General features: G+C 44.8%; 52 protein-coding genes and 1 tRNA gene (2 of these 53 only partly in view). 30 read left to right on the top strand and 23 right to left on the bottom strand.

Translation table 11 applies throughout. The features are described 5' to 3' along the window. Window positions 1-737, bottom strand: partial view of a 2-isopropylmalate synthase gene (gene leuA, locus HF888_RS08985; protein ID WP_007016984.1) — the 5' end (the start) only. The gene continues 943 nt to the left of window position 1, outside the view; only the first 737 of its 1680 coding nucleotides appear in the window; it begins with the start codon at window positions 735-737; the stop codon falls past the left edge of the window. Window positions 738-970: 233 nt separating this feature from the next. Here leuA and HF888_RS08980 point away from each other — a divergent pair, with 233 nt between their 5' ends. The 3 genes from HF888_RS08980 to HF888_RS08970 all read left to right on the top strand — a co-directional run bounded on the left by HF888_RS08980 (window position 971) and on the right by HF888_RS08970 (window position 4926). Next, window positions 971-1441 carry an Lrp/AsnC family transcriptional regulator gene (locus HF888_RS08980; RefSeq protein WP_007016983.1) on the top strand — a complete coding sequence of 157 codons (471 nt, stop codon included), beginning with the start codon at window positions 971-973 and terminating at the stop codon, window positions 1439-1441. Between the two features lie 104 nt (window positions 1442-1545). Continuing rightward, on the top strand, window positions 1546-3813 hold the full coding sequence (locus HF888_RS08975) for a M48 family metallopeptidase (RefSeq protein WP_007016982.1): 2268 nt from the start codon (window positions 1546-1548) through the stop codon (window positions 3811-3813). Between the two features lie 24 nt (window positions 3814-3837). Beyond that, window positions 3838-4926: a hypothetical protein gene (locus HF888_RS08970; protein ID WP_007016981.1), complete on the top strand. Its 1089-nt coding sequence runs from the start codon at window positions 3838-3840 to the stop codon at window positions 4924-4926. 153 nt (window positions 4927-5079) lie between these two features. Here HF888_RS08970 and HF888_RS08965 read toward each other — a convergent pair whose 3' ends face one another. Together HF888_RS08965 and HF888_RS08960 are read right to left on the bottom strand one after the other, a co-directional pair. Continuing rightward, window positions 5080-6003 (bottom strand): universal stress protein, encoded by a 924-nt coding sequence (locus tag HF888_RS08965; protein WP_007016980.1) that lies wholly within the window; start codon window positions 6001-6003, stop codon window positions 5080-5082. Between the two features lie 88 nt (window positions 6004-6091). Continuing rightward, window positions 6092-6994 carry a LysR family transcriptional regulator gene (locus HF888_RS08960; protein WP_007016979.1) on the bottom strand — a complete coding sequence of 301 codons (903 nt, stop codon included), beginning with the start codon at window positions 6992-6994 and terminating at the stop codon, window positions 6092-6094. A gap of 116 nt (window positions 6995-7110) precedes the next feature. Here HF888_RS08960 and leuC point away from each other — a divergent pair, with 116 nt between their 5' ends. The 5 genes from leuC (at window position 7111) to HF888_RS08935 (ending at window position 12983) form a co-directional block, all read left to right on the top strand. Continuing rightward, window positions 7111-8538: a 3-isopropylmalate dehydratase large subunit gene (gene leuC / locus HF888_RS08955; RefSeq protein WP_007016978.1), complete on the top strand. Its 1428-nt coding sequence runs from the start codon at window positions 7111-7113 to the stop codon at window positions 8536-8538. A gap of 15 nt (window positions 8539-8553) precedes the next feature. Then, window positions 8554-9201, top strand: coding sequence for a 3-isopropylmalate dehydratase small subunit (gene leuD / locus HF888_RS08950; protein ID WP_007016977.1), 648 nt, complete (start codon window positions 8554-8556; stop codon window positions 9199-9201). Between the two features lie 24 nt (window positions 9202-9225). Beyond that, entirely contained in the window at window positions 9226-10311 is a 1086-nt protein-coding gene (gene leuB, locus HF888_RS08945) for a 3-isopropylmalate dehydrogenase (protein WP_007016976.1), read from the top strand. A gap of 88 nt (window positions 10312-10399) precedes the next feature. Beyond that, window positions 10400-11509 carry an aspartate-semialdehyde dehydrogenase gene (gene asd, locus HF888_RS08940; RefSeq protein WP_007016975.1) on the top strand — a complete coding sequence of 370 codons (1110 nt, stop codon included), beginning with the start codon at window positions 10400-10402 and terminating at the stop codon, window positions 11507-11509. A gap of 163 nt (window positions 11510-11672) precedes the next feature. After that, window positions 11673-12983: a mechanosensitive ion channel family protein gene (locus HF888_RS08935; RefSeq protein WP_007016974.1), complete on the top strand. Its 1311-nt coding sequence runs from the start codon at window positions 11673-11675 to the stop codon at window positions 12981-12983. 48 nt (window positions 12984-13031) lie between these two features. On the opposite strand, the gene HF888_RS08930 is transcribed toward HF888_RS08935, so the two are convergent. Further along, complete coding sequence (locus HF888_RS08930; RefSeq protein WP_040297538.1) at window positions 13032-14621, bottom strand: ABC-F family ATPase; 1590 nt, start codon at window positions 14619-14621, stop codon at window positions 13032-13034. Window positions 14622-14945: 324 nt separating this feature from the next. On the opposite strand from HF888_RS08930, the gene HF888_RS08925 reads away from it, so the two are divergent. The 14 genes from HF888_RS08925 (at window position 14946) to HF888_RS08860 (ending at window position 31954) form a co-directional block, all read left to right on the top strand. Further along, the gene (locus HF888_RS08925; protein ID WP_007016971.1) at window positions 14946-18215 is read left to right on the top strand and encodes a FimV/HubP family polar landmark protein; all 3270 of its coding nucleotides are present in this window, start codon (window positions 14946-14948) and stop codon (window positions 18213-18215) included. A gap of 86 nt (window positions 18216-18301) precedes the next feature. Continuing rightward, window positions 18302-19153: a tRNA pseudouridine(38-40) synthase TruA gene (gene truA / locus HF888_RS08920; protein ID WP_050757996.1), complete on the top strand. Its 852-nt coding sequence runs from the start codon at window positions 18302-18304 to the stop codon at window positions 19151-19153. Window positions 19154-19158: 5 nt separating this feature from the next. After that, window positions 19159-19797, top strand: coding sequence for a phosphoribosylanthranilate isomerase (locus HF888_RS08915; RefSeq protein WP_007016969.1), 639 nt, complete (start codon window positions 19159-19161; stop codon window positions 19795-19797). Next, entirely contained in the window at window positions 19781-20995 is a 1215-nt protein-coding gene (gene trpB / locus HF888_RS08910; protein ID WP_007016968.1) for a tryptophan synthase subunit beta, read from the top strand. The genes HF888_RS08915 and trpB overlap by 17 nt, the downstream gene beginning before the upstream one ends. 18 nt (window positions 20996-21013) lie before the next feature. Then, window positions 21014-21817 (top strand): tryptophan synthase subunit alpha, encoded by an 804-nt coding sequence (gene trpA / locus HF888_RS08905; protein WP_007016967.1) that lies wholly within the window; start codon window positions 21014-21016, stop codon window positions 21815-21817. Between the two features lie 24 nt (window positions 21818-21841). Beyond that, on the top strand, window positions 21842-23110 hold the full coding sequence (folC, locus tag HF888_RS08900) for a bifunctional tetrahydrofolate synthase/dihydrofolate synthase (RefSeq protein ID WP_007016966.1): 1269 nt from the start codon (window positions 21842-21844) through the stop codon (window positions 23108-23110). Between the two features lie 3 nt (window positions 23111-23113). Continuing rightward, window positions 23114-23647: an SPOR domain-containing protein gene (locus tag HF888_RS08895; RefSeq protein WP_007016965.1), complete on the top strand. Its 534-nt coding sequence runs from the start codon at window positions 23114-23116 to the stop codon at window positions 23645-23647. 95 nt (window positions 23648-23742) lie between these two features. Next, window positions 23743-24258, top strand: coding sequence for a CvpA family protein (locus HF888_RS08890; protein WP_007016964.1), 516 nt, complete (start codon window positions 23743-23745; stop codon window positions 24256-24258). A gap of 24 nt (window positions 24259-24282) precedes the next feature. Then, a complete protein-coding gene (gene purF, locus HF888_RS08885; protein ID WP_007016963.1) occupies window positions 24283-25800 on the top strand; it encodes an amidophosphoribosyltransferase in 1518 nt (505 codons plus the stop codon). A gap of 20 nt (window positions 25801-25820) precedes the next feature. After that, the gene (locus HF888_RS08880; protein WP_007016962.1) at window positions 25821-27023 is read left to right on the top strand and encodes an O-succinylhomoserine sulfhydrylase; all 1203 of its coding nucleotides are present in this window, start codon (window positions 25821-25823) and stop codon (window positions 27021-27023) included. A gap of 51 nt (window positions 27024-27074) precedes the next feature. Next, window positions 27075-27965: an AAA family ATPase gene (locus HF888_RS08875; protein ID WP_007016961.1), complete on the top strand. Its 891-nt coding sequence runs from the start codon at window positions 27075-27077 to the stop codon at window positions 27963-27965. Beyond that, window positions 27962-28936 carry a DUF58 domain-containing protein gene (locus HF888_RS08870; protein ID WP_007016960.1) on the top strand — a complete coding sequence of 325 codons (975 nt, stop codon included), beginning with the start codon at window positions 27962-27964 and terminating at the stop codon, window positions 28934-28936. The genes HF888_RS08875 and HF888_RS08870 overlap by 4 nt, the downstream gene beginning before the upstream one ends. Then, window positions 28933-30918, top strand: a complete 1986-nt coding sequence (locus HF888_RS08865) for a transglutaminase TgpA family protein (protein ID WP_040297536.1) — start codon at window positions 28933-28935, stop codon at window positions 30916-30918. The genes HF888_RS08870 and HF888_RS08865 overlap by 4 nt, the downstream gene beginning before the upstream one ends. After that, window positions 30902-31954, top strand: a complete 1053-nt coding sequence (locus HF888_RS08860) for a methyltransferase domain-containing protein (protein WP_007016958.1) — start codon at window positions 30902-30904, stop codon at window positions 31952-31954. The genes HF888_RS08865 and HF888_RS08860 overlap by 17 nt, the downstream gene beginning before the upstream one ends. On the opposite strand, the gene HF888_RS08855 is transcribed toward HF888_RS08860, so the two are convergent. From HF888_RS08855 to HF888_RS08845, 3 genes are all read right to left on the bottom strand, one after another. Then, on the bottom strand, window positions 31896-34127 hold the full coding sequence (locus HF888_RS08855) for an HD domain-containing phosphohydrolase (RefSeq protein ID WP_007016957.1): 2232 nt from the start codon (window positions 34125-34127) through the stop codon (window positions 31896-31898). The genes HF888_RS08860 and HF888_RS08855 overlap by 59 nt on opposite strands. Before the next feature lie 67 nt (window positions 34128-34194). Then, window positions 34195-34794, bottom strand: a complete 600-nt coding sequence (locus tag HF888_RS08850; RefSeq protein ID WP_007016956.1) for a DUF6436 domain-containing protein — start codon at window positions 34792-34794, stop codon at window positions 34195-34197. A gap of 5 nt (window positions 34795-34799) precedes the next feature. Then, on the bottom strand, window positions 34800-36182 hold the full coding sequence (locus tag HF888_RS08845) for an adenylate/guanylate cyclase domain-containing protein (protein ID WP_007016955.1): 1383 nt from the start codon (window positions 36180-36182) through the stop codon (window positions 34800-34802). Between the two features lie 151 nt (window positions 36183-36333). On the opposite strand from HF888_RS08845, the gene HF888_RS08840 reads away from it, so the two are divergent. From HF888_RS08840 to HF888_RS08830, 3 genes are all read left to right on the top strand, one after another. After that, entirely contained in the window at window positions 36334-36891 is a 558-nt protein-coding gene (locus HF888_RS08840) for a nitroreductase family protein (protein ID WP_007016954.1), read from the top strand. 97 nt (window positions 36892-36988) lie between these two features. Continuing rightward, window positions 36989-37076, top strand: a tRNA-Ser gene (locus tag HF888_RS08835). Window positions 37077-37787: 711 nt separating this feature from the next. Further along, window positions 37788-38120, top strand: a complete 333-nt coding sequence (locus HF888_RS08830) for a hypothetical protein (RefSeq protein WP_007016952.1) — start codon at window positions 37788-37790, stop codon at window positions 38118-38120. 1045 nt (window positions 38121-39165) lie between these two features. Here the strand turns inward: HF888_RS08830 and HF888_RS08825 are convergent. Next, window positions 39166-39510 (bottom strand): PBPRA1643 family SWIM/SEC-C metal-binding motif protein, encoded by a 345-nt coding sequence (locus tag HF888_RS08825; protein WP_007016949.1) that lies wholly within the window; start codon window positions 39508-39510, stop codon window positions 39166-39168. Between the two features lie 108 nt (window positions 39511-39618). Between HF888_RS08825 and HF888_RS08820 the strand changes: the two genes are divergently transcribed. Then, the gene (locus HF888_RS08820) at window positions 39619-40074 is read left to right on the top strand and encodes an alpha/beta fold hydrolase (RefSeq protein ID WP_007016948.1); all 456 of its coding nucleotides are present in this window, start codon (window positions 39619-39621) and stop codon (window positions 40072-40074) included. Between the two features lie 95 nt (window positions 40075-40169). On the opposite strand, the gene HF888_RS08815 is transcribed toward HF888_RS08820, so the two are convergent. The 3 genes from HF888_RS08815 to HF888_RS08805 form a co-directional block, all read right to left on the bottom strand. Continuing rightward, a complete protein-coding gene (locus tag HF888_RS08815; protein ID WP_007016947.1) occupies window positions 40170-40481 on the bottom strand; it encodes a DUF3301 domain-containing protein in 312 nt (103 codons plus the stop codon). Between the two features lie 75 nt (window positions 40482-40556). Further along, window positions 40557-41579 carry an alpha/beta hydrolase gene (locus HF888_RS08810; protein ID WP_007016946.1) on the bottom strand — a complete coding sequence of 341 codons (1023 nt, stop codon included), beginning with the start codon at window positions 41577-41579 and terminating at the stop codon, window positions 40557-40559. Next, window positions 41572-43026: a flavin-containing monooxygenase gene (locus HF888_RS08805; RefSeq protein WP_007016945.1), complete on the bottom strand. Its 1455-nt coding sequence runs from the start codon at window positions 43024-43026 to the stop codon at window positions 41572-41574. Before HF888_RS08805 ends, HF888_RS08810 begins: the two co-directional genes overlap by 8 nt. 167 nt (window positions 43027-43193) lie before the next feature. Here HF888_RS08805 and HF888_RS08800 point away from each other — a divergent pair, with 167 nt between their 5' ends. The 3 genes from HF888_RS08800 (at window position 43194) to metH (ending at window position 48001) form a co-directional block, all read left to right on the top strand. Continuing rightward, window positions 43194-44153: an AraC family transcriptional regulator gene (locus HF888_RS08800; RefSeq protein ID WP_007016944.1), complete on the top strand. Its 960-nt coding sequence runs from the start codon at window positions 43194-43196 to the stop codon at window positions 44151-44153. Window positions 44154-44255: 102 nt separating this feature from the next. Beyond that, window positions 44256-45296, top strand: a complete 1041-nt coding sequence (locus HF888_RS16770; protein WP_007016943.1) for a homocysteine S-methyltransferase family protein — start codon at window positions 44256-44258, stop codon at window positions 45294-45296. A gap of 2 nt (window positions 45297-45298) precedes the next feature. Next, window positions 45299-48001 (top strand): methionine synthase, encoded by a 2703-nt coding sequence (gene metH / locus HF888_RS08790; RefSeq protein ID WP_007016942.1) that lies wholly within the window; start codon window positions 45299-45301, stop codon window positions 47999-48001. An 83-nt stretch (window positions 48002-48084) separates the two neighbouring features. Here metH and HF888_RS08785 read toward each other — a convergent pair whose 3' ends face one another. Beyond that, window positions 48085-48501: a type 2 periplasmic-binding domain-containing protein gene (locus HF888_RS08785; RefSeq protein WP_007016941.1), complete on the bottom strand. Its 417-nt coding sequence runs from the start codon at window positions 48499-48501 to the stop codon at window positions 48085-48087. An 11-nt stretch (window positions 48502-48512) separates the two neighbouring features. Further along, the gene (locus HF888_RS08780; RefSeq protein WP_007016940.1) at window positions 48513-49637 is read right to left on the bottom strand and encodes a porin family protein; all 1125 of its coding nucleotides are present in this window, start codon (window positions 49635-49637) and stop codon (window positions 48513-48515) included. A 202-nt stretch (window positions 49638-49839) separates the two neighbouring features. Here HF888_RS08780 and HF888_RS08775 point away from each other — a divergent pair, with 202 nt between their 5' ends. Beyond that, window positions 49840-51042: a permease gene (locus HF888_RS08775; protein ID WP_007016939.1), complete on the top strand. Its 1203-nt coding sequence runs from the start codon at window positions 49840-49842 to the stop codon at window positions 51040-51042. A 27-nt stretch (window positions 51043-51069) separates the two neighbouring features. Here the strand turns inward: HF888_RS08775 and HF888_RS08770 are convergent, their stop codons facing one another. From HF888_RS08770 to rsxC, 10 genes are all read right to left on the bottom strand, one after another. Further along, window positions 51070-51384 (bottom strand): hypothetical protein, encoded by a 315-nt coding sequence (locus HF888_RS08770; RefSeq protein ID WP_007016938.1) that lies wholly within the window; start codon window positions 51382-51384, stop codon window positions 51070-51072. 10 nt (window positions 51385-51394) lie between these two features. Next, entirely contained in the window at window positions 51395-51829 is a 435-nt protein-coding gene (hisI, locus tag HF888_RS08765; protein WP_007016937.1) for a phosphoribosyl-AMP cyclohydrolase, read from the bottom strand. Window positions 51830-51842: 13 nt separating this feature from the next. Further along, the gene (locus HF888_RS08760; protein ID WP_007016936.1) at window positions 51843-52691 is read right to left on the bottom strand and encodes a 6-carboxytetrahydropterin synthase; all 849 of its coding nucleotides are present in this window, start codon (window positions 52689-52691) and stop codon (window positions 51843-51845) included. A gap of 116 nt (window positions 52692-52807) precedes the next feature. After that, window positions 52808-53764: a GTP cyclohydrolase FolE2 gene (gene folE2 / locus HF888_RS08755; RefSeq protein ID WP_007016935.1), complete on the bottom strand. Its 957-nt coding sequence runs from the start codon at window positions 53762-53764 to the stop codon at window positions 52808-52810. A gap of 129 nt (window positions 53765-53893) precedes the next feature. After that, complete coding sequence (gloA, locus tag HF888_RS08750) at window positions 53894-54283, bottom strand: lactoylglutathione lyase (protein WP_007016934.1); 390 nt, start codon at window positions 54281-54283, stop codon at window positions 53894-53896. A gap of 102 nt (window positions 54284-54385) precedes the next feature. After that, the gene (gene nth, locus HF888_RS08745; RefSeq protein WP_007016933.1) at window positions 54386-55021 is read right to left on the bottom strand and encodes an endonuclease III; all 636 of its coding nucleotides are present in this window, start codon (window positions 55019-55021) and stop codon (window positions 54386-54388) included. Window positions 55022-55033: 12 nt separating this feature from the next. Beyond that, complete coding sequence (locus HF888_RS08740; RefSeq protein WP_007016932.1) at window positions 55034-55747, bottom strand: electron transport complex subunit E; 714 nt, start codon at window positions 55745-55747, stop codon at window positions 55034-55036. Beyond that, window positions 55744-56487, bottom strand: a complete 744-nt coding sequence (gene rsxG / locus HF888_RS08735) for an electron transport complex subunit RsxG (protein ID WP_007016931.1) — start codon at window positions 56485-56487, stop codon at window positions 55744-55746. Before rsxG ends, HF888_RS08740 begins: the two co-directional genes overlap by 4 nt. After that, window positions 56487-57539, bottom strand: a complete 1053-nt coding sequence (gene rsxD / locus HF888_RS08730; RefSeq protein ID WP_007016930.1) for an electron transport complex subunit RsxD — start codon at window positions 57537-57539, stop codon at window positions 56487-56489. The genes rsxG and rsxD overlap by 1 nt, the downstream gene beginning before the upstream one ends. Beyond that, a protein-coding gene (rsxC, locus tag HF888_RS08725; RefSeq protein WP_007016929.1) for an electron transport complex subunit RsxC crosses the window boundary here: on the bottom strand, window positions 57536-57671 show its 3' end. Its footprint extends 2048 nt past the window's final position; 136 of the gene's 2184 nt are visible here — the last part of the coding sequence; its start codon lies off the right edge, out of view — the gene reads right to left on this strand; its stop codon occupies window positions 57536-57538. Before rsxC ends, rsxD begins: the two co-directional genes overlap by 4 nt.

The following is a 57671-nucleotide window of genomic DNA, read 5'->3' as shown; positions in this document are numbered from 1 at the left end:
CTATCGTTGTGCGTGTGCACACTGACTATGATCGACTCTCGCTGATTCACATGCTCACAAAATGTCTCGATTTGATCGGCGAACACGTTAGGGGTGGCACATTCTACTGTGGCCGGTAAATTGATGATCACCGGTTTATTAGGTGTGGGCTGCCAGACATTGATCACGGCATTGCAGACATTGATCGCGAATTCAACTTCGGTGCTAGAGAAGCTCTCAGGGCTATACTGAAATTGCCAGTCTGTCTCTGGGTGTTTTAGTGCTTCATTTGCCACTTTTTTTGCGCCAGCGATGGCGATGTCTATGATACCTTGTTTGTCTAAGTTGAAAACTTTTTCACGTTGTACTGGAGATGTCGAATTGTAGACGTGCACGATCGCGCGAGGTGCGCCTTTCAGCGACTCGTAAGTGCGCTCAATCAAATGGTCTCTCGCTTGGGTCAATACTTGGATAGTGACATCGCTAGGAATTTGGTTTTCTTCAATTAACCAGCGAACAAAGTCATAGTCAGGTTGGCTGGCGCTAGGGAAGCCAACTTCAATGTGTTTGAAGCCCATATCCACTAGCAACTGCCACAAAATTTGTTTTTGGCCGAGATTCATAGGCTCCATCAGAGCTTGGTTACCATCGCGTAAATCAACAGCACACCAAAGCGGTGCTTTTTCTATTTGGTTGTTTGGCCATTGACGGTGGGGGCGATTGATTGTCGGAAAGCGGCGATATTTCTGATGGTTCATGCGGCTACTACCTATGTGTATTTTCAAGTGTCGCGACGTAATGAAAAAGAGGGCGCTTGTGGCGCCCTCTTTGATAGATCTGGGCTTGTGGCCCTCTCTATTCATTGGTGATTAGTATATGTGGTTTTCTTTGGTTAATGTTTGCGAATATTGTTTTAATTATTGTTATATGTGCAATATTTATCTAAAATTATTTGAATTATTGGTGGAATAAACTATTTAGGTGTAAATTGTTGAAATTAGACCGTATAGATCGTCGGATTTTGGACGAAATTCAGCGTCATGGTGATATCAGCAACCTAGAGTTGGCTGACAAGGTGGGCTTGTCACCCAGTCCATGCTCTCGGCGTGTTAAAGCTTTGCAAGAGGCTGGGCTGATCTTGCGCACGGTTACGCTTTTAGATGCCAAGGCTTTGGGCTTGAGTCTCACTGCGATGATATCCATAAGTATGGATAGGCATACACCCGATCGCTTTGAGGCGTTTGAATCTGCAGTCTCCAGTTATGAGGAGGTTTTAGAATGTTATCTGATTACAGGTCAGAGTGCTGATTACGTGTTGAAGGTAGTGGTGAAAGACATGGAGGCCTATCAGCAGTTCTTGTTGGGCAAGCTAACGAAACTAAAAGGTGTTTCGGGTGTGCATTCGAGCTTTGTTATGCGCAAAGTGATTGACCGTACTGAGTTGCCAGTAAATGTCTATTAATTAATCAATGCTTGCCGTATTTGAATGAGGCTTCACACTTTCTTTGGATCGATTTGTGATAATATCTCGCGGTTACCACAATAATTTTTATAAACGTGTGAGCTATGTTCGCCAATTTTGCCGCAAAACGTCATTTAACCGGTCCTCTTAGGGCCGTAAGTCCAGTTGAAACAGATGAAGAGATCGATTGGCAGTCGATTTCTAAGCCTCGTCGTAGTTCTCGAGTACGTCGCGCAATTCCGCAGCCAAGTGCGAGCAATGAAAAGTTATCTCAGTACGTGAAGCATTGCTTTAAACGCCAGCTTGATGTGAAAGACGTAGGCTGGAAGGAAGCTTTGCAGCTCGCTTGGGTCGAAAGCGTTTCGTTGCTAATCCCTCTTTTATATATGGTTACTGTTTTAGCGCTGCTTTCCCTTGCAATATGGTTTTTTGCCGAACCCGTTATGACTCATGTGATCGAAGAGCGTTTGTGGGAAGCTACTGTTTGGACTTGCGGGGCAGTTGCCATGTTAGGTTTGTTGTACGTGTTACTGGCTCCCTTGTTTGGTGGTTTTCAGAGATATCACGGTCGAGTCTTAGAGTATCATGAAGCGCCAGCGTTATTTGATTTGGTTAACGTTATGAGTGAGCGGCTTCAAGTAAAAGCACCTCGTAGGATAGAGATTAATAATGAGACGGCTATGCGGGTAGACGCATATGCAGGGATCAACAGTATCTATCGTGATGAATATAAAATCATCATCGGCGCGCCATTGCTAATGAGCATGTCACTTCCTGAATTGACAGCGATGCTGGCTCATGAGTTAAGTCACTTTCAGAATAAGCATAAGAAAATAGCGTTCTACCTTATACATCATGTGAGTGAATGGTTGTATTACCGAGCAAAGGGAAGGGATAAGCGTCATCAAAAATTACTGAAGCGCATGCAGAGTGAAAAGCTAGCCAAATATGAATACGCTGAGCTTTGGGTTTGGCAAAGGCTGCATCTATTTCAACAGACAATGTTTGCAGGTATGTTTGCGTTGCACCGCCGACTTACATCTTGGAAGTGTCGACAAATTGAGTTGGAAACTGATGCCCTGGCCGTTCAGTTTTCTGGTTCTAAAGCCTTTATCGCCATGCTAAATAAATTGCGGTTGATCCAATATTCACAAAGTGCTGTATCGAAGCAGAATGACTGGGCGTGGAAGGAAGGCTTTCTGTTAGACGATTATGCCTCCGCAGTGGCGTTGGAAGTAAAAAAAGCCACAAAGTTGCAATTCGAAGAGGTGAAGGAAAATCGCAAAAAAGAGTGTACTCGTTTTTGTCCTGACGATTTAACGCGCATGACTCAGGCCCAGGCTATGAAGGTAGACTCTGAGATAAAAGCAAATGTATCGGCTCATCATCTAGTCGAACAGGGTAAAAAACTATCAAAGGAATTGACCGTTTTAGACTACGAAAGTACGGGAATAGAATCTCCAGAGCGCTTTTGCATATCGTTTGAAAAGATTCGTCAAATTAAAACTACAAAAGAACAACTGCGCAGACAAGCGCAGACTTTTTTTGATGGGCGTATTTACAATCGCGTCATTCGGTTTGAGCCAACTGAAGAGCGGGATGTATCTAATTTCGATGTGCAAACGAGTATCGATTATATAAGGCGTTACCGAGTCGAAGATCATCGCGCGAACGCAGCTGCGAATAATTTGCTGAAACGAATTAATGAAGCCAATGTGGTAGAGCGCTTACGCGCGTCTGGTTTACCGATAAAGAAATTCTTAGGGAATAAAGCGGGTAGTAAAAAGCAGGGTGCCCAGTACTTGCAATACATGCGTGATCAGTATCGTCAGTCTTTGTACCATTTGGAAGCCATGGACCAGGTGTTTTATCAGCGAGTTCATGCAGGGAAGATGTATCTGGATTCTAAATCTCGTGCACAAATTGATTGGTCATTCCACAGTTTAGAGTTGTATTCTCAGATGCGCCGCAGTGTGGCCAATCTAGAGGAAGCCTATTTACCTCTCAACTTTATTGTAAATGGACTGCAAGATGGAGTGACAACACGCATATTGCAGGCAGGGGTGGTTGAGAAACAGTATTTATGGACGTGTATCCGTAACGTGCGGAAGGAGTTCAAAGTTCGGCCGATTAAGGTGCAGTTAAATAATCGTCGAGTTCATATCTTGGGCTATTTGGATTTTAAGTTGGGGGCTTTGCCTACGGCATCATCTGATATGACCTTGGAGGAAATGGCTGAATATGCCAGCGAATTGATTCAGTTGTTGCGGTTCCAATACCATAAATGGCAAGATCAAATTGCGGCGATTATGGCTCGCTTTGAACATCAAAACGATGTTGCGCCTATTAATCTTATGAAGTCGCGTAAATAATTTATAAAGGAAGTTTTTTAGTTCATGCGTTTTTTATTTGTGTTGGTATTCCTGGCTATTGTTAGTGGCTGTTCTTCCGTTTCCTATATGGATCAAATGACAAGTTTGGATCGTGCGCAACCGCATGATGAGTATCAGTATGAAGACCTTCCTTTAGGAATGCAGGATGATCCCGGTATCACTGAGAAAGTAATTAATATTGATGGTAGTCGAAGTTTTTATCAGGCCTATGCTTTGCCACCACGTCGTGGCACTCTGATTCTGCAGTTGAGAACCTATTTATTGAGTGGCTCCGGCCAGCATGCTGGTTATTTTTATCCGGTGATTGAGTTACAGGATCGCAACAAAGAAACCTATGAAATTATCAAGCCGCAGTTGCGATTCACCCAGCTGAGTTCGGAGGGCCGTTATGCTGCGGTTCCTCTTACTTTGAGTGAGAAGGCCGCGTATCTTGTGATTCGAACAGAGCCAAAGCTTTATGGTCAAGAGGCTTCTTACTCGACCAAGCATAGTGGTGCTTCTTGGAGTTATAGTGTGAGCCCATTCAATGAAGTTGAACCGGCAGAATACTTGCCCGCTGGCAAGTTAGAGTTGCTTACTCCTGAGAAAGGTTTTAGCCAGCCATTTGAGAGAATGAAAGGTCCTTTTTGGCAGCTCGGCTATGCTCGGAGTAAGGAAGTGCTGGTAGAGGCGGGCGACTTCACACCAAACTTGAGTCTTGGTGCTGGTCCAGAGCTTGATTATGGTTATGCACTTCCTGTTTATGGCCGTCCATCTAGCACGATTCGAGCATCATTGGGCGGTAGCTATTACCAGTTGAGCGATAGTGGTACGCATCGCCAGATATATGCAAAGGCGGAGTTGCTTTGGGTGGAATCCAACCAGGTAAGTAGTTTGGGTTTTGGTATCACGTCACGTTTTGCTCACGAATATGAAACGCCAGATGTGACCTATGAGTTTGAATCTACATTTGGGCCAAAACTGTTTGTGGAGATTCGAGGAGAGATGGGTGCGGCAATTGGTGCTCATATCAGTTGGTTGGAATACGAAGATCAGTTTGGCAATGAGACCTCGGCGACACAGACTGGTTTCTATTTTACTAAGCTTTATTAAGAAGTGCAGTTAAGCTTGTAAAATAGAAAAAGGTAATAGGCACAAGAGGTATTATCGGTGGGTTGCGGAGTATGTCGCTCAACATACTCCGTCATCCCCGACACGCCTTGATCGGGGATCCATTGCATTCTTTTTTGCAATGCTTTTTCAGTATTAATAGTCTTCAGCCACACCATCTTGTGGCTTAATACCTAAAACGTCACTGCTGGTATTATCAAGCACGTGTTCCAGTGTGCTGCCTAGAATAACACTTTGAAAGTCGGCTTCCGCTAATAAGCCAATTAATACAACGTCGGCATCGGTTTCTTGCGTTAGCTGGATGATGACTTCCTCTGCTTCTCCCTCGCGGATGTGTATTAAATCGTTTGCGATATTGTATTTTTCAGCTAATTCGCGGCTTGCCTCTTCATGTTGTTCAAGCACATATTGTTGTAAGTCTTCGGGAATGGGGGTGTCCGGAAGACTCGCCAGCGCCATGCTCATGATTGGGTAGCTATTAACGAGATGCACTTTGTACAAGTTGTCCTTGTTGAGTAATTCAGAGAATTCAAAAATATGCTCGTTAATTTGCTTGTGCGCGTCGTCCATTGATGTGGCATCCACGGCTGCAATGATATTGCGTGATTCCCATGCGTGTTTGTTTTTTACAAGTAGAACTGGAGCTGGGCAGTGTTTTAGTAGGTTCCAGTCTTGGTGCTGCATGACACGATCTACAATGCTGTGATGTCGAGCTGCTGCCTTTATGACGAGGTCAAAGCTGGTTTGTTTGCTGTTTTCTATAACAGCTTGATAAGCATGGTTACACCAGCATATTGATAGTGGAATGTCCTTTGGTGCATAGGCATCTTTAAGGACCGTCTTAGCCCACGAATGCGAGCGCTCTAAGAGCATTTCTTTTAATTTATGACGCATATCTAGGTCATTGAGTGAGCCTTCCTCACATGCGTGATTATAAACATAGGAGGTGACATGCAGCTTTGCATCCTGTTCTTTGCACAGCTGTAAGGCTCGCTGAATGGCTATTTGGTTGTCGAGCTCTTGATCCAGTAGCAGTAGCACGTTTTTAATGGCGAGCATGTTGCACCTCCTGTCTTTATTTCTTTCAGTCTAGTCCTTTATTGCTTTTTCAACTTGTTTTATATCAATCATGCCTTGTTATTTTAAGCTATTGGCCATGATTGGGCAGAATGGCTAAGAAGGCTTTTCCCGCGGAGCCTAGGGTTTTTCCTTTGCGCTGAAGAACGCCAAGATTTCTGTAGGGATGGATGCCAAGGTTTAGTCTGATTAGGTCTTTATCCTGAGCCATATGATCGGGCAGTACGGCCCAGCCCAAGCCAACGCTGGCCATCATTTTGATGGTTTCCATATAGCTTGACATCATACTAATGGTTTCACGATAACGGCTAGGGAGAGCTGCTTGCAGGCTTAGCTTTTCTTTTTTAAATGCTGCTTCGATGATTTCAAAGGTAACTGTATTGGGTTCTGGCAAAATTGCCTCGTGTTGAGTCAGATCCTTCAAATGGATGTTCTTTTGCTTTGACAGTGGGTGAGTATGAGAGCAGACAAAAGTTAGTGGGTCTCGCCATATAGCCTGCATATCAAGCTTGGGATCTTGCTCTAGGGGTAAGGTCGCAAACGCTATATCCAGCTCGCCATTCGCTAGGGCTTCACATGCAGCTTCGGATCCTAGGAATTGCATAGCGAGTTTGACCTGCGGGTAGGTGCTGTGGAACTTGCGTAAAATATGAGGCAAATGATGTAGCCCTATATGATGACTTGTTCCGATACGTAATGTACCACTAACGTCACCACTGAGGCTCGCTAGTTCAGTTTTGATTTCTAAAAGCTCGCTGACAATATGCTTGGCTTTTGGCATGAGCGCTTCACCCGCAGGTGTGAGGGTGGCTTTGCGTGGCAGGCGATCGAACAATTGGCAGTCTAGAGTGTCCTCTAACATGGCGATACGCTTGCTGACCGCAGGTTGTGTTAAATGAAGGCGGTGAGCGGCTTGGCTGAATGACTCAGTCTCTGCGACGGCAATGAAAGCTTGTAACGATTGTGTGTCCATATTGGCTCTTGTGATTCCAAAAAGGAATGCAATTTATAAAAAATATGAATTTGTGTTATTTGTAAGCTAAACGTAAACTTGCGTCAAATATTATAAATCGTGATGAGAGAAGCGATATGGGTAAAACCTTATACGACAAGTTGTGGGATCAGCATTTGGTGAAAGAGCGTGAGGACGGCACTGCGCTTATCTATATTGATCGTCAATTGCTGCACGAAGTGACATCTCCTCAGGCATTTGAAGGTCTGCGTTTGGCGAGTCGTAAGCCATGGCGTATTGATGCCAACATCGCGACGCCGGATCACAATGTTCCGACAACGGCAAAAGAGCGCTTGTCGGGTATCGAAGGTATTCAAGATCCTGTATCGAAAATCCAGGTAAAGACGTTGGATGATAACTGCGATGAGTTCAATATTCTTGAATTTAAAATGCAGGATAAGCGTCAAGGTATCGTGCATGTGGTTGGTCCAGAGCAGGGCGCCACGTTGCCGGGTATGACCGTAGTGTGTGGTGATAGCCATACATCCACTCATGGTGCGTTTGCAGCATTAGCCCATGGTATCGGCACATCTGAGGTTGAACACGTATTGGCAACTCAATGTTTGATTCAGCGCAAAATGAAAAACCTATTGATCAAGATTGATGGCAAATTGGGTGCGGGTATTACAGGTAAAGATGTTGTATTGCATGTGATTGGTGTAATCGGTACGGCTGGTGGTACTGGCTATGCGATGGAATTTGGTGGCTCAGCCATGAAAGAGCTAAGCATGGAAGCCCGCATGACCATGTGCAACATGGCAATTGAGGCTGGCGCTCGTGCAGGTATGGTGGCATTTGATCAGATCACTGCAGACTATGTTAAGGGTCGCGCGTATGCCCCTAAAGGTGATCAGTGGGAACAAGCGTTAGCAGCATGGAAAGATCTAAAGTCTGACGATGACGCGCAGTTCGATAAAGTAGTTGAAATAAAAGCTGAAGACATCAAGCCACAGGTGACTTGGGGTACTTCTCCTGAGATGGTGACCACAGTAGACGGCTTTGTGCCGACTCCTGAAGATGCTAAAGATGACGTGGAGCGCTCTGCGTTTGCCCGTGCGTATGAGTACATGGGTCTAGAAGCGGGCCAAGCCATCACTGATATCCAGTTGGATCGAGTGTTTATTGGCTCTTGTACTAATAGTCGTATTGAAGATTTACGTGCCGCTGCAGCGGTAGCGAAAGGCAATAAAGTGGCGCCGTCTTTGAAGCAGGCGCTTGTTGTTCCTGGTTCTGGTTTAGTGAAAGAACAAGCCGAGCAAGAAGGTTTGGATAAAATTTTCGTGGAAGCCGGTTTTGAATGGCGTGAGCCAGGTTGTTCAATGTGTCTTGCCATGAACGCGGATAAGTTAGGTAGCGGTGAGCACTGTGCGTCGACGTCAAACCGTAACTTCGAAGGTCGTCAAGGGTACGGTGGTCGTACGCATTTGGTGAGTCCTGCGATGGCGGCTGCAGCGGCGATCGCTGGTCATTTTGTTGATGTTCGTGAATTTAACCTAGACGCTTAATTGGGGAGTATCCATATGAAGCCTTTTACAAAGAAAGCTGGCATCGTAGCGCCAATGGATCGTGCCAATGTAGATACGGACATGATCATCCCAAAACAATTTTTAAAGTCTATTAAGCGTACGGGTTTTGGTCCGAACTTATTTGATGAGCTGCGCTACCTAGATGAAGGTCAGCCAGATGCGGATAATAGTCAGCGGCCTCTAAATAAAGATTTTGTTTTGAACCAAGAACGTTTCCAAGGTGCGTCTGTTTTATTAGCTCGTGAAAACTTCGGCTGTGGTTCCTCACGGGAACACGCTCCTTGGGCCTTAGAGGATTTTGGTTTTCAAGTGATAATCGCGCCTAGCTTCGCTGATATCTTCTTCAACAACTGTTTTAAAAATGGTTTGCTGCCAATTGTATTAGATGAATCTATTGTTGATGGTTTATTTAAAGAGGTGGAAGCCAACTCTGGCTACAAGCTAACAGTGGATCTTGAGAATCAAGTGATTGAAAAGCCCGACGGTGGCACCATTGAGTTTAACGTCGATAGTTTCCGCAAGCATTGCTTGCTTAATGGTTTAGATGATATCGGTATTACATTGCAAGATGCCGATGATATCAAGGCGTACGAAGACAAGCGTCGACAGTCTTCACCTTGGTTGTTTGATCAAGTTAAATAATTATCAAAATTTAAGAAGAAAATTATGTCTAAAAATGTATTGATTCTGCCGGGTGACGGTATTGGTCCTGAGATCGTTACTGAGGCGGTTAAGGTTCTGAATGTTATCAACGACAAGCTATCGCTTGATCTTGATTTTGTTGATGGTTTAGTGGGTGGTGCGGCATACGATGTTCATGGCACGCCATTACCTGATGAGACCATGGAAAAAGCCCACGCGGCAGACGCTATTCTCTTGGGTGCAGTGGGTGGTCCAAAATGGGATAACCTCGAGAATCGTGATCATCGTCCAGAAAAGGGCCTTTTAGGTTTGCGCTCTGGCCTAGAATTGTTTGGTAATTTGCGTCCCGCAATTTTGTACCCGCAGCTGGCGGATGCGTCTTCATTGAAACCGGAAGTTGTTTCGGGTTTAGATATTTTGATTGTTCGTGAATTAACGGGCGGTATTTATTTCGGTCAGCCGCGCGGTATTCGCATGTTGGAAAACGGTGAGCGCGAAGGTTATAACACCTATGTTTACAGCGAGTCTGAGATTCGTCGCATCGCGAAAGTTGCGTTTGAATCAGCGCAAAAACGTAACAAAAAATTGTGCTCAGTGGATAAGGCCAATGTTTTAGAGGTAACTGTTCTTTGGCGTGAAATCCTAGAAGAAATGTCGAAAGACTATCCAGATGTTGAGTTGTCTCACATGTATGTAGACAACGCTGCCATGCAACTTGTTCGTGCGCCAAAACAATTTGACGTTATGGTAACGGGCAATATGTTCGGAGATATTTTGTCCGACGCCGCAGCTATGCTGACGGGTTCAATAGGGATGTTACCAAGTGCTTCTTTGAATCAAAGCAACAAAGGTATGTATGAACCTTGTCATGGTAGTGCACCAGATATTGCAGGTAAGGGTCTTGCAAATCCATTGGCAACGATTTTGTCAGCAGCAATGATGTTGCGTTATAGCTTGGAGGAGAGCAAAGCGGCAGATGAAATAGAGGCTGCAGTGAGTCGCGTATTGGATCAAGGTCTGCGTACAGCCGACATTATGAGTGAAGGTATGCAGCAAGTCTCAACGGCTGAAATGGGTGATGCGGTCGTTGCGCAATTAACAGAAGCCTAAGCAAATTATCATCAAAAGCCAGATTGGTTTGTGGCTTTGCGGTCCGATAATTTTGCACAATTGCACTTGATAGGAGTGAAAAATGAGTATGAAAGTTGGTTTAATCGGCTGGCGTGGAATGGTGGGCTCTGTGCTCATGCAGCGTATGGAAGAAGAGAAAGACTTCGATGTAATCGATCCTGTCTTCTTCACGACTTCGCAAAAAGGTCAGCCAGCACCTAAGTTTGGTGGTAAAGACGCTGGTGAACTTCAAGATGCATTCGATATTGAAGTGTTGAAACAGCAGGATGCCATTATCACCTGTCAAGGTGGCGACTATACAAAAGAAGTATATCCAAAGTTGCGTGATGCAGGTTGGGATGGGTACTGGATTGATGCGGCGTCTTCACTGCGCATGGAAGACGACAGTATTATCGTATTGGATCCGGTAAACCTTGATGTCATCAAGCAAGGTATCGACAAAGGTATTAAGACTTACGTTGGCGGTAACTGTACGGTTAGTTTGATGTTGATGGCGCTAGGTGGTCTGTTCGAAAAAGATTTGATCGAGTGGGTTTCTCCTATGACGTATCAAGCGGCTTCAGGTTCTGGTGCAAAGCACATGCGTGAATTGATCTCGCAAATGGGCGGTATTCACGCAAACGTAAAAGAATTGTTAGACGATCCTGCTTCTGCCATTTTGGAAATCGATAAAAAAACCGCTGAATACATTCGCAGCAACGATTATCCATGTGATCAATTCGGCGTGCCACTAGCGGGTTCATTGATTCCTTACATCGATAGCCAATTAGAAAGCGGTCAAAGTCGTGAAGAGTGGAAAGCAGAAGTTGAAACCAACAAGATCTTAGGTACTTCAGAAGCGCCAACGCCAATCGATGGTATCTGTGTGCGTGTTGGTGCCATGCGTTGTCACTCACAAGCAATGACTATCAAGTTGAAGAAAGACATCAGTGTTGAAGAGATTGAAAAAACACTGGCCGGAGCAAACGACTGGGTGAAAGTGATTCCAAATGATCGCGATGCAACAATGGAAGAACTCACGCCGGCGAAAGTTACTGGCACATTAAGTGTTCCGGTTGGTCGTATTCGCAAGCTGTCTATGGGGCCTGAATATATTTCGGCGTTTACCGTAGGTGATCAGCTACTATGGGGTGCGGCAGAGCCGTTACGTCGTATGCTACGTGTATTGCTTGGCTAATATAAACCAAAGTTTGATGAAACTTGGTAAGTAATAAAAAGCGGTTAGTTGATTCTAACCGCTTTTTTTATGTCTTATATTTCCTTAAGTAAAGCTAGTCTTGAATTGGCGCAAGGCTTAGCGTATACGTTTAATAAAATTCACTGAGATCGATAGTAACGGAATGGATAACTTAATTAGCAGCTTGGATCAGCACATTCAAAATGCACTGGATGTAACGTTTAAGCCGGAAACCTATAGTCAGTTGGGTGTAATCATATTGATATACACGGTTTCCTATATGTTGTCGTCCCGTATGCGAAAGCATCTTCCTGTCTTAAAAGTGCCTCCGGTAACTCCCGCCAGTGCTCCCATTAAGGCTCTGGTGTATCGATGTGGAAAGTTACTCACGCCAATTTTTGCCATCATGCTGATGCGAATTGTTCTGGGTTTTTCTAGTTTTTTACTGGTTGACGACTGGGTTATCCAAACCGGTTTTGCCATTGCGGTTCTCATGCTTTTTTCGTCTTTTATCAATTTGGTTATTACCAATTCGGTTGTAGCTGGCGCTTTTCGCTGGATAGGTATGCCTATTTTGATTCTGCATCTAGTAGGGGTGCTGGATAATATCGTACTTGTACTCGAATCCATGTCTGTTGAGTTGGGGAATATAAAGATATCTGCCTATGGTGTCGCGAGGACGATTATTTTTGGTTCGCTATTATTTTGGTTGGGGCGCATCTCCAACAATACAGGAAAGACTTTGATAAGAAACCAACTCGCATTGGACTTTAGAACTAAGGAAATTGTTGCCAAATTGTTCGAGATTTTATTATTCCTCGTTTTTGTTCTTCTATTGTTGCATTTGATGGGGATTAATCTAACAGCGTTGGCAGTATTTGGTGGTGCCTTGGGTGTGGGTTTGGGGTTTGGCTTGCAGTCTATCGCCTCCAATTTTATATCAGGGGTTATTATCATTTTTGATCGCTCGCTCTCCGTAGGTGATTACGTTGGTCTAGAAGATGGTCGAGCAGGTAAAGTGACTGAGCTTAATATGAGGTCGACCACACTTGAGACGTACGATGGTAAGAACATAGTTGTGCCTAATGAGCAATTTATTACTAGTTCGTTCACCAACTGGACGCGACAAAATGAAAAACAACGCTACCGCGTAGACTTCTCCGTAGGCTATAAAACCGATGTCAGAAGCGTCTGCGAGTTAATTAAAGAGGCGGTTGCCTCTCACCCTCAGGTGCTGAGTGGCCCGGACGTAGTGTTTGAGGAGCGTCCAGATTGTGAGATTGATAGCTTCGGTGATTCTGGTGTAAATATGTTTGTGGAGTTCTGGATGGAGGGAATAGACGATGGTAGAAACCGAGTTGGTGGGGATTTGCTATTGATTATCCTGGAAACGTTACAGGAAAATGGTATCGAGATACCTTATCCGCAGCGCGAAGTTCGCATCGTAGGTTCCGAGTCATCTCTTTCAAAGTAGCAGCAAATCGCGACGGCAGGAGCAAACCTGCTGTCGCGAGCGGATTTTTTAGCTTTCGTATTTTGCTAAATACTCGTCATAAGTGCCATGAAAATCAATCAAGCTGCCGTCTTTGAATGCTAAAATACGGTTGGCTAATGATGATACAAATTGACGGTCGTGACTCACGAAGATTAGTGTGCCTTCGTAAATTTCAAGTGCATAGTTTAGGGATTCAATGGATTCCATATCCATATGGTTGGTCGGTTCATCCATTAGCAAAATATTCGGCTTTTGCATCATGATCTTACCAAGTAGCATGCGACCTTGTTCACCGCCCGAAATTACGCTTACTGATTTTTTGATGTCGTGCTGGGAGAATAATAGGCGACCTAGTGAGCCGCGAACCACTTGTTCGTCATCGGTTTCTTCTTTCCATTGTGCCATCCAATCATAAAGGTTCTCGCCGCCTTCGAATTCATCCGCATGGTCTTGGGCGTAATAGCCAATGTTCGCGTTTTCTGACCATTTCATTTCACCGCTTTTAAGTGGCATGCGGCTGGCAAGAGTGTTGAGTAAGGTGGTTTTACCAACGCCGTTTTCACCAATGATGGCCACTTTTTCGCCCACTTTGATCATAAGATCTAAGTCTTTGATTAGGATGTTGTCATCAAATCCTTGTGTTAGACCCTCGGTTTCAAGTGCGTTTCGGAATAACGGTTTTTCTTGCTCAAATCGAATAAAAGGATTTTGACGGCTAGAAGCTTTTACTTCCTCTAGCTGGATTTTATCAATCTGTTTTGCGCGTGATGTTGCTTGTTTGGCTTTTGATGCATTAGCAGAGAAACGTGATACAAAGGTTTTAAGCTCGGCAATTTGCGCTTTTTTCTTAGCGTTGTCAGCGAGCATGCGTTCGCGAGCCTGTTCGGCGGCAAACATGTACTCGTCATAGTTGCCGTGGTAAACGCGTAGCTCACCGTAATCGATATCGGCCATGTGTGTACAAACACTGTTTAGGAAGTGGCGGTCGTGCGAAATGATGATCATGGTGCACTGGCGTTCGTTTAGTACGTTTTCTAGCCAGTGGATGGTGTGGATATCCAAGTTGTTGGTAGGTTCATCGAGCAACATGATGTCTGGATCAGCAAACAGTACCTGAGCCAATAGAACTCGTAACTTCCAACCTGGTGCGACCTCACTCATAGGGCCGAAATGTTGTTCTGTTGGGATGCCAACGCCAAGTAGTAATTCACCCGCTTTAGCTTCCGCGGAATAGCCGTCAAGTTCTGCAAATTCAACTTCTAAGTCCGCAACTTTCATGCCGTCTTCTTCGCTCATTTCTGCTTGCGAATAGATGCGGTCGCGTTCTTCTTTTACTTCCCATAAGCGAGTGTTGCCCATGATTACGGTGTCAACAACGCTGTATTCTTCGTAAGCAAATTGATCTTGGTTCAGCTTCGCAATGCGTTCGTTGGGATCGTAAGAGACGTTGCCAGCAGAAGGGGATAGCTCGCCACTTAAAATCTTCATAAATGTGGACTTTCCGCAGCCGTTGGCACCAATAAGGCCATAGCGATTGCCATCGCCAAATTTTACAGAAATATTTTCGAATAGTGGCTTGGCGCCAAATTGCATGGTGATGTTAGAAGTCGATAGCACTAATAGTTCTCTTGGCCTGAATATGGCGGCTTGGTTAAAAAAAGGGGGCGCATTGTCGCAGAATGAAGGGCTCGACCCAAGGGAATTCTGGCTATGTTGTGTTAAATTTGAGCGAGATGCGGCGCATTTTGTCGCTAATTCGCAGAATTGGCCAAATAAAACCGGATCAACTCCTCTATAGCCCTTGTAAATATTGATAAATCATTGATTTTACTTAATACTTACCCCCTTAATGACACAATCATATAAGAACCTGTTGCTTAGGGTTTAGCAAATTAGCCCGCAGGCCCACGAAAGGTATTAGAAAAATAAGGATACATTGCTATGTTGCGAAAACTCGCGATTGCAATTGCCGCATCTGGGGCGATGATGAGTGCCGGATATGTTCAAGCATTGGGCATGGGCGACATTGAATTAGAATCGGCTCTAAACCAGCCGTTAGATGCACGTATAAAATTGATTAAAGCTAATGATCTCGAAAATTGGGAGATCAAGCCTGCGCTAGCATCTGAAGACGCGTTCAACAAAGCGGGCGTTGAGCGTATTTTCTTTTTAAATAATATTAAATTCGAAGTTGAGCGCGAGGATGGCGACGTTTACGTCAATGTAAAGAGCCAGAAAGCAGTTGTAGAGCCCTTCCTTAACTTTCTTGTCCAAGTGGATTGGCCGAATGGTCGTCTTCAGCGTGAGTACACTTTACTATTAGATCCGCCTGTTTTTGATGAAGAGCAGGGTATTGCCCCTGTCAATGTTGCTAGCGAGGCGGTAGAGCAAGAACCTCTATCCCAGCAACAGGATATGATTCCTGAGCCACAACCTGAGCCTTCATTACCGGGCACTTATGCAGAGCCCGAGCCGGTTGCTGATGACAGTGAGCAAGAATATCAAGAAGAAACAGAAGAGCAATCTGAGGTTTCTTCTCAGCCACAGGCTGTTGTCTATGAAGTTCGTGAAAACGACACACTGTGGGAAGTCGCTATTAGGACTCGCCCAAATCGTAATATTTCTCCTCAGCAAGCCATGCTGGCGATTCAGGATTTGAATCCTGATGCGTTTATTAATGGCAACATCAATCGATTGAAGAAAGACCAAACACTCGAAGTTCCGACTGAAGAACAAATGCTGTCCCGTACTTTTGATCAAGCGGTAGCAGAGGTCGCGGCGCAAAATCAGGCGATTGCACAGCGTAAAGCTCAGTTAGATGCCACGCGTAAAGAGCAAGCGAGAGAGTTGGACACCGAAGTTGCTGATTCAGAGCTGAAACTTCTTGCAGGCGGCGATGCTACTTCAGACATGGATCGCAAAGCCAGTGGCCAAGTTGCCAAAGATACTCTGGGCGATCAGTCATCATTAGAGCAAGAGTTATCTTTAGCATTAGAGAATTTGGATAAGTCGTCTCGAGAGAATCAGGAGTTGCGTAACCGTTTAGATTCTCTTGAAGAACAGATTGGTACCTTACAGCGTTTGATTAACCTTAAAGACGAGCAAATGGTTGCGCTTCAGGCCGGTATGTCTGCAGAAGAAATCGAAGGCATGACGCAGGGTGAGGTAATTAGCGATGCTCCTAAGACGGATGTTGTGAGTGAAGCTCCTGCTTCTGTTGTAGAAGATAAAGATCTAAATTTTGCACAAGACACAGAAGTAGATTCACAGGAAGATGCAGCGCCAGAGCAACCGCAGGCTACTGAAACATCAAAAGAAGTGAAGAAGTCGGCGCCAAAGCCAGCCCCAATTCCACCGGCGGATAAACCGTTTGACCCAATTGCGTTTGCAATTGACAACCCTCCAGTGCTTGGTGGTGTGTTAGGTGCGCTTTTGCTGGCTTTATTAGGTGTTAAGTACGCACGCAAGCGTAAAGAGGATAAGGCTGCTGACGATATTGCGGATAATCAATTTGAAGCAGATCAGGATCCTCTTGGTGATGTAGAAGTAGATGGTGATTTTGATGATGAGTTTAGTGACTTGGAATTAAACACTGATGAGTCGCCGCTGGATTCAGATTTCTCGCAGTCAGAAGATGATGCTTCTGGTCTGCCTGAGTCGCTTGATCAGGACGAAAGTTATGAAGATGTTCTTGGTCAAGTTGATGTATATATGGCTTATGACCGAGTTGATTCGGCAAAATCATTGCTCGAAGAAACATTGGAAAAACAGCCGCAGCGTCACGAGTTACGATTAAAGCTTTTAGAGATTCTTGCAGAATCGGATATGAGTGATGATTTTGCTAGCCAGTACGATTGGTTAAAAGCTAATGCAGGCGAGTCAGAGCAAGCACAAGCAGATCAAATAAAGGCACGCTTTGAGGGTCAAGATGCTGGTGATTTTGACTCTGACCTTAGTATGGGTGACGATTTAGATCTTGGCATGGACATGATGTCAGGTTCGGATAGTGGTGAAGAGCTATCTCTCGATGATTTGGATCTTGGTGAATCAACTTCTAGTCAGTTAGAATCTGATGAATTAGAAATGGATTTCTCCAGCAGTGACTTAGATTTAAGCTTCGAAGAGTCAGCTGCAGACACAAGTTCTAGCTCTTCGTCGAGTGCGAATAATGAGCTTGAGTTTAGTTTGGATGACGAATTAGATGTGAGTTTCGAGTCCGAATCGGTTGCAACAAGTGAATTGGATTCAGCTGAAAATTCTTTGGAGTTCGACTCTGACTTAGAGTTTGGTGAAGATTTAGGAGATAAATCTAGTGATGATCTATCTCTCGATAGCGATCTGCCAGTATTAGAGGCGGATTCAAATAATTTGTCCAATGAAAATGAACTTGAGTTCGATGGTGACTTTGATCTTCCTGAGCTTACAAATGATTCATTTGATGAATCAGTGAAAGATGACGATGGCCTGGATCTTGATTTTGAGGGCCTAGATGGTGGTTCGTCTGATGAAATTGCTCTAGACGAAGGTTCGGTTGATGGTGATCTGGATGTCGAGTTTTCACTGGATGAGATGGACGACGCTCCTAATCTCGTCAGTGAAAATGAATTGCCTGTATTAGACGCAGAAAGCGCATCGGATGATGCTGAATTCGATTTCGAAACGGAGCTCGAGAGTTTTGAAACGGATGAAACGAGCGCTGATATGCCGGAATCTCTGGATCTTGATATTAGCGAAGAGATCGATTCTGCGGATGAGGCGATTGCACTTGATGAAGGTTTGGAGATTGAAGCTGCGTCTGAAGATTCCCTTCCCGAAGCGGCTGAGGAAATCAGTTTCGATAATGACGATGATTTGTCGCTTGATCTTGATGAAAATGTTGCATCAACATCGCTTGAGGAAGAACTCGAAGAGATAGCGGTTGTTGATGAGCCAAGCACAGCTGAATCAGGTGCCGATATTGAACCAGCTGATGATTTATCGGCAGATGATCCGCTTGCCGACTTTGATATCGGTGAGGATTTAGAAAACCTTGATGGCGATCTTGATTTCTTAAGTGGCACTGACGAGAGTGAAACAAAGTTAGATCTTGCTCGTGCATACATTGATATGGACGATAAAGAGGGTGCTCGTGAAATTCTTCAGGAGGTTATGGAAGAAGGTAGCGATGACCATAAGAAAGAAGCTACCAAACTACTTGATAGCATCGCTTAAATCTTTTTCGTAACTGAGCTTAAAGCTTGTAAAATAACCCGTGCATGGCAACATGCTCGGGTTTTTTTATTGTTCAAGGTAGTGGGATGTCAGACAAAATTGACCAACAAGAAGAGCAGTCGATTACACGCCGATTTGTGGCAGGTGTAGAGTACAACGGTGCTCTGTTTAAAGGTTGGCAAAAGCAAAAGCATTACGCTGGCCCCAGTGTCCAAGAAGCGCTAGAGAAAGCTATATCGAGAGTCGCTAATCATACTGTTGATGTTGTTTGTGCAGGGCGAACGGATGCAGGTGTTCATGCAAGTGCCCAGGTCATACACTTTGATACGAGTGCGGTTCGCGATGAGCGAGCTTGGAAATTAGGTATCAATACAAACTTACCTGACGGGGTTTGTGTTAATTGGATTATGCCAGCGCCGCAAGACTTTCACGCTAGATTTAGTGCTGTTGCAAGACGTTACCGTTATTTCATCATGAATAAGCAGGTTAAGCCTGGCTTGATGCATGATGGTGTGAGTTGGTGGCGTCGTCCTTTGGATGCAGAAAAGATGCATGAAGCAGCTCAATACCTGTTGGGAGAGCATGATTTTACGTCGTTTCGAGCCAAAGACTGCCAAGCACGACATGCTGTTAGAACCATGAAATATATCAGTGTTAAGCGATTAAACGATTGGGTGATTGTTGAAGTCTGTGCCAATGCATTTTTGTATCATATGGTGAGAAACATTGTCGGAGTGCTGCTCCCAATTGGAGAGGGTAAAAAGCCGGTGGAATGGTGCGAGCAAGTATTGGCCGCGCAGGATCGTAGACAAGCGGGAGTAACCGCACCGGGTGAGGGTTTGTATTTCGTCAATGTGGAATATCCTGAATATCCGCATCTGCCCATTGATGGTACTGGTCCAGCTTTCTACCAATTCATGAGTCACGCAGAGGGCTAAACTTGATGAACCAAATTATGAGAACCCGCGTAAAGATCTGTGGTATTACTCGAATTGAGGATGCCAAAGTAGCTGTAGAGTCTGGTGCGGATGCCATTGGTTTGGTGTTTTATGAGCCGAGCCCAAGGTCCGTTACTATTGATCAGGCTGCTGCAATTGCGCAATCTGTTCCAGCGTTTGTCACTGTCACGGCTTTGTTTGTAAATCCCGACCAGAGCTACGTGCAAGACGTGTTGGAAAAGGTTAGAATCGACTTAATTCAATTTCATGGTGACGAAGACAATGCGTTTTGTTGTCAATTCAATCGCCCCTTCATTAAAGCCCTGCGTGTCCGGCAAGCGTCGGATGTGGTGGCGTCGAGCGTGCGCTTCCCTGACGCATTGGCGATTCTTCTAGATGCCTACAAACCCGGCGTCCCCGGGGGTACTGGAGAGACCTTTGATTGGTCTCTAGTACCAAACGAACTCGAAAAACCCATTATTTTGGCTGGCGGCCTAGCTCCTGAAAATGTTTCGGATGCCATCACTCAGACAGCGCCTTTTGCGCTCGATGTGAGTGGCGGCGTGGAAGCAAGTAAGGGCATAAAGGACGCTGGTAAAATCAAAGCATTTTTAAGTGAGGTGTATCATGTCAATCGATCTTAAAGCGGTGACAGAATTACCTAATGCAACAGGCCACTTTGGTCAATACGGCGGCCGTTTTGTATCTGAAACATTAATGGCAGCTCTGGATGATCTAACCGAGTTATATGAGCGGTTAAAGAAAAATCCGGAATTTCAGGCGGAGTACGATAAAGATTTGGCTCATTATGTTGGTCGCCCGAGTCCACTTTATTTTGCTGAACGCTTAACTGAAAAAGTGGGCGGAGCAAAGATTTACTTAAAGCGCGAAGATCTGAATCATACAGGTGCACACAAAGTAAATAACACGATTGGTCAGGCGCTGTTGGCAAAGTACACAGGGAAGCCTAAAGTGATCGCTGAAACGGGTGCTGGCCAACATGGTGTGGCAACGGCAACCGTAGCAGCTCGGTTAGGTTTGCAGTGTACCGTTTTTATGGGTGCCACCGATGTCGAACGACAAAAGCTAAATGTCTATCGCATGCGTTTATTGGGAGCGGAAGTGGTACCTGTTACATCGGGAACTGCCACACTAAAAGACGCCATGAACGAAGCCATGCGTCACTGGGTTACTAATGTCGATGATACTTTTTATATCATAGGCACCGTTGCGGGTCCGCATCCCTATCCAAAGCTAGTTCGTGACTTTCAGGCTGTCATTGGTCGCGAAACTAAGCGCCAAAGCATGGAACAAGAAGGGCGTCTTCCTGATGCGGTCGTGGCCTGTGTGGGTGGTGGCTCCAATGCCATTGGTATGTTCTACCCGTTTATTGAAGACGAAGCGGTTGCTATGTATGGCGTCGAAGCCGGTGGTCATGGTCTAGATGGTGATGATCACGCAGCGCCACTTTGTAAGGGTAAGCCTGGTGTGCTTCACGGTAATCGCACTTACCTAATGGAAGATGAAAACGGCCAGATCATGGGAACACATTCGGTAAGCGCCGGTTTGGATTATCCAGGCGTCGGTCCTGAGCATTCATATCTAAAAGACATTGGCCGTGTTAATTACGTTGCGGCCACCGATAAGGAAGCCTTGGATGCATTCCATACCTTGACTGAAGTTGAAGGTATTATGCCCGCGCTTGAATCAAGCCATGCTGTAGCTCATGCAATGAAGTTGGCAGCGACCATGGATAAAGATCAGATTGTCGTTGTTAATTTGTCAGGTCGCGGTGATAAAGACATTCACACCGTTGCAGAACTTGATGGCATCAATATATAAGTGAGTTAGGGACGTTACATGAATCGTATTGATCAATGTTTTGAGAAGTTAAAGCAAAACGGGAAAAAGGCCCTGATTCCTTACATCACTGGTGGTGATCCAAAGCCCGATTGGACGTTGGATCTGATGCATACCTTGGTTGAATCGGGTGCAGACATTATAGAGTTAGGGGTACCGTTTTCGGACCCCATGGCGGACGGCCCAACCATTCAGTTGGCGTGTGAACGAGCGTTAGAGCACGGAACGAGTTTGCGCCAGTTGCTATCCATCGTCTCTCAGTTTCGTGAGACCAATACAGAAACACCTGTAGTATTGATGGGCTATCTAAATCCTGTGGAAGTAATGGGTTACGATGCCTTTGCCAAAGCCGCTAAAGACTCTGGTATTGATGGTGTGCTAATGGTTGATATGCCACCGGAAGAGTCTGTGGATGTGGCAGATATCTTTAAGTCAAATGGGCTTGAGATGATTTACCTCCTTGCGCCAACCACACCACCTAAGCGTGCTGAATTAATTTGCGCTCATGGTTCTGGGTATTTGTATTATGTGTCTGTTAAGGGTGTGACGGGCTCCGCCGCACTTGATGTAGATGATGTAAAACAGAATCTTGATCGTATTCGCACGCAAACGGATCTACCTCTGGGGGTTGGTTTCGGTATTAAAGACGGCGAGACGGCTGCCAAGGTGGCGAAAGTATCTGATGCAGTTATTGTGGGCAGTGCGTTAGTTAATTGTATAGCTAAGCAACCTGATGATCTTAATTCGATCAAGTCCGATTTAGTTGCACTGATGACTGAAATTCGTTCTGCTATGGACGTGTGAACGGGTAATGGATGAGCATCAACTATGAGTCGAAACTTAGATCAGTGGCTTCAGTATTTGGAGTCTGCCCATCCCAAAGACATTGATTTGGGGTTAGATCGAGTTAGAGCCGTGGCAGAGCGGCTCGATCTTATTAAGCCTGCTAAGTATGTCGTTTTGGTCGCTGGAACTAACGGCAAAGGAACGACTGTAGCAACATGTGGTGAGTTGTTTCGCCAGTCTGGATTCAGTGTCGGTGTTTTCACCAGTCCGCACATTACTAAGTATAACGAGCGTGTTTCTATTAACGGAAAGCAGGTTTCTGATGCGCAGTTGATAGATAGTTTTGAAGCTATTGAGAGTAAACGAGGAGATATTTCTCTTACGTACTTTGAGGTTTCGGCGCTTTCGGCTTTGTATCTTTTTAAGCAAGCTAATGTTGAAGCAGCTGTGCTCGAAATCGGTTTGGGTGGAAGACTAGACGCGGTTAACTTGGTTGATCCAGATGTTTCTATTGTTACAAGTATTGGCCTAGATCATCAGGACTGGTTGGGGGATACCTTAGATAAAATTGGCTATGAAAAAGCGGGAGTTTATCGTCAAAGCAAGCCAGCAATTTGCGGGCAAGTGAATCCACCCTCAGGTTTATTGGCTCATGCCAATGAGATTGATGCAAAGTTATTGATTAAACATCAAGACTTTCATCATCAGCTAAACGAGCAGGGTGGTTTTGATTGGTTTGGTGTCAATGCTTCGGGTGAGCGGATAGTTTTCAATGATCTCCCTTTGCCGAAAGTGCCAATAGAAAATGCCTGTACAGCTCTGCAAGCTATGATGATGCTACCGATAGAATGGGCTATCGAAGATGTTCGTTTGGCTCTGCAGAATGTATTCGTTGAAGGTCGCTTGCAAGCTTTTTGCTATCAGGGTTCATCTGGCCAAAGTGTATCTGGCATGTTGGATGTAGGACATAATCCGCAAGCAGCTGAATTCTTACTGCAGTACATTCCTGAAACCAAAGGCCGAGTGTTTGCTGTGTTGGCCATGCTGCAGGACAAGAATCCGAATGATGTAGTGACTGCACTGAAAGATCGTGTTGATCAGTGGTGTTTTGCTGGACTACAAGGTTATCGTGGGCAGACTGCTCAGGAGTTAATGTCTAGGATTGATCACTTGCCTCATGGCTCTAGAGACTTCCACAGTGTAAGCCAAGCGATGGAGTGTGTGATGGAAGAGGTCACATGCGACGATTATGTGGTAGTCTTGGGTTCTTTTCTAACTGTGTCGGCAGCAAAGTCTTGGCTGGAGCAATAATAGATGGATGAAGGGATTAAACGAAAGCTTGTAGGGTCTGCTGTGCTCGTTGTCGTGGCTCTGATCGTTCTGCCATTGATCGCTCCGAAAGCCAAAAACGCAGCCTATTTATCCGAACAGGTACCGCTAGAAACTGACATTCCAAATATGGATATGGCGTTACCCAAATCCCTTTCTCTCAGACAAATCAGGCCGCCTGAGTCTCAAGCTAGCGAAACGATTGACGTTAACGAATTTGAGGTGGATGGCAAGAAAGTGGCATCAGCTACGATTGATGTGCCCGTGAAAAAAGAAGATGGTCAAGCTTTGCTCTGGCAGATACGCGTAGGTAGTTTTGCCGAGGCAAAGAATGCAATTAAATTGCGAAATGCTCTTCGTGAAAAAGGTTATAAAGCGTTTGAGCGTTTATCTGAAGATGGTCAGTATACACGAGTGTTTATCGGCCCTAGCACACAGAAAACCTGGCTAAGTGATCAGCTTTTGGTATTGGAAAAAGAATTTGGCGTAAAAGGCGAATTGCGTTTATTTACACAGTGATTCTCCCTTTGCCTAGTGCAATGCCTTTGCTAAAATGCCGCTTCCAAAATAGCAGGACAGCTGCAAAACTGTCCGATTTGATCAAGGCTTAATCAATGTTATTAATCGACTGGGTTATCCTAGCCGTTATTGTTATTTCAGCGCTGATTAGTATTAAGCGCGGTTTCGTTAAAGAGATGCTCTCTCTTGCCAGTTGGATAACAGCCTTCATCGTTGCACGCATTTTTAGTGGCCATTTGGAAGTGTTACTCGATGGCTTAATTGATACCCCCTCCGCGCGTTATGCCGTTGCCTATTTGGTATTGTTTACAGCGACTATTATAGTCGGTGCGCTTATTAATAATTTGATGGTTGAATTTGTCAAAATGACCGGCTTGGCTGGTACTGATCGTATGTTTGGTGTTGTATTCGGTGTTGCACGCGGCATGATTTTAGTGACGGCTGCCGTGTATGGTATGCAGCTTACTGCCCTGAAAGATGACCCGTGGTGGCAGGATTCAACACTTATTCCGCATTTTGAATTAATGGTTGCGTGGTCCAAGGATGTTTTACCAGGCGCTACCGAAACCCTTCTCACCTTGGGGCAGTCCAAAGAAGGCCTGACTCAATAACGCAGTAAACAAAGAGGATCTGCCATGTGTGGCATTGTTGGTCTGGTTGCTAAAAGCAATGTGAATCAAGCCTTATACGACGCATTGACTGTATTGCAGCATCGCGGACAAGACGCAGCAGGTATTGTGACATCAGATAGTGGTCGATTGTTCTTGAGAAAAGACAACGGTCTCGTAAAAGATGTATTTCGCACGCGGCACATGCAGCGTTTAGTCGGAACTATGGGTATTGGCCATGTTCGTTATCCGACCGCTGGAAGCTCAAGCTCAGCAGAGGCTCAGCCATTTTATGTGAACAGTCCTTACGGCATCGTTTTGGCTCATAATGGCAATCTAACCAATGCTCATGAATTAGTGGAAGACGTCTACAAAGAAGATTTACGTCACGTAAACACTACTAGTGATTCTGAAGTATTGCTCAATGTGTTTGCTCACGAATTGCATGAGCAGAAGAAACTGAAGCCAACGCAAGAGGATGTATTCGATGCAGTAGAACGCGTTCATAAACGTGTGAAAGGTGGTTACGCGGTAATTGCTATGATTGCAGGTATCGGTGTAGTTGGTTTCCGTGATCCTTATGGTATTCGTCCTGCGGTATTTGGTAAGCGCGAGACTGAAAAAGGTACCGAGTACATGATCGCTTCCGAGAGTGTTGCACTTGATGCACTTGGTTTTAAAGTGATTCGAGATATTGAGCCCGGTGAGGCGGTCTATATTGATGTGGATGGCAACTTGCATACTCGTCAGTGTGCAGAGAACCCAGTCTATCGACCATGTATTTTCGAGCATGTTTATTTTGCTCGCCCTGATTCAATTATTGATAAAATCAGTGTTTATAAAGCCCGTTTAAAAATGGGTGCTCGATTAGCCGAGAAAATTCTACGTGAACGACCAGATCATGACATAGATGTAGTTATTCCCATTCCTGATACAAGTCGTTCAAGTGCACTGGAATTGGCCAACCGTTTGGGTGTTAAGTACCGCGAAGGTTTCATGAAAAACCGTTACATCGGTCGTACCTTCATCATGCCTGGTCAGCAACTGCGTAAGAAATCAGTAAAGCAAAAACTCAATGCGTTGGACTTAGAGTTCCGCGGTAAAAATGTTTTGTTGGTAGACGATTCTATTGTTCGTGGTACAACGTGCGAACAAATTATTGAAATGGCCCGTGATGCAGGTGCCAATAACGTGTATTTCGCGAGTGCAGCGCCACCAGTTCGTTATCCAAATGTATATGGTATCGATATGCCAGCAAAAGAAGAATTTATTGCGCATGATCGTACAGTTGAAGAAATCGAGAAAGCCATTGGTGCAGATTGGTTGGTTTATCAAGATTTAGAAGATTTGGTTGAAGCTACCTGTGATGGTGCCGAAGTGCAATACGAGTTTGATTGTTCTGTTTTTAATGGCAACTATGTGACAGGTGATATCGATGATAATTATCTTGATGAGCTGTCCGCCAAACGCAATGATGCGAACAAAAAAAATGCTAAAGTAGAGAATGCAATCATTGATTTGCACAATGATGAGTCTGCTGAATAGTCACTTTATGAGGTTAAAACGTGGCCGATAACAAACGCTATGATTCACAATTAGATGAAGCGAACTTTGATACCTTGGCTGTACGTGCGGGATATCAACGTTCGCCAGAGCATGAGCATAGCGAAGCCTTGTTTTTAACCTCAAGCTATGTATTTGGTAACGCGCAAGAAGCAGCGGCTTTTTTTGCGGGTGACGAAGACGGCAATGTTTATTCCCGCTATACCAACCCAACAGTAAAGACGTTTGAGCAGCGTTTGGCAGCACTTGAAAATGCTGAACAATGTGTAGCCACTGCTAGCGGTATGTCTGCGATTTTTTCGACTATCTTGGCTCTGTTAAATCCAGGTGATCATATTGTTTCGAGCCGTAGTATTTTTGGTTCAACCAATGTTCAGTTTGAAAAGTTCGTCAGCAAGCTTAATGTCACAGTAAGTTTTGTCGAGCTTACGGATGTTGATGCTTGGGAAGCAGCCATTCAAGACAATACCAAAATGTTTTATCTTGAATCTCCGTCAAATCCAATGAACGAAGTAGGTGATCTGGAAGCGTTGGCGAAGCTTGCTAAAGCCAATAATATTATTTCCGTGGTGGATAATTGCTTTTGTACGCCTGCATTGCAAAAGCCATTGTCTTTCGGTATCGATGTGGTGATTCATAGCGCGACTAAGTATATCGACGGTCAAGGTCGTTGCTTAGGTGGAGCGGTGTTGGGTTCTAGCGAGCTTATGGAGCAAGTGGTTGGGGTTCTGCGCTCCGTAGGGCCAACCATGAGCCCATTCAATGCTTGGGTTATGATCAAAGGCTTGGAAACACTATCTCTACGTATGAAAGCCCACAGTGAAAATGCCATGGCGCTGGCTACTTGGTTAAAAGATCAACCGCAAGTTAAAGCAGTTCATTATGCAGGATTACCCGAACACCCATGCCATGACTTAGCGAAAAAGCAGCAAAGCAATTTTGGTGGTGTGCTTGCCTTTGAAGTAGAAGGTGGTCAAGAGGCTGCTTGGACGGTGATCGATAGCACGCGTATGCTTTCAATTACAGCGAATTTAGGTGACGCGAAAACCACTATTACTCATCCGGCAACAACAACGCATTGTCGTGTATCTGCAGACGCGCGTAATGCGGCAGGTATCACAGATGGTCTGATTCGTATTGCATGTGGAATCGAAGACATAGAAGATATTCAAAGAGATCTGGCTTTTGGCTTGAGTCGTATTTAGCCCTGTGAAAAACGGACCTGCACAGGGGTTTCGTCGTTTTAAGGGGGGTGAATGGACGCAAAATTACAAGCGTTAATCGATCAGCTCAATCGAGTTATCTTAGATAAAGAACATCAAATTAAACTTGCCGTTAGCTGTATGTTGGCTCGCGGTCATCTCTTAATTGAAGATCTACCAGGTATGGGTAAAACGACATTGAGTCATGCGTTGGCCAATGTCATGGGTCTGAAATATCAGCGAATTCAATTTACAAGTGATTTATTGCCAGCGGATATTCTGGGCGCTAGTGTATTCGAGCAGCGTCCAACTGGTGGTGCGTTCGTCTTTCATAAGGGGCCGATTTTTTCACAAGTGGTGTTGGCGGATGAAATTAACCGTGCGACACCTAAAACCCAGAGTGCCTTACTAGAAGCGATGGAAGAGCATCAAGTCAGTGTCGATGGTGAAACCTATAGCTTGCCTGATCCATTTTTTGTTATTGCAACGCAAAACCCTGTAACACAATCTGGTACTTTCAATCTTCCTGAATCTCAATTAGACCGTTTCTTAATGCGAGTGCAGTTGGGATATCCATCCCGAGAAGCCGAACGCGCTTTGTTAAAGGGTGATCAGTGGTTTTCTGATCAATTGAAAGTGATTATATCGCCTGAGGAATTTCAAAGTTATCAGGCAAAAGTAAAGTCTATTGTCGCCAGTGAACCGCTATTGGATTACATACAAAATCTCGTGAACGCGACTCGAGAACGCAGTGATGTTATTGCGGGTCTTTCGCCACGGGGCGCTTTGTCACTCTTGAACGGCTCGAAGGCTTGGGCAATGCTGCATGGTCGCAATCATGTCTTGCCTGATGATGTGCAACAGGTATTTCCTGCAGTTGTTGAGCATCGATTGGCCGCCGGAAATGTTGCGGATGAAATCTTATCCACTGTTGCCGTGGTATGATGCTTCTCGATCCTATCCGTAAGCGATTGAGCGCTGTGTTAGGTGCTTGGTTAAAGCGCAGGCTGCCACGTACCAGCAGCGTACAGTTAACCCAAAAACGCATTTTCATTTTCCCTAGCCGCGTGGGTTGGGGGTTTGTTGTGATGTTAGTCTTAGTGTTTGTTACTGGTGTTAACTATCAAAATAATCTTCTGCTTAGTTTGTGTTTTTTGTTGGTCAGTCTGATGATTACCGCCATGATCGAAACTTATCGCAACCTGGCCAAATTGCATATTCAATCAGGCAAAGTAGAGGATTGCTACGCAGGCGATATCATTCAATTACCTATTCGCTTATCCACTGCAAAAGGCAAGACAAAGCACGCATTATTCATTGGTTTTAGTGCGGAGCACAGTCAATTGATCGGTGATGTAAAAGAACAAAAGCGGCTTGGCCTACAATATGTAGTGGCCAAGCGTGGTGTTTTGGAGCCCGAGCGTTTTACTATATTTAGTCGTTACCCTTTGGGTTTGTTTCATTGCTGGACTTGGGTGTTTATGGCGTTTGATGGTGTGGCTTTTCCACAACCCATCTTAGTGCCATTTCAAAAATACACCGGCGCCGGTGATGGTGAAGGTGATAAAAATTTGCTCAACCAAGGCGATGTTGATGACGCCTTGGATTTTCGTATCTATCAAAAAGGTGATTCACTAAAACACATTGCTTGGAAGCAATTCGCAAAAACTGGCCAACTTTATAGTAAGGTTTTTCGTGAGGCTATGGGTGAGCATAGAGATATCGATTGGCGTGCCGCCCCGTCACAGGACTGGGAGAGCCGTTTGAGTATTATGTGTGCTTGGGTTTTAGAAAGTCACGAGAACCAAATGCCGTTTTCTTTACGTTTGCCCAATATTTATATTTCAAAGAACTTTGGCGAAGCTCATTTAAAAGAATGTTTGCATGCATTGGCGCACTTTAAGGTGGTGACATGATGGCGACATCTAAAGCGGTGAGTCAAGGTGGCTTAAGCGTTGTCTTTATTAGTCTTGCTTATTCAATATTGGTGCATTATTCGCAAATGCCGTGGTGGGTGATCAGTCTGGCTGCATTCGTAATAGTATGGCGTTATTTAATTTTTACGGGGAAATTTCCTCAAGCTCATTGGATATATAAAGGCTGTTTAGTAACGGCAGGGCTCTATGGTGTATTTCAAGAGTTTGGGTTATCCCCCAGTATCGAGAGTACAACCGTATTGCTCATGAGTGGCATGATATTGAAACCATTGGAGACGTTTTCAAATCGTGATGCTTATATTCTTATTTTTTTGAGTTACATGTTGCTAGGTATGGCGTTTCTTTTTGATCAAACGCCATTGATGTACGGGATTGTTCTCGTTGGTTTGGTGCTCAACATCGGAGCGCAGATCCGGTTGCATCAAGATTCTCAGGTTTCTCCATTTAGCTCGTTTAAAGTCGCTTTGTCACTGCTTGCTAAGTCCTTACCTTTGGCTATTTTTCTTTTTATTGTCATGCCTCGTTTGGCCCCGCTTTGGACGCTTAAGATTCCTACGCAGGCAGGTCAAGTGGGCTTGTCGGATACCATGTCTCCAGGACGTTTCTCTAGCCTAGGTAAAAATAATGATGTGGCGTTTCGGGCAACCTTTGAGGCAGATGCGCCCGCTATGGGTGATCGATATTGGCGCGGTTTGATTCTTGATTTCTTTGATGGAGAAGAATGGTCGCAACAGCATCGCCCCGACAATATCAGGCCGGCATCCTTGCGTGATCCGCAATATCAATATCAAATAATGTTAGAGCCTCATGAGAAGCAATGGTTGTTTGCCTTGGCAAATAGTGTATCCAGTAGTGAGAATGTAGGAGTTAAATCGGATGGTACGCTTAAAAATAGGGTTCCTTTGATCAGCAAGCGTATTTATGAGGTAAAAAGCAGTGGGGGCTCTTTCATTGATCAGCGCACATTGAGCTATCGAGAGCGCAGTAGTTATTTACAGCTACCAAAGGGTGAAAACCCGCGGACAAGAGCATTTGTTGACTCTCTTGATATATCAAAACAAGCGCCTATAGCGGATGCTGTCAGATCACTGCAGACCTTTTTCTTTCAGCAAGAATATCGCTACACCTTAAATCCGCCTTTAATTGAAGGTCAAAATACGATTGATCGCTTTTTGTTTGAGTCTAGAGCTGGTTTTTGTGGTCATTACGCTGGTGCGGTGACATTTATGTTTAGATCGCTAGGTATACCCGCAAGAGTGGTGGCTGGCTATCATGGAGGTGAGTTTAACCAAGCTGGGAACTATTACACGATTTATCAGCGCGATGCTCATGCTTGGGTGGAGGTGCATTTAAAAGACAAAGGGTGGATGCGTATTGACCCCACTGGATGGATTAATCCAGACCGGGTAGAGCGTGGTTTAGAAGATGCCGTTAAAGATGAGTATACCGGTATTCGTAAGACCAATGCGTGGATGCTGGCCATGTATCAGCAGTTGCAAGTCTTCGATTATTTTTGGAATGATTGGATGCTTAACTACAAAGGCGAACAGCAAAGGGCTTTGTTGGAAGAAATATGGGGTTCAGATTGGTCCTCGGTGTTATGGATTGTCCTTACCATGCTTGCTTTACTTGCTGTTCCGATAGCTTATTTGCTGTGGGATCAGCGTCCAGCTAAGAAAAGCTATCATCAAAAGTTATGGCAACAGTATTGTAAGATTTTATTAGGTAGTAGCGACTCATATTCTAGTGATGACTTGACGGGGAAGAGCTTTGCGCACATTAGTAAGTCTTTGATGCAATTGCATCCCACCCATCGAAAAAGCATTGAGTATTTTAATCACTGGATAGAGGACAAGCTGTATGGGTCGTCTATGGGTAATCTCGATCGTCGAGATTACCAGTTGGGTATGAGTCGATTAAAAAGAATTAAACAGGAGTTAAGGCATGAGAGAATCCGTTAAAGACTATTACGGTAACGTATTGCAGAGCAGTGATGATTTAAAAACTAATGCCTGTTGCACTGACGAAGGTATGCCTGAGTTTTTAAAGCCGATTCTTTCCAAGGTCCATGATGAAGTTATGAAGCGCTATTACGGCTGTGGTTTGGTCGTGCCCGAGCAAATGCACGGTTTAAAGGTGTTGGATTTGGGTTGTGGTGCAGGTCGGGATGTGTATGCACTATCGGCTATGGTTGGGGAAACCGGGAAAGTTGTGGGTTTAGATATGACGCCCGAACAGTTAGAAGTTGCTCGCGAATATCAAGACTACCATGCAGATGTATTTGGATACAAAACAAGTAATGTGCAGTTTGTAGAGGGGGATATTGACCATTTAGAAGACCTCCCGTTTGACGATGGATATTTTGATCTGATTGTATCCAATTGCGTGATTAACTTAGTCCAAGACAAACCTCATGTTTTAAAACAGGCTCATCGCTTATTAAAACAAGGTGGTGAGATGTATTTTTCAGACGTCTATTGTGATCGGCGAATTCCACAGAACCTAGTTGATGATCCTGTGTTGTATGGCGAGTGCTTAAGCGGTGCTTTGTATTGGCGTGACTTTTTAGAGTTCTCCAAACAAGCGGGGTTCACTGATCCTCGCTTGGTAAAAGATCGACCTTTGACCATCGAAAACAAAGATGTTGAAGCAAAAATTGGTCACATGAATTTCTATAGTGCGACATATCGCCTTTTCAAAATTGATGGGCTAGAAACCGCGTGTGAAGACTATGGTCAAGCAGTGCGTTACAAGGGAACTATAGAGCATCAGCCTTTCTTTTTTGAACTGGATGGTCATCACAAGATTGAAACCGGCCGGATGTTTCCAGTGTGCGGAAATACTTATCGGATGCTAAATGATACCCGCTTTAAGGAACACTTTGAGTTTTTTGGTGATTGGAGTAACCATTACGGGATTTATCCCGATTGCGGTACGCCTATCCCGTTTGCTGATTCAACAAGTGCTCAGGGGAGTGACGGTTCAGCTTGCTGTTGATCTCTATTAATTCTTGCTCGGACAACAGGTAATTATTGATGTCATCGACATCCAGTTGCTCGGGCATGAGTATTCGTTTCGCATATTTTTCCCATACTCGTGAGCGCACAAAAAGCTGATAAATATCAGGATCAATGTGTTCGTCTTCCACCATCTTTCGCAAAATATTTAGAGATGTGCTGATCTTCATGGGATCTTTATACGGTCGATCTTTTGCGGTCAGTGCTTCAAATACATCTGCCACGGCCATCATTCTGGCGGGTACAGACATTTGCTGTCGAGTCAGTCCTCTGGGGAAGCCGGAGCCATTCATTTTCTCATGATGACCGCCAGCGTATTCAGGCACGCGCTGTAATTGTTTGGGGAATGGTAGGCCTTCTAACATATCAATAGTCACTTTCATGTGATCATTAATAATCTGGCGTTCCTCTTGAGATAGTGTGCCGCGTTCAATGCATAGGTTGTAAACCTCATCTTGGCTTAGCATTGGGTGCCATTCCCCATAGGCATCAGGCCATTGATAGTGTGCAATGTTTTCAATGCGTTCTTTGCTTTCTTTGCTCATGAATTCGCCGCCCTTATTGCTGGTTTTTATGAATTCAAGATCATCGTCAAGCAACTTGATGTAGGCATCAAATTCTTCGGTACGTTGTTGTTTTAATTCAGGATGAGCCAGACAGTCTTCTAGAAACTGAATCTTGCTATGATGTTTTAGCGATGCAAAGCGTGCTTCAATAGTTTCTATGCCGTCACGCATGCGATGTAACTTGGTTGATTTTTCTAATACGCTGTCTGGCGTTGCTAGTTTACCGCAGTCATGCATCCAGGCGCTAACGCGTAGTTCGTACCACTCTTCTTCGCTGAGTTCAAAGTCCTTGAATACAGTGTCGTCTTTGCAAGCCGCTTTTGCGATGAGTTCCATTAACAAGGGTACGCGTTGGCAATGTCCCGAAGTATGAGGGCTTTTTGCATCAATCGCTTTGGCAATGGTTTTAACAAAGGCATCTAATAAGTCCTTTAAATCCTGTACCAATATTTGGTTATTAAGAGCGATAGCGGCATAGAGGGCAAGGCCTCGTAAGAGCGGAATAAATCTTTGATGAAAGGCGATAACGTTGTCGCTTTGTGTGTCTCTGGCATTGATTAATTGCAAAACACCAATGACTTCCGCGCGGTGATTTAGTAACGGAAAGGTCAAGACGCTTTGGGTGCGATAACCAGTCTGTTCGTCAAATGTTTTTGCGCCGGTAAAATCAAAATCTTCACTGGTATAAACATCTTCGATATTAATGATCGATAGGCTATTAGCGCAGTAAGCGGCCACGTTTTTTTGATTGGCTTGACCATCGCTTGAAACAATCGGGATGTCAGGGAAGGGAATGTCGACTCCGTGCTGACCGCCCATATAAATATCTAACTTATTGTTTTTTATGATTTCAAACCTAAGTGTCGAGTCTTGGTCTTCAAGGGCGCTGACTAAATAAAGTGTGCCGCCTTCGGCGTTTGTTAGATGAATGGACTCATCTAAGATACGCTCAATAATTTCTTCTGTATTGGTGGTGGCTGCGAGTTCAATTAATAATGCTCTTTGGCTATCGCTGATGGTGCGGTTTTCAATGGCGGTTGCTGCGTAACTGGACAGTGCTGCAATGATGGGTTCTAAATCCTTGTCAAAGGCAATGATCTCACCATCCTCATCTCGAGCATTGACCAGTTGTAATACGCCGACTAATTGATTCATCTCGTTTAGTAGGGGGACCGCCAGAATGGATTGAGTGCGATAATTGTTATCTTCATCAAATGCCTTGGCTCCCGAAAAGTCGAAATCTTCGCAATGGTAGGCATCTTCGATGTTGATCAGTGTTTTTAAATGTGCTGTATGGGTGGCCACGTGATGATGGTTTTTTTTACCGTTGGTTTCGTACAGAGGTAACGGATCGAAAACGCTTGCGCCAGTCGATGCTTGCAAGCGAATATTTAGAGTTTCGGTATGAACTATGGCGAAATTCAAGTGCTTAGGTGGCTGTTCATCAATGAGGTAAAGCGTGCCACCATCGGCTTGAGTCAGCTTTTGAGCTTCGTCTAGTATGAGATCGCATAATTTGTTGGTGTCTCGCTCGGACATGAGCGCGCGGCCGATATGGGCTAAGGTTTGGTAATTGTGCTTATCCATCGCGAAAGGCTCATGGTGTTTAGCAGGCGTACCTATAAGCCTAGCACTTTCTATGGATTACACATGGTCAATCAAAGCTACAGAAGCACCCCTGGCCTATCACATTGAAAAAGGGGCGTTGAGCGCCGTTTTCTACGGCTTTAATCTGGCTAGTCAGGGCCGAGGTGCCTGGTTGGCCACAAAATGCACCAAAGCCCAGTGGGCCAAAGTACAAAAGTTGTCCCATCGAGCCTTGTAACATAACAGAAGGGCTATTTGGCCAAGCATTGATTTGATCATTGCCGGCAACGAGGATTCGTGTACCTGGATTTAGGGTTTGTAATGCCTCTCTTGCTGATGCTTGGCTGGCAGGTATTAAGGTGATGTGCTCAATGCCTTTCTCTGCCGCAAGGCTTAGGGTGTCTAGCGCATGAGGGCGCGCAAAACGATTGCATAAGCAACCGGGTTGCCAGAGCTGGATCAGACGCAACGGAGTGTTTTTCTTCGGAAGGGTGTTGTTAAGTCGCTGAAACCATTGTTCGGTTTTACTGGCATTTAAGAATTGTTCGGCCTTGTGGCTAAACGGAACCACGTATTGATTCTGAAAATACGCAATACCTACAAACAGAATTACGAGCCAAACTGCCAATAAGCCCATGAAAATAAAAGCAAGGGTTCGGCGCGTCATGGTATTTAGCCCTTCATGCGTGCTTGGCTTTTTATGCGTGCAGCGGCTTGTTCCAACGACTTAGCAATTTTTTCGCGATCGTAATTGTTGATGCGATTGGTATCCATGTACATGGAGAAACCAGGTAGGTCGTGTTCAATGAATGAGGACTTGCCACCCAGGTTATGGCGAAAATCAACAACCTCAAATACAGGCACTGGGCGCGAGAAACCTTTAACAGCAATGCTGCCTTTTTCTCGACAAATAATTTTGTCTTGCACCAATGCATAGGATTCGTGTGATAACAAAATTTCGCCTGCTTCAGCGGCGCTTTCTAAGCGGCTTGCCATGTTTACTTCTTTACCGATGATGGTGTAATCCATGCGACTTTCGGTACCAAAGTTACCGACTGTGCAATACCCTGTATTGATACCCATGCGAATTTCAAGGGGAGTTTGAACGCCCTGCGCGCGCCATTTCTGACGCAATACTTTCATGTGCCTGCGCATTTCAATCGCCATGGCTACACAGGCAAGTGTATCTTTTTTCGCACCTTGGGTTTTGGGATCACCAAAGAATACCATGATGCTATCGCCAATATACTTATCTATGGTGCCGCCGTATTTCAGCGCAATGTTGGTCATCTCAGTTAAATAATTGTTGAGTAATTCCGTCAGGGCTTCAGATTCAATTTGCTCTGAAAGAGCTGTAAAGCCCTTAATGTCTGAGAAAAACACCACTAATTTTTTACGTTGAGTTTCCAGTTTAACTTCTTTGCTGCCCGAGAAAATGGATTCCCAAATTTGCGGTGAAATATACTTTGCAACCTTGTGTGATAGGTTTTGTTGACGTTTTTGCTCAAGGGTGAGTTTGGTGTGTAGTACCGCTAATTGAGCATTTTGTTTGGCGCTATAAAAAGCAGTCACCGCTAAGTGGCAGGCTGTGCCGACAATGGCGACGATCTCAATAGTTGGGTGAACATCCAAAACAATGCCTTGTTGGAAAAAGATGTAACCAACATAAGCACCGACAGTCATGGTAAGAATACTGCCTGCCCATAAGAAAAAACTGCCTAGTGTAATCACTGATGTGTTGACCAAAATAGCAAAGAGCGCAGAAGGGATTACAGCAAAATGCAAATACGCAATGAAACAGCCAGTAAGTAGGCTATCGGTTAGCAAAAGGGTTGGCCTGCGATAAGGTTGGAAATTCTCGGGAACAGCGCGACCAGCAAAGTACGTTAAGAAAGGGTAAACCGCGCAGATAACTAATACGTAGTGGTAAGCATCGCTGGTTAATCCATAATCTTGACCAAAAATAATGGTGGCAGCAGCAGCAATAAAAGCAACACTGCGAGAATAAAACTCGTAAAGCGGGGCAGTGTGTGGCTCGGTTCTAGTATTTAGCATGTAATTAAATGATAATTCTTTGCAACTGCAATTAACAAACAGTTAAATGATAAAAGGTCGACTATTTAACCTTTAGTTGGACTCTAGTGCAAGGCGCATTGATAGACCCAGCTCAATTAAAAGCTCAATAACAGTATAGAAAAGGTGAAGTGTGAATACAGTAATAGAGCTTCTTCAAAAGCGTGCATCCTCTCCTAAATTAGATGCACCAGCACCCACAGACGAGGAAGTCGAACAGATACTGCGTTGTGGCTTGCGCGCCCCAGATCATGGTCGTCTAAAGCCATGGCGTTTTCATATCGTGCAAGGTGCTCAATTGGCAGAACTTGGTCACTTGTTTGCTGATATAGCCAAAGAGAGGGGTGAGAGTGACGCCAAAGTCGAAAAGTCGCGCAATATGCCACTGCGCGCGCCGTTGATGATTGTGGCTACATGCCATCCTTACGAAAACAGCAAGATACCCGTCACTGAGCAGATCTTAGCGGTAGGAGCTGCCATACAGAACATGCAGGTGGCCATCAGCTCGCTGGGATATAGTTCTATTTGGCGCACGGGAGAGTGTGCCTATGAAGAAAAAGTAAAACGAGCCTTTGATGTTCCTGAGCAGGGTGAAATCGTTGGATTTTTATATATAGGTACTCCAACGATTACCAATCATGCACCAGAAGTGGAGCTGGACGGATACGTAAAACAATGGATTAAGCCTTAAAAATCAACGAATTAGTTGCACACCTGAGTTGCCTAGGTATAATACGCGGCCTCAATTGCTGAGGAAACAGCAAGTAAAACTGAAATTCCGAGATTTTGGTGAGGTGGCCGAGTGGTCGAAGGCGCACGCCTGGAAAGTGTGTATACGGCAACGTATCGAGGGTTCGAATCCCTCCCTCACCGCCATTAACAAAAAGAAAGCCTGAACGAGAAATTGTTCAGGCTTTTTTCGTTTCTGAAGGTAGCAAGAATCAAGATGAGGGAAGGGTGAGAGCCCTTGATCAGGGTTCGATTAGAGGGAGCCAAGAAACCGCTTGCACCTCACTATATGTCAACGGAGAACGAAAACGCGAAGCGCATCCCGACCGGAGTTTGCCGCTTCAAAGTCCTATGCTTTAAAAAACTCTACCTTTTCGGCGATTTATCAATCTATAAATGCTCACGCAGGCAAAGCCTGCTTATGTCCGAAACAAAAGGAACTTGTGATAGGCTGCAGGAAATCACTGTCTCAAAATTGGTTTTTCTACAGCCTCGTTATAACTAATGAAGAAGATATTTAACTGAGAAAGCATTGCAGCAGTTTTTGCGGTCTACTTTATAGCCAATATATATGAGTATGAATGGCTCTGGGGACTTGGATTTATGCTAGTGTCTTTAGATATATTGGTTGAATATTTCAGTTCATCAGAAGCAATGTATGCTGAGTACTCAGTCCCTATAAAGTCTCGATTTTACAAAAATTTAGTCTTCTTGTTTGGGATTTTGATGTTTATCTTCGGGGTCGTTTGGGTTTTCATAGAAACTTAGACTTATAACAAAACCAGCCAATTGGCCAGCAAGCTGGCTGGATCGTTTCACTCGTCGTTGCTTTAGGCGTTGTATAAATAGGATGGAAACATGAAGAGATCGCTTCAGGTACTGGCTCTTATTGCAGCCTTCATCTCAACTTCAGTATTTTCAGGCGATTTGGTTCTCGTTGAAGAAAATCATGCCAAGATAGAAAAGGATGGTGTCATTTATATTTTTGATAGTTACATCGTGATGTTTCAACAACCCTATTATATTTTGGTGCAACGTGAAGATAAAAAACCCATAAACCTTGAGCAAGTGGAGCCCTTGGCTGTTGAATACATCTTACCTAGAGGATGCACCGGACCGCTGCAGCGCCGTCCCGATTTAGATCAACACAATGAAAATAATTCCAAACTGCTTATTGGTATCGCCTGCTAATTTGGAATCAATTCGTATGGTGTATAAATTCAGCGGACTCGATAAAGCCGTGCCTATGCTGACATGTGTTTTGTTTTCTATGGAAGAATATTGAATAGGAAGTTACTAATAGCATTGCTAGCCTTTTTAGCGGGTATTAATATGTATCTGGATTTTTCGCGCCCGATATTTGAAAACGAAGTCAGTTCGAATACGATCATATCCATACTTATTGTTAGTATGGCTACAGCCTTTCCAGCTCTCATAGCTTATTTGATATCTTCAAAAACTGTTTTCAAATTTATGGGAGTGAATATTTATAAGCTCTCGTCGGATCTGATTTTGGCTTTATCTCTGATTGCATGGAGCTATTTGCTCTTTATTCGAGAAAGGCCTGATTTTTATGAGGGTGCGTCGCATCTTTATGTGGCGACATGGCCAGTTATGGTAGTTATCCTAGCATTATTTTTATATCTTGGGTGCCTGCTAGTTCAATTGCTTTATTGGTTGTATCAAAAACATAATAGGTCAATGTAGTTTGTGCTTCGCACCGGACAAATTAACGCGGGTTTGCTGCTAAAAATAATTTACCTCCAATTGGAGTCGTTTTGTTTACGCCACGTGGTAGCTCTAGAAGGGGGTTGAATGAAAGGAAAATGGAAAGAAGCGAAGGATAGGCTTTTTAGGACGGAGTACCCACGTTGGCGCAGTCTTCTATCTTGCGCGATTCTCCTGCTTCTCACCACGGGTATGGTTTTGGGGTGGTGGTATGCCTATTACACCTCCTCTGAAATCGCGTGCCATAGGGGTATTTTGTATTTTTCAGTTGTGTGGTTAGCTGTACAGTGGATGGTCATTGGCTATTTGTGCTGTTATCAAAATATTCCCGCATTTGCGCGAGGCGCGATCAAGTTGCTGATATTGCTTGGTAATGTATGGTTTGGGCTTTTCGTGTTTTCACTTCAATCGTGTGGTCAGTAGTCTAAGCAAGCAATCAGATCTTAGAACCAAAAAAGCCAGTTAATTTTTAACTGGCTTTTCTTTTGTGTGGCAGCAAAGTAAAAAATTAAGCAGCTGCACAGCACTTTTTGTATTTCTTACCTGAGCCGCAAGGGCAAGGGTCGTTTCGGCCTGCTGCTTTAGTGGTTTGAGCTTGGGAGGTGTTCTCACGCTCTTGCAGAATTTCGAGGTCGCGGATGTTTTCTTCTTGATCTGGATTGACTTCAATCTTGCTGGCCCAGCCGTGCTCGGCGAATATGGCAACTAATTCCTCTTTTCGTACTTCGCTTTGTACGCTGATCTGGGCAGGGGCTTTGTCTGTGCCTAAGTAAACAGTGGCATTAGTTTCAAAACCCGGGCTCGAATGAGTGGGTTTTTTCATGGGGCGACCTTTATAGAAGAATTTGGACATTATTTACCGTCAGTTTGAGAGTTATACAGGAGTCGGCGTGTATTATAGCGTAATTCAAGTACTATAGCCCTATAAGAGTTCAGAAACGAAGCGCTAAGGAAGGGATGAGTGGTAGAGAACGCAGATTATCCAACGAAGCGAATTCAGGTGGCGGGGTTAGGCTTTAATGTTATTGATGTGGGCGAAGGTACGCCGGTTCTGCTGAGAAACCCTGCTTTGCTTGAGGCTGGTTATAGAGTTATAGCACCCGATACGCGAGGTCGTGGCGCGTCGGACATGCCCTCGAATGTCTCTGATTATCATTGGAGTCTATTGGCAGCGGATATGGTTGCGATTCTTGATAAGTTGGATATTAAGAAGGTGCAAGTAGTTGGCCATGATTGGGGTGCTTTTATTGGGTGGCAAATGGCGATTAGCTATCCCGGTTATGTGCAAAAATACATCACTCTATCCGTGGGTCATCCTAATGCGTATGCGCGTGGCGGAATCATGCAGAAGATAAAAGGTTGGTATATCCACCTTGTGAAAAGTATTGCGATGCCGGGTTTGAATATTATAGATTGAGCGGTGTTAATCATTGGACGCAACTTCATGCTCCAGCACGTGTTACCGAGCTTATCTTGAAGAATCTCGAGTAACAATCACTGCTAGCTTAGTCACTAAATATGATATGGCTGTAACTCAAAGTCGGAGAATCGGTTACCACGCATAATCAAATGGCCTGTATAACGCCGCTCTCCGGTATGAGTAAATTCAAAACGAAAGGTGCGCATGATATGGGGACCTTTGTCTTTATCTAATTTTGGCATCCAGCGGCAAATTCGAATGTTCTGATCCAGCAGCTGCACGTCCCGCTCCTCGCACATTTTTACTGCTAGCGTGTAGGCCGCTTGTTTAATACCGCGATCGTGCCACCAGAATGCCGCTATTATGAAACAGATAAACAGAATGACTAAGTCGTTTAATTGCATGCTTTAATGCTCAAATACTTATCAATTGGCATGTCATGATAAGGTCTGTAGAGCGACTTTCAATGAAAACTTGGATTATAGGCTGTCTTTCAATTTTATTATTGCCTCTGCAAAACGTTGGCAATGTGCTAGGGCCTTTTTGCTATGGCCTGCCAAATGAATAAATCCGTGAGTGCTATCGTCTGCATGGATATGTTCGCAAAGATCTTTGCCATAGCGCGTGGCCAGTCGAAAACCATCGTCTCTTAGTGGGTCAAATTCCGCTGTCATAGTGAAGCAAGGTATATCTAGATTAAGTGACTTCGCTAAAACGGGGCTGGCAAGTTCATCTTGTGCTTTCGACATGTCTTGCAAATAGTGTCTGGCAAAATACTGCATAACGTCTGGCGTAAGTATTTGATAGGGTCGATGTTCCTTATAGGATTCAGACGCGCCAGTAAGATCGAGCATAGGATAAAGCAGTGCTAAATATTTTAACGAATATTGTATATCAACACTCAATATCTTGGTCAGTTCAGTCTGGTTGCAAAGTAGAGAAAGGTAAGCGCCGGCACTATCTCCGCTGGCACCCATGGTGTCAGGGTTTATGTTTAGTGTCTTTGCGTTTTGATGTACATAATTAGTGGCTTCAATGGCATTAATAATGGCGGTAGGGTAAGGGTGCTTGGGGCCTAAACCGTAATCCACTGCGATAACACATGACTTCGTTTGCTTACTCAAGAAACGACAAAACGCATCGTGGCTTTTGAGGCTTCCAATTGCACAGCCCCCACCATGGAAAAACATTAGTGCATCAGTTGGTGTTTTTGATTCGTTAATTTTAGTGTGTGGGTAATAACAGCGAATCTTAAAACGTTTTACTGATGTGGAGGATTCGACCCAGTGGTCGATGGTCTGTATAGTTGTATCTTTTTTGATGCCTGTTCTTTTTAGCCCGAATAGGGTGTCCAGTAGTTCGTAATTTTGTCGTGACATCCAAACGGGTAGGTAATGCAAAGAGGGTGTCCACTTTGCGAACTTACATGCAAATAGCTGTTGCTCATCCATTCGCTTTTCTAGTTCAGTGTGCTCGGCTTTTGTGTTTTGGGCGTTATTCATTGGTGGCAAAATCCTTGGCTTTGAAGTGCTTGGTTAATCGACGATAGCTAAGTGTAAAGCCTGACCAATTGTTGGTGTTCTTTCCGCTTTCATTTTTATACCAGCTGGTACAACCTTGATCCCAGACTGACGCATGGATTTTCCGTTGAAGTGTGTCATTGTATTTACTTTGAATGTCTGCTTTTACATTCAGGGTTTTCGTGTCATGGCGTTTTGCGTAGTCAATTGCCTTTAGAATAAAGTTAATCTGACTTTCAAGCATATAGATAATAGAGCTGTGCCCAAGGTTCGTGTTGGGGCCATAAAGCATAAAGCAGTTAGGAAAACCATTAACGCACATACCTAAATAGGCCTCAGCGCCGTCTTTCCAGGCATTATTTAATGAAATGCCATCTTGTCCATAAATCTTAATGGGCGATAAAAAATCAGTCGCTTTAAAGCCTGTAGCGAGAATAATGACATCGACATCATGCTGATTGCCTTGCTTGTCTGTTATGCCACTTGGAGTCACCTCTGCAATACCAGAATCCACTAAATCGACATGGTCTTGATCGATGGCTGGGTAATAATTATTCGCAATGAGAATACGTTTGCAGCCAATGATGTAATCTGGTGTAAGTTTTTTACGCTTGCCTTCGTCCTTGACTTGCTTGTTCATGAAGCGTCGCCAATATGCAATATAAGGTTTTAGTAAAAACTGCAAATCACGAAAAGCTAAAAAGCGTACTTCGAATTGCAGGTAGGTTTTTAAGCGGCTGAGTTTTAAAAGGCCCGGAATACGTTTAAAAGCCCAACGCTCGAATTTGCTGTATGGTCGATCCGGCTTAGGAATGACATAGGGCGCAGAACGCTGAAAAAGCGTTACGTGCTTGGCTTTGTTAACCACAGATGGCACAAATTGGATTGCACTGGCGCCTGTGCCGATAACGGCGACATTTTTGTCTTTTAAATCCACATCATGATTCCAGCGAGCGGAGTGAAACTGCTCACCTTTAAAACTTTCAAGTCCTGCGATGCCTGGATAAGCAGGACGGTTTAATTGTCCTGTAGCGGTAATTAAATAGCGACAACGCAATTCGTTGCCTTGAGTATCGGTCACTCTCCAGAGATTGTTCTCGCTATCGTAGCGGGCTTCCGATACTTCTTTATTGAAATGAATATGCTCAGTGATTTTGAATCGGTCTGCACAGTCTTTGATGTAATCATAGATTTCTTGCTGAGGCGCAAATTTATGACTCCATTGGCTGTTGGGTGCAAAAGAATAAGAATATAGGTGAGAGGGAACATCGCACGCCGCTCCTGGATAGTGGTTGTCACGCCAGCATCCTCCTAAGTCGGATTCCTTCTCCCAAAGGGTAATGCAATTATGGCCTTGCTGTTTAAGCTTAATGGCCATGCCGATGCCGCCAAAGCCTGCGCCAATGATGAGAAATTCTGTATCCAGCATAGGGAGCTCGTGTCGTTATTATTTTAATCGATACATTATCCGCTTGAGAGCTTTGAATCTATGGTATAAAAAGACGAAGGTTTGTGATTTTCAGACAGAGGTTGGTTTTGGCCAAGCGATCAATTAACGGATTGGACATTATTCGGCAGTACGCCGAAGAGTGCGGAATGAGTATTCAGGACTTGCTGGCTGATACTGGAGTATCGGTTCAGTCCTTAGAAAGCCTGAGTGATTCGGATCAATGGGTCACTGAGCGTCAAGAGCTACAAGCTTTACAAAACGTATTAAATACCCGTGGTGACCCGTTTATTATTGGCTGGCAACTTGGGCAGCGATATCAGCTCACTAGCTACGGTATTTGGGGTTATGCCTTACTTTCTAGTGCCAGTTTACGAAAAGCAATGGATCTGGGGTTGCGCTATCTGGGGTTGACGTATGCCCTGTGTCACATTGAGCTTATTGAGCGAAATGGCAAAGTTGAATTGATATTTACCCCAAAAGCACAAGGGGACCTGGGTACCTTAGTATTGGTGAGAGATATATCCGCTTTACTTGTTATACAGCGGGAGTTATTCGCTGGCGGTTTTCCTGTTTTTGAAATCCACCTGACTTTGTCTGAACAAGAACTCCCGTCTGTTGTGACAGATCTTACACAAGGCCTCGGTTTCGAGTTGGTTTTGAATAGTGATCAGAGTGCAGTCATTTTTGATGCGAATCTACTTGATCGGCCATTACCTAGGGCTAACGCACAAACAGCTAAGACCTGTGAGGATCAATGTCGTCAGCTATTGCAACAGCAAAATCAGTATCGAGATATTGCTCAGGATGTGAGGGATAAACTGCTGTCTTTGGGGTTGTATGCCTCGATGGAGCAAGTGGCTAGCAGCATGGCGCGCACCACGCGAACCTTGCATCGTCAGCTTAAGGAAGAGGGCATGAGTTGGCGCCTAGTAAGGGATGAAGTGCGAATGGGTATGGCTGAGGCGCTACTTGCCAATTCGATAAGCTTTGATGAGATTGCTGAGCGGTTGGGTTATAGCGATGCTGCGAATTTCAGTCACGCGTTTAAGCGTTGGAAGGGTGTGAGTCCAAAGACATATCGTGATGGTCTTTACATGGCAACATGAGTAGTATTCAAGTTGTATCTGAGGAGCTTGAGCTTTCTGATGGTTTAGCAGTGAGCTATAATTGGCGCCATTTTGCATTATCAGTAGTTAATCGGCGCAGTTATGACCCAATCGAAGTACGAGCAATTATATAAAACCCTACGAGAGCGTATTATGGTTCTCGATGGTGCTATGGGCACATCTATCCAGCAATACGACCTAGATGAAGATGACTTTCGCAAAGGTCATTTTGATGATCACCCAAGCCCACTAAAGGGAAACAACGATTTATTGTCCATTACTCGCCCAGATATTATCGAAGAAATACACGATAGTTTCTTTGAAATAGGTGCGGACTTCGCATGCACAAATGCGTTTAGCGGTACCACTATTGCCCAAGCCGATTACAATCTTGAACACGCCGTCTATCAAATTAATTATGAAGCCGCACAGTGCGCTCGCCGTAGTGCGGATAAGTGGACGGCGAAGACGCCTGAACAACCTCGCTACGTAGTAGGTTGCCTTGGACCGACCAACCGTACCGCATCCATCTCTCCCGATGTTAACGACCCGGGAATGCGCTTGGTGACCTTTGATGATTTGGTTAAGGCCTACAAAGATGCAGCAGAAGCATTGGTCGATGGCGGTATCGATATCATTATGGTGGAAACGGTATTTGATACTTTAAATGCAAAAGCTGCCGTGTTTGCTTGCCTAGAAATGAAGCGTGAACGCAATATTGAAATGCCAGTAATGGTCAGCGGTACCATTACTGATGCCAGCGGTCGAACCTTGTCTGGCCAGACCGCAGAAGCTTTTTGGGTTTCACTGATGCACGGTAATTTATTCAGCATTGGTTTGAATTGTGCTCTTGGTGCCGACGACATGTTGCCGCATATCAAACTGTTAGATAAAAATGCAACCTGTATGATCTCTGCCCACCCTAATGCCGGTTTGCCTAACGAGTTTGGCGAGTATGATCAAACTGCCGAACAAATGGCTGAACAAGTACGTCCGTTTTTAAGTGAAGGTCATGTCAATATTATTGGTGGTTGCTGTGGTACAACGCCAGCCCATATTGCTGCGTTGAAAAAGCTGGCGGATGAATATAAGCCTCGTCCATTTACTGAAGCCTTTGAGCAAAAACTTCAGGGAGGTAAATAATTATGACGCAGAAGAAAAACGTCCCTGATATGGTGCTAAGTGGTCTAGAGACTTTAATCGTTAATGAGACTACAGGTTTTGTGAATGTCGGTGAGCGAAGTAACGTAACCGGTTCGCGAAAATTTGCTCGCTTAATTCAAGAAGAAAACTACGAGGAGGCCGTCGATGTTGCTCGTGCTCAAGTAGAAGACGGCGCGCAAATTATCGACGTTAATATGGACGACGCCATGCTAGATGGTGTGGCTGCCATGAAGCGTTATTTGAATTTATTAGCAGCTGAGCCTGATGTGGCTCGCGTACCTTTTATGATTGATAGCTCAAAATGGGAAATCATCGAAGAAGGTTTAAAGTGCGTTCAGGGTAAAGCCATTGTGAACTCCATTTCCTTGAAAGAAGGGGAAGAGGAGTTCGTGAAGCATGCCGAACGGATTAAAATGTACGGTGCTGCGGTTGTGGTGATGGCCTTTGATGAAAAAGGTCAGGCTGATACTTATGAACGTCGAATTGAAATTTGTAAACGCTCTTATGATGTTCTAGTCGATAAAGTAGGCTTCCCACCACAAGACATTGTATTCGATCCGAACATCTTCCCCGTTGCTACGGGTATTCCCGAACACGACCATTATTGTGTGGATTTCTTTGCCGCAACTAAATGGATCAAAGAAAACCTACCTGGCGCCAAAGTATCTGGCGGTTTGTCTAACGTCTCTTTCTCATTCCGCGGTAACGATACTGTGCGTGAAGCCATGCACTCTGTGTTCTTGTACCACGCTATTAAAAACGGCATGGACATGGCCATCGTGAATGCGGGCATGTTGACCATTTATGATGATATTCCGAAGGATCTTCTAGAGCACGTTGAAGATGTTATTCTAAATCGTCGTGAAGATGCTGCTGAGCGCTTAGTTGAATTTGCTGAGTCTGTAAAAGCTCAGGGCGCTACGGAAAAAGAAAGCGACAAACTGAAATGGCGTGAAGGTTCTTTGCAAGAGCGCATTACCCATGCGTTGGTAAAAGGCATTACCGAATTCATCGAAGAAGACACCGAAGAAGCCCGTCAAGCGGCCAATAAACCGATTGAGGTTATTGAGGGTCCTTTGATGGAAGGTATGAACGTGGTCGGCGATTTATTTGGTGCCGGTAAAATGTTCCTTCCTCAAGTCGTAAAAAGTGCCCGTGTAATGAAAAAGGCGGTAGCGTATTTGCTGCCGTACATTGAAGAAGAAAAACGCCTGTCAGGTAACGAAGGTGAAAATAATGGCGTGATCATTATGGCCACCGTAAAAGGCGATGTGCACGATATCGGTAAGAACATTGTTGGTGTTGTACTTTCTTGTAATAACTACGAAGTGGTTGATTTGGGTGTAATGGTTCCACCAGAAGACATCTTAGATGCGGCGGAAAAACACAATGCCGATATCATTGGTTTGTCTGGCTTAATCACACCGTCATTAGATGAAATGGTCACCGTTGCCAAGATGATGCAGCAACGCGGTATGAAGCAACCATTGTTAATCGGTGGTGCAACGACGTCTAAAGTTCATACGGCAGTGAAGATCGAGCCAGAATATGATGCACCAACGGTACACGTATTGGATGCGTCGAAATCCGTTCCGGTAGCGTCTGCATTATTATCGAAAACAGAAAACGATTTTGTTCAAAAACTGCGTGATGAATACATCGATGTGCGAGCGAAAAATGCGCGTAAGCGTGGTCAAAAAGCGTTTGCAGAAGTCGCTACGGCGCGCGATAACGCTGTACAAATCGATTGGTCTAATTACCAGCCCGTTGTGCCGAATCAATTAGGTAAGCAGGTAATTCAAGATTATCCGTTAGAAAAAATTCGCGAGTATTTTGATTGGACGCCATTCTTTATTACCTGGGAATTGCATGGTAAGTATCCGGGTATTCTTGAAGACAAAGTCGTGGGCGAAGAAGCCACGAAATTGTTTAAAGATGCCAATGCCATGTTGGATGACATTATTGCCAACAAGAAACTATCTTGTCATGCCGTTTATGGCATGTTCCCAGCGTCTGGTATTGAGCAAGATCAAACAGAGCTTTATTCCAATGATGATAGACAAGAGCCGATAGCCGTTCTCAATCACTTGCGTCAGCAAACATTACGTCCAGAAGGGCGTGCGTATCGTTCATTGGCGGATTTTGTGGCGCCGAAGTCTTCTGGCGTTAATGATTACATGGGGGCTTTCGTTGTCACCTGTAAAGGTGCTGATGAGTTGGCTAAGTCTTATGAAGACAAGCTTGATGACTACAATGCCATTATGGTGAAAGCATTGGCAGACCGTTTTGCAGAAGCCTTTGCGGAACTGTTGCATGAAGAAGTACGCAAGCAGCATTGGGGTTATGCGCCTGAAGAGAACTTCTCAAATCAAGAGCTGATTTCGGAAAGCTATCAAGGTATTCGTCCGGCGCCGGGTTATCCTGCTTGTCCTGAGCATAGCGAAAAAACCACGTTGTTTAACATTCTCGACGCAGAACAAGAGATCGGAGCAAAATTAACCGACAGCTATGCCATGACGCCAGCGTCTTCGGTGAGTGGTTGGTACTTTGCCCATCCGGAAGCTCGTTATTTTGCGCTGGGTAAGATCGATAAAGATCAGGTGCAAGATTATGCTGAACGTAAATCGTGGGATTTGGATGTTGCAGAGCGCTGGTTGCGTCCTGCTCTGGGATACGACGACTGATCGGGTTTGTAATAGTAAAACACTAAAAAGCCCCTGATGGTTAAAACTATCAGGGGCTTTGTCTTTAAATGTACTGAAAAAAATTAATTTTTCAAAACAACCTTAACAGAACCGTCGGCCGATCCTGCTGGCACGAAACCAATCAAGCTTGGGTTGCTGGCAATCAGTTTTACCATTTCAGCGGCACTGGCGACTTCACGTGGAGGTGTTCCTTTACCGGTGAAAACCATTTTTGCCCAATATGATTTCAACTGTTTTGGCGACTTTGCTAGAAAGTTTTGCGTAAAATCTGCGTTCGCAGGAGAGCCTTCCGGCAAAGTAATGGGTACAGCTTCGCCACCACCGGGAAACGCCCGGGTTTTACCTAAATATATACGTTGTACGACGTCTTTATCTAACGCAGCGCCATTGCTCGGATGGACGATGACCTCGACTTCTGCGCTAACCGTCGACGCAAAAAACGAAGAGGTAAGAATAACCAGTGCAATAAAATATTTCATGATTTTACCTCCTAGAACATGGTCTCAACGGCAGCACGCAATAGCAGTGCTTTTTGCTCGGACTTGGCTGTGGCTAAGCTAGTGGGAGGATTGCTGGTATTTCCTTGATATCTATCCTCGGTGTATGAGCTTATTTCAAATTTAACAGCTGTGGTCATGCCTATGTCTTTTCGCACGCCTAATGTTATGGTTGATGCCTCGCCTTCAGAGCTTCGGTTTCCTAAATTTTTAGCAACTAACGTTGTTCCCGCATTTGCATATGTTTTACCCTCATCCTCTTCGGCTTCATAGGTGATGTGGTATACCATGTCGCCCAATGTATAGCTGCCACCTAGGTAGTAACCTGTTGAGTCTTGTAGAATAGAATCATCAACAGTCACCTGAGATGCCTCTGCGAATAAACCAATGGGACCGAAAGAACCTTTATAGCCTGCACCCAAAAAACGACCTAAATCCCCATCGAGCGCCTGATCACGAGCAGTGAATGGTGTTGTTATATATGTATCAGCTTGAGCATATGCCGCATAAAACTCATGATTACCAGCGGTGACTGAATAGTTGATGGCGATAAGATTCTGTAAATCCCCCGGAGCGTCATTCCCACCTAATTGTAAGGTACCCTGATATCGACCTAGTACTGCATTTATTGAATGTTCAATACCGCCAGTGACAAAGTTTTGCTGATAGCCAATACCATCTACGTTAGAAAATGCTAGGCTATACATGGACTTAGGCGGGGCTATCCAATGATAGGCATAGCCCACATCGAGATAGTCAGAATACTTGTAGAACGGAATGCGAAGGCGACCAAACTTCAGTTTACCTGAATCACCCACATTAAAGTCGAAATATGCCCAATCGTAATTGAGAACAAATCCGTCAGAGCTATTGCCGCGGGCCATAGTTTGACCAACAAAGCGCATGCCATCACCTAGATCGGCAGTCCATTGTAAAGCGACCTTAGATTCTTGAAGGTTATCTACGGTACGACTTCCGTAATCGTTGGTTGGATTACCGTCATCCTCTAAATCAATACCACTGACCACGGAGGCAAAGCCATTGATTGTGACCTCTGCCTGAGCCGCGGGCAGAAATATGCCTAGCAAGGCGGATAAAAGTGCGAGTTTTTTTATCATTTGGGGGTCTCCCAGTCCAGTTTTGGTCCCTTAAGTAAAGTACAGGAGTATTGATTGCACAAATCATGGGTGTTGTAAGGGAGTGCAATGAGTTTAGGTTGGCTTACTTAGACGTATATTGATGTGCGTGGTATGAAAAGAACAAGCTCTGTCGTATAATTTTAGCTGTTACATGGTGTTCGTGATTCGCTTAGGTTGATATATGACGGATAGAAAAGAAGAAGTGGCATCATCCGGTTGTTGCTCTAAATCTGACTCTTTAGAAAAGAGTGAAACCGAAACATCATCCTCATGCTGTGCTGGCAAGAAAGAAGAAGTCATTGAACCATCTTGCCATAGTGGCGGGGATTCGGCGCAGCACAATCATGAAGAAGCTGTCGCCAGTTGTTGCTCTGTGCCTGACGAAAAAACCGATTGGCTGCTATGGGGTTCAGCCATAGCGGTTATTGTTTTTTATACCTCTCATTTGCTTTTGGGTATGGATATGGACTCCACCTATGGCACCTTGTCGCATACCAGTTTCGAAATGGTGAATACCATGTGGTGGGGGGTGTTGTTGGGTGCCATCGCAGTGGGTGTGTTGGGGCGAATTCCCAATGCCATGGTGATGTCGGTACTTGGCAAGCCTGGTTCTAAGCGCGGCGTGGTTCGGGCTACGATTGCAGGTCTGATGTTGGACTTGTGCAATCACGGTATTCTTATGGTGGGCATGGGCCTATATCGTAAAGGGGCTAGTCTTGGGCAAACCATGGCATTTTTGATCGCCAGTCCATGGAATTCATTAACGCTGACACTGGTGTTGGTTGCGTTGATTGGGCTTAAGTGGACCTTGGCGTTTATTGTGTTTTCCATGGTGATCGCTTGGATCAGTGGAATTATCTTTGATCTGTTGGTGAAAAGAGAGGTCTTGCCAAGCAACCCTCACGAAGTGACACAGCCAACCGACTACAAATTATGGCCTGAAGTGAAAAAACAAATGAAAGGCCAGACCTATAGTGTAAAAGGCACCATCGATTTGATTTGGGGTGGTCTAAAAGAATCCAAAATGGTCCTGCGTTGGTTGCTGTTTGGTATCGTTCTTGTTTCAGTCGTTCGTGCATTTGTTGATCCATCGACATTTGGCACTTGGTTTGGTGCGACCATTGGCGGTTTGTTCTTAACCTTATTGGCAACCACCTTAATCGAAGTATGTAGTGAAGGCTCTTCACCGATTGCCGCAGATTTGGTTAATCGAGCTAGAGCACCAGGTAATGGTTTTGTGTTTTTGATGGCAGGAGCGGCTACCGATTACACAGAAATTATGGCGCTAAAGGATACAACTAAGAGCTGGAAAATTGCGTTGTTCTTACCGTTGGTCACGGTGCCGCAAGTCATGTTCATTGGCTGGATAATGAATTCGATGTAAAACTACATCTTCAGTGTGAAGACGATTCTATTTGTCATCCCAAACCCATCTTAGGATTTCGCCAAAGTCGTCATAGATGGGTTTTTTCTTTCTGCGTGCTTTATGGCGTGGGGGAAGTTTTTTCTTATTCTTGCGCGTATCTAACTGCTGCAAAGCAGGTCTGGCATCTGTTCTTAGGTGCGCCTTTTCTGCGAAAAGTACGGGCAGAAGAGCAGCCTCAGGGTTTTCCCTGCCGCTGGTCCCCTGAGGTACTTTATCGATCTGGCCGCCGTGATTGAGGTAGTTTTCTATCTCTTTATCTAATTGGGCGCGCCGTTGCTTCTTGCTTGGCAGTTTTTTCAAATGTTTAACATTACTTATATAGACTATTTGGATCTTGTATTGGGTCTTTAATGATGGAAAGACCATCTTTCGTAATTTCGTTGTAAAAACAATCACGTCTGCCAGTGTGGCAGGCAGCCCCTGTTTGATCTACTTTAACCAATAAGGTATCACCGTCACAGTCGACATTGAGTGAGACCAATATTTGTTGGTTACCAGAGCTTTCACCTTTGCGCCAATACTGATTTCGTGAGCGAGACCAATAGCAAACATGTCCTGTCTCTAGGGTTTCGCGAATGGCTGCTTCATTCATCCAAGCCATCATGAGTACCTCGCCCGTATCATGCTGCTGCGCGATGGCAGGGATTAAACCGTCTTGGTTGTATTTTAAGGATACTAGGGCCTTATCCAAGTCTGCTTTTAGACCTTGATCTTCGCCTTCAATGGATTTTAAAAAGTTACTCATGTGTGTCACTTAATTATTGTTCATATGCGGCGATGGCACCTTTGCCTACGCCTTCAAATGCTTTCACTGTCACTGTGTGGCCAGATTCTAATAAGGTTTTCGCAATATGACGTGCGATTTGTTCTACCGTAGTATCCGAGTCCATGTTGTAGCAAACGCTAGTGGGTAAGGTTAAATCAAATTTACCCTGTGGTGCTTCGTAACGGTAATGATAATGCTCAATGTCGTGAATGCTTGTTGTATTGTGTAGGTCTTCTAATGTGCCGACATAAATATCCTGCCATTTTTGTGCCCACTCTTTTTCGAGTTCTGGCTGACGCGCGCCATCAACGAAAATCTCAATCTTTGAGCGGTGACCATGAGCAATACGTTGGCAGTTGCCATCGTGTTTTTTAAGGCCGTGGCTGTAATGATAATAAGCGCCACCAATCATTTCGTTTTGCAAACTTATAGTCAGGTTGGCAATGTCACCAGGAATGGTGCTGCTTAGTTCTTTGCTTAGCCATTCTGCCACGTTCTGATTATTGATCTCATCGCAGTCTATAAAACAAAAGGCTTGCTGCGGTGCAGTGCAAACAAATTCTCCACCGGTAGGGTGAGGGCAACGCACGGTAATTTGAGTGTCGTGTTCTTCGATGTGAAGTCCTGGCATTTGTGATGGAATAACCAAGCGATGGTCAATGTTTTCATCTAACCATTGCTTAGCATTGCGCTTTACGATGCCAAAGTCGCAGATCATGCTTTGCTGGTCTAGCTTGCCATCTAGCATGATGCCAGTTAGCCAAGATTCGCCTACTAATCCGCGATTCGCGTCTAAATAGGAAACGTCTACGTTGGTGAGGTTGTCGACAAATAATTTCACCGGGTGCACCTGCGATTTAAAAACTGCAATGAGTATAAAGGATAATCAAAAAAGCGGCTAACAAAAGCCGATGCTTTCACATCGGCTTACTGTTAACCGCTTCGGTCATAAGGGTATTATCGAGACAGTAGTGGCTCGTAACCGCCTTGAATGCCTTTTGTTGCGATGGCAACGGCATCGTGAGCGTGAAGGCTTTCAAGGTGCTCAATTCGCAGCCAAAAGTCTTTGTATAAACCTTCTTGCTGGTTAAGCGCATTTTTAGCACGGCGAGCTGCGTCTTCGCAGAACATTAGGTTGTGACCGTTTAGGCGTGCGAATTCTTGTTCATCTTCGCGTTTTACCGCCGTTTGTACTGGCGTCTGTAGAGCTTGCTCAATGTGTTCGATCAGTTCTGTGATTGGGAAGTCTTGAGTTTGTTGGTCCAACTTCACCCATACTTTAGCGATACTGCGTTGGCTGTGTGGTGTGGCGAATGTGCCTTTATCGCTACGAATCCAAGCTTGTACTTCCTCGCTTGAAAGATCAGTGCGATCGCCGAAATCTTTGGCAAACTGCTCTTGGATCAATTGACGCGCTAACGCTGCAGAGCAAGGGCAGGTAGAAGAGTAAGGAACGTGTACCGCTAGCTCTATAGCAACATTGCCGCCTTCTTCTAGAGTCGCTTTGATTTCGGTAGGGTAGTCTTTCCAGCCAGAGAACTGACTTTTAAGAGCTTTACGTTGAATGACATAATCGAACGAAAAGTGAAGCGTCGCTCGATCGCTAATATCTTCATGGCTGTCTAGCATGTGCGTTAGAAATTCACGTAAGTTGCCAGCGCTCAATACCTGTTCGTCTGAGAACTTTGCTAGTAGAAGATAAAGGCGAGACATATGAATGCCTTTTACGTTCTCATTGCATATGTTTACGTAGGTCTGCACAAACGCATCAACCTTGGAGTCACCAAGCTGGCTATCACGTAACATTACAGGCAAGGCAATACGGTTCATGCCGACCCAATTCAATGTGCCGTTGACTTGCGGAGCTTGGCTGGCCGCCACATCTGGCATTTCGTTCTGGCGTTTGTCACTCATAAAACGTTCTTACTTTAGTACCACTAATAAGGGGCGCTATGTTAGCTCATAGGGCCATGGGAAACAATAAAGCCTGAGTGTTTTACTCAGGTTATACTGGAACATATTGTTGTGCCGAATATTGGAATATCAAGCTTTATCGGTTTGAATCAATTCTATAGCGTATCCATCTGGGTCTTTCACGAAAGCGATTTCAGTTGTTCCGCCTTTCACCGGGCCTGGTTCACGGCTGATGATACCGCCTCGCTCGCGAATTAGGTCGCAGGTTTTGTAGATATCCTCGCAGCCGATAGCGATGTGGCCATAACCTTCGCCCAAATCGTATTCGCTGGTGTCCCAGTTATAGGTCAGTTCTAATACTGCGGTTTTGTCTTCAGTATCGTAACCGACAAAAGCGAGCGTGTATTTGTATTGCTCGTTGTCGTGCTTACGCAATAGCTTCATTCCCAATACGTCCGTATAGAACTCAATGGATTTGTCTAGATTACCGACGCGAAGCATAGTGTGGAGGATGCGCATAGATTTCGTACCCTAATTATCCGAATGTGGCTGGCATTTTAGCAGAGGTCAGGGTGGTAAGGCTTGTGGGAATTATTAATGGGTTTGATTGAATAAACTAATCTAATCTAAAATCTTTTCTTTAAATTCACACAAATCTTCAATAGTGCAAGAACCACATTTGGGTTTGCGTGCGGTGCAAACATAGCGGCCATGTAATATAAGCCAATGGTGGGCGTCCATGAGGAATTCTTTTGGTACTAGGCGAATCAAACGCTTTTCCACTTCTAGTACATCTTTGCCTGGTGCAATTTTGGTTCGATTGCTGACACGGAAGATGTGTGTGTCCACTGCCATTGCAATTTGATTAAAGGCGGTATTTAGCACCACGTTAGCCGTTTTTCGTCCGACGCCGGGCAGTGCCACTAATTCGTCTCGTGTTTCTGGAACTTGAGAGTTGTGCTTTTCCATTAGGATTTTGCACATGGCTACCACGTTTTTGGCTTTGCTGTTAAATAGGCCAATGGTTTTGATGTATTCCTTTAAACCTTCTTCACCTAACGCGTAAATACTTTCTGGAGTATTGGCGACAGGGAATAATTTTCGCGTGGCTTTGTTGACGCTAACGTCGGTGGCTTGTGCTGATAGCGTGACGGCAACCAATAACTCGAAAGGGGAGCTGTATTCCAGCTCCGTTTCCGGCTGAGGGTTGTTGTCTCTTAAGCGTGTAAAGATTTCAGTGCGTTTATCTTTGTTCATAATCGGATTGGCTTAAGAGATTTTTCCGGTTACACGAACCCGCTTACTGCCTGCTTGTACTGGTTCTTTTGCACGTGCGGCGCGTTCTTCAATGTTTTTGTCGATCACGTTTTTGATGGCAATTAATAAGCCCATTCCAACAAACGCACCCGGAGGCAGAATGGCAAATAGGAAGTCTGGATAATCTTTGAAAACTTCGATCTTCCAGTCGCTGGCTGCCTCACCTAATAGTAAGTCCATGTCGGCAAACAGAGTGCCTTGGCCAATGACTTCGCGCATGGCACCTAGAATGATTAATACTACCGCAAAACCTAGTGCCATCATGAAACCATCAACCACCGATGGGATGATTGGATTCTTCGCGGCAAACGCATCGGCGCGGCCAAGAATCGCACAGTTGGTTACGATTAAAGGAATGAAAATCCCCAATACGGTATACAGCTCGTAGGTATAGGCTTGCATGAGCAGTTCGGTACAGGTTACGAATGATGCAATGATCATAACAAACGCCGGTAGACGAACCGCTGAAGGCACGTAGTTACGAACTAATGAAACACTTAGGTTGGAGCCCACTAAAACGAGCATGGTTGCTAAGCCCAAGCCGATAGCATTGACCACTGTGCCGGTTACTGCAAGCAATGGGCAAAGCCCTAATAGTTGAACTAGGGCTGGGTTGTTTACCCATAAACCTTCTTTACTGATTTGGCCGAGTGTTTTGCTGCTCATGCTTGGGCTCCATCAGTGCCATTGGATTGCTGATTGGGTGATTGTTGAATTTGTGATTGTTGCATGCGTTGTTCTTGATAAAGCGAAATCAGTTGCTCTTGGTACTTATCGAAGAACTCAAGGCTAAGTTTTACCGCCTCGACTACCGCGCGCGGAGTAATGGTGGCACCCGTAAATTGATCGAAGGCACCGCCATCTTTTTTCACAGCCCATTTTTCAATAACGGGCATTTCTAATGATTTGCCGTTGAAGCTTAATATCCATTTGGATTTTTTAAGTTCCACTTTATCACCGAGTCCAGGTGTTTCTTTGTGGTCGACCACTCGTACACCCGCAATCGTGCCATCCATATTAATACCGACTAAAAGCTGTATGGCTTGTGTGTACCCATTCGGTGCGACCACCGGCAATATCACGGTCTGAATTTTGCCATCTTGTTTCGCAAAGTGCGCTTTTGATTTTTCACTGATCGGACCAAGTAGATCAACGTGAAGGGACTTCTTGCTGCTCTCTGATTTCAACGCCAGTGTGTCATTAAGCAAATCATTGTCGACATTGCTTTCCGGTACGATTTCGTAGAGCGCCTTTGCTTCGGCCATCTCGATATTGTGCGCGACAACGTCTTTTGTATTGAGTTGTACTAAAGCAATGGTGCCCGCGGTGACCATGGCAAATAGGGCTAGCCCTATCGCATTTTTAGCAATGGATTGTCCTAGAGTTAAATCAGCTTGCTCAGTCATTATTGATCTCCTGGGTGCAAGCCGCGCTTGGCTTTTTTATGTCCATAGGTGCGAGGTTGAGTGTACTGGTCGATGAACGGAGCAGCGAAGTTCATCAGTAGAACCGCGAAGGCCACCGCGTCGGGATAGGCACCCCATGTGCGTATAACGAAAACCAATATGCCAATGCCAGCGCCAAAAATAATTTTACCCAAAGGTGTTGTGCTGGCACTAACAGGATCGGTAGCGATAAAGAACGCGCCTAGCATGGTGGCGCCAGCTAGCATGTGCAGTGTTGTTGGCACGTACAGATCATCATCCCAACCAAAAAAGACACTGCATAGGAATAAAGCAAGCAACATGCTGCCGGGTATATGCCAAGTGAAAATGCGACGCCACATCAAATAAAGGCCACCGATTAAAAAGGCAATGCTGACCCATTCCCAACCTAGAACCAGTTGATCGCCACTGGCACCGGAAAAGAGTGGTTGAGCTAAAATTTCAGCGCCAGTTTGACTGGCTACTTCGTGTTTATAAACATCCAGTGGTGTTGCCATCGCAACTGCATCAAAGGTTTCACGTTGTGCAAAGATCCATTGCAGTGCTTGCGAGAAGCTGATGCCTTCATCAATTAACGTTGTCGGGCCGCTCCAGCTTGTGGTCATGGCGACAGGGAAGCTCACGAGAACCAGTGCATAACCCACCATAGCTGGATTGAATGGATTTTGACCCAAGCCACCGTAAAGCTGTTTAGCAAAAACTATCGAGGACAGAGCGGCGACAATGGTTACCCAGTATGGCAAATAGGGTGGCAGCGCCAAGGCTAATAGAAACGCAGTAACGACAGCGGTATAGTCCTTTAAGAAAAAGATCACAGGTTTATTGCGAAGCTTTAGGATGGCCGCTTCGGCTGCGACAGCAGTAGTGGTAGCAATCGCGATCTGTATCAAATGGCCTGGACCGAAAAACCAAGTAAGGGCGATGATACCCGGAACCAAAGCCAATAATACTTGCAGCATGACACTGCCCGTAGAGCCTTTTCGAGTGGTATGAGGTGAGCTTATATTGATCATGCAGGAGTTTCCTCAAGCGCTTTGCGAGCTTCTTCTAATTTGGCTTGCTGTTTTTCTAAGCCAGTGCGCAAAGCATCTACGGTATCGAGATTTTGTTCTATTGCCATGTTGAGGCGCTCTTGTGCTTTATCG

It is taken from the genome of Bermanella marisrubri (genome assembly GCF_012295615.1).
GTDB lineage: Bacteria > Pseudomonadota > Gammaproteobacteria > Pseudomonadales > Oceanobacteraceae > Bermanella > Bermanella marisrubri.
The sequence above is the reverse complement of the archived record's forward strand: the minus strand, read 5'-3'. Positions and strand labels throughout refer to the sequence as shown.

Coding starts and splice junctions, on each gene's coding strand:
- HF888_RS08860 (WP_007016958.1), top strand. CDS start 30,902: ATGAGAGAATCCGTTAAAGACTATTACGGTAACGTATTGCAGAGCAGT.
- trpB (WP_007016968.1), top strand. CDS start 19,781: ATGTCAATCGATCTTAAAGCGGTGACAGAATTACCTAATGCAACAGGC.
- metH (WP_007016942.1), top strand. CDS start 45,299: ATGACGCAGAAGAAAAACGTCCCTGATATGGTGCTAAGTGGTCTAGAG.
- HF888_RS08815 (WP_007016947.1), bottom strand. CDS start 40,481: ATGCAATTAAACGACTTAGTCATTCTGTTTATCTGTTTCATAATAGCG.
- folC (WP_007016966.1), top strand. CDS start 21,842: ATGAGTCGAAACTTAGATCAGTGGCTTCAGTATTTGGAGTCTGCCCAT.
- HF888_RS08975 (WP_007016982.1), top strand. CDS start 1,546: ATGTTCGCCAATTTTGCCGCAAAACGTCATTTAACCGGTCCTCTTAGG.
- hisI (WP_007016937.1), bottom strand. CDS start 51,829: ATGAGTAACTTTTTAAAATCCATTGAAGGCGAAGATCAAGGTCTAAAA.
- HF888_RS08805 (WP_007016945.1), bottom strand. CDS start 43,026: ATGCTGGATACAGAATTTCTCATCATTGGCGCAGGCTTTGGCGGCATC.
- HF888_RS16770 (WP_007016943.1), top strand. CDS start 44,256: ATGACCCAATCGAAGTACGAGCAATTATATAAAACCCTACGAGAGCGT.
- folE2 (WP_007016935.1), bottom strand. CDS start 53,764: ATGAGTGACAAACGCCAGAACGAAATGCCAGATGTGGCGGCCAGCCAA.
- HF888_RS08850 (WP_007016956.1), bottom strand. CDS start 34,794: ATGACGCGCCGAACCCTTGCTTTTATTTTCATGGGCTTATTGGCAGTT.
- HF888_RS08870 (WP_007016960.1), top strand. CDS start 27,962: ATGATGCTTCTCGATCCTATCCGTAAGCGATTGAGCGCTGTGTTAGGT.
- HF888_RS08875 (WP_007016961.1), top strand. CDS start 27,075: ATGGACGCAAAATTACAAGCGTTAATCGATCAGCTCAATCGAGTTATC.
- HF888_RS08865 (WP_040297536.1), top strand. CDS start 28,933: ATGATGGCGACATCTAAAGCGGTGAGTCAAGGTGGCTTAAGCGTTGTC.
- gloA (WP_007016934.1), bottom strand. CDS start 54,283: ATGCGCATCCTCCACACTATGCTTCGCGTCGGTAATCTAGACAAATCC.
- rsxG (WP_007016931.1), bottom strand. CDS start 56,487: ATGACTGAGCAAGCTGATTTAACTCTAGGACAATCCATTGCTAAAAAT.
- HF888_RS08830 (WP_007016952.1), top strand. CDS start 37,788: ATGAAGAGATCGCTTCAGGTACTGGCTCTTATTGCAGCCTTCATCTCA.
- HF888_RS08890 (WP_007016964.1), top strand. CDS start 23,743: ATGTTATTAATCGACTGGGTTATCCTAGCCGTTATTGTTATTTCAGCG.
- asd (WP_007016975.1), top strand. CDS start 10,400: ATGAAAGTTGGTTTAATCGGCTGGCGTGGAATGGTGGGCTCTGTGCTC.
- HF888_RS08965 (WP_007016980.1), bottom strand. CDS start 6,003: ATGCTCGCCATTAAAAACGTGCTACTGCTACTGGATCAAGAGCTCGAC.
- HF888_RS08785 (WP_007016941.1), bottom strand. CDS start 48,501: ATGAAATATTTTATTGCACTGGTTATTCTTACCTCTTCGTTTTTTGCG.
- trpA (WP_007016967.1), top strand. CDS start 21,014: ATGAATCGTATTGATCAATGTTTTGAGAAGTTAAAGCAAAACGGGAAA.
- HF888_RS08935 (WP_007016974.1), top strand. CDS start 11,673: ATGGATAACTTAATTAGCAGCTTGGATCAGCACATTCAAAATGCACTG.
- rsxD (WP_007016930.1), bottom strand. CDS start 57,539: ATGATCAATATAAGCTCACCTCATACCACTCGAAAAGGCTCTACGGGC.
- leuD (WP_007016977.1), top strand. CDS start 8,554: ATGAAGCCTTTTACAAAGAAAGCTGGCATCGTAGCGCCAATGGATCGT.
- HF888_RS08960 (WP_007016979.1), bottom strand. CDS start 6,994: ATGGACACACAATCGTTACAAGCTTTCATTGCCGTCGCAGAGACTGAG.
- HF888_RS08780 (WP_007016940.1), bottom strand. CDS start 49,637: ATGATAAAAAAACTCGCACTTTTATCCGCCTTGCTAGGCATATTTCTG.
- HF888_RS08800 (WP_007016944.1), top strand. CDS start 43,194: ATGAGTATTCAGGACTTGCTGGCTGATACTGGAGTATCGGTTCAGTCC.
- HF888_RS08810 (WP_007016946.1), bottom strand. CDS start 41,579: ATGAATAACGCCCAAAACACAAAAGCCGAGCACACTGAACTAGAAAAG.
- HF888_RS08775 (WP_007016939.1), top strand. CDS start 49,840: ATGACGGATAGAAAAGAAGAAGTGGCATCATCCGGTTGTTGCTCTAAA.
- HF888_RS08915 (WP_007016969.1), top strand. CDS start 19,159: ATGAACCAAATTATGAGAACCCGCGTAAAGATCTGTGGTATTACTCGA.
- truA (WP_050757996.1), top strand. CDS start 18,302: ATGTCAGACAAAATTGACCAACAAGAAGAGCAGTCGATTACACGCCGA.
- purF (WP_007016963.1), top strand. CDS start 24,283: ATGTGTGGCATTGTTGGTCTGGTTGCTAAAAGCAATGTGAATCAAGCC.
- HF888_RS08925 (WP_007016971.1), top strand. CDS start 14,946: ATGTTGCGAAAACTCGCGATTGCAATTGCCGCATCTGGGGCGATGATG.
- HF888_RS08740 (WP_007016932.1), bottom strand. CDS start 55,747: ATGAGCAGCAAAACACTCGGCCAAATCAGTAAAGAAGGTTTATGGGTA.
- HF888_RS08825 (WP_007016949.1), bottom strand. CDS start 39,510: ATGTCCAAATTCTTCTATAAAGGTCGCCCCATGAAAAAACCCACTCAT.
- HF888_RS08845 (WP_007016955.1), bottom strand. CDS start 36,182: ATGCTAAATACTAGAACCGAGCCACACACTGCCCCGCTTTACGAGTTT.
- HF888_RS08970 (WP_007016981.1), top strand. CDS start 3,838: ATGCGTTTTTTATTTGTGTTGGTATTCCTGGCTATTGTTAGTGGCTGT.
- leuB (WP_007016976.1), top strand. CDS start 9,226: ATGTCTAAAAATGTATTGATTCTGCCGGGTGACGGTATTGGTCCTGAG.
- leuC (WP_007016978.1), top strand. CDS start 7,111: ATGGGTAAAACCTTATACGACAAGTTGTGGGATCAGCATTTGGTGAAA.
- HF888_RS08855 (WP_007016957.1), bottom strand. CDS start 34,127: ATGGATAAGCACAATTACCAAACCTTAGCCCATATCGGCCGCGCGCTC.
- HF888_RS08895 (WP_007016965.1), top strand. CDS start 23,114: ATGGATGAAGGGATTAAACGAAAGCTTGTAGGGTCTGCTGTGCTCGTT.
- nth (WP_007016933.1), bottom strand. CDS start 55,021: ATGAACAAAGATAAACGCACTGAAATCTTTACACGCTTAAGAGACAAC.